This is a genomic window from Curtobacterium sp. ISL-83 (assembly GCF_018613895.1).
Classification (GTDB): Bacteria; Actinomycetota; Actinomycetes; order Actinomycetales; family Microbacteriaceae; genus Curtobacterium.
Window position 1 is genome coordinate 229,137 of the sequence record NZ_JAGGPH010000009.1, and the last position, 55,262, is coordinate 284,398.

60 protein-coding genes (1 of these 60 only partly in view) are annotated in these 55,262 nt (G+C 70.2%); 35 read left to right on the plus strand and 25 right to left on the minus strand.

The features are described 5' to 3' along the window. The 6 genes in view from J7E22_RS09165 to J7E22_RS09190 are tightly spaced (at most 57 nt apart) and all read left to right on the plus strand, a layout consistent with a single transcriptional unit that may run on beyond the window. Positions 1-909, plus strand: the 3' portion of a protein-coding gene (locus J7E22_RS09165) for a sugar transferase (RefSeq protein WP_214981564.1). The gene continues 573 nt to the left of window position 1, outside the view; only the last 909 of its 1,482 coding nucleotides appear in the window; its start codon lies beyond the left edge, outside the window; its stop codon occupies positions 907-909. A 57-nt stretch (positions 910-966) separates the two neighbouring features. Further along, a complete protein-coding gene (locus J7E22_RS09170) occupies positions 967-2,151 on the plus strand; it encodes a glycosyltransferase (protein WP_308159194.1) in 1,185 nt (394 codons plus the stop codon). Further along, positions 2,148-3,398: a putative colanic acid polymerase WcaD gene (locus J7E22_RS09175; RefSeq protein WP_214981256.1), complete on the plus strand. Its 1,251-nt coding sequence runs from the start codon at positions 2,148-2,150 to the stop codon at positions 3,396-3,398. The genes J7E22_RS09170 and J7E22_RS09175 overlap by 4 nt, the downstream gene beginning before the upstream one ends. Continuing rightward, positions 3,355-4,089 (plus strand): glycosyltransferase, encoded by a 735-nt coding sequence (locus tag J7E22_RS09180; protein ID WP_214981258.1) that lies wholly within the window; start codon positions 3,355-3,357, stop codon positions 4,087-4,089. Before J7E22_RS09175 ends, J7E22_RS09180 begins: the two co-directional genes overlap by 44 nt. Positions 4,090-4,091: 2 nt before the next feature. After that, on the plus strand, positions 4,092-4,613 hold the full coding sequence (locus J7E22_RS09185) for a serine O-acetyltransferase (RefSeq protein ID WP_214981260.1): 522 nt from the start codon (positions 4,092-4,094) through the stop codon (positions 4,611-4,613). Then, the gene (locus J7E22_RS09190; RefSeq protein ID WP_214981262.1) at positions 4,606-5,454 is read left to right on the plus strand and encodes a glycosyltransferase; all 849 of its coding nucleotides are present in this window, start codon (positions 4,606-4,608) and stop codon (positions 5,452-5,454) included. The genes J7E22_RS09185 and J7E22_RS09190 overlap by 8 nt, the downstream gene beginning before the upstream one ends. A gap of 3 nt (positions 5,455-5,457) precedes the next feature. On the opposite strand, the gene J7E22_RS09195 is transcribed toward J7E22_RS09190, so the two are convergent. From J7E22_RS09195 to J7E22_RS09210, 4 genes are all read right to left on the minus strand, one after another. Next, positions 5,458-6,840: an oligosaccharide flippase family protein gene (locus tag J7E22_RS09195; RefSeq protein ID WP_308159195.1), complete on the minus strand. Its 1,383-nt coding sequence runs from the start codon at positions 6,838-6,840 to the stop codon at positions 5,458-5,460. After that, a complete protein-coding gene (locus J7E22_RS18215; protein WP_214981271.1) occupies positions 6,777-7,619 on the minus strand; it encodes an alpha-1,2-fucosyltransferase in 843 nt (280 codons plus the stop codon). The genes J7E22_RS09195 and J7E22_RS18215 overlap by 64 nt, the downstream gene beginning before the upstream one ends. Beyond that, positions 7,616-8,188, minus strand: a complete 573-nt coding sequence (locus J7E22_RS09205) for an acetyltransferase (RefSeq protein ID WP_308159196.1) — start codon at positions 8,186-8,188, stop codon at positions 7,616-7,618. The genes J7E22_RS18215 and J7E22_RS09205 overlap by 4 nt, the downstream gene beginning before the upstream one ends. 70 nt (positions 8,189-8,258) lie before the next feature. Further along, a complete protein-coding gene (locus J7E22_RS09210; RefSeq protein ID WP_214981273.1) occupies positions 8,259-8,732 on the minus strand; it encodes a DapH/DapD/GlmU-related protein in 474 nt (157 codons plus the stop codon). A gap of 66 nt (positions 8,733-8,798) precedes the next feature. Here J7E22_RS09210 and J7E22_RS09215 point away from each other — a divergent pair, with 66 nt between their 5' ends. From J7E22_RS09215 to J7E22_RS09235, 5 genes are all read left to right on the plus strand, one after another. Further along, positions 8,799-10,058: a glycosyltransferase gene (locus J7E22_RS09215; protein WP_251008934.1), complete on the plus strand. Its 1,260-nt coding sequence runs from the start codon at positions 8,799-8,801 to the stop codon at positions 10,056-10,058. A 17-nt stretch (positions 10,059-10,075) separates the two neighbouring features. Beyond that, positions 10,076-11,104 (plus strand): GDP-mannose 4,6-dehydratase, encoded by a 1,029-nt coding sequence (gene gmd, locus J7E22_RS09220; RefSeq protein ID WP_214981277.1) that lies wholly within the window; start codon positions 10,076-10,078, stop codon positions 11,102-11,104. Next, entirely contained in the window at positions 11,104-12,075 is a 972-nt protein-coding gene (locus tag J7E22_RS09225) for a GDP-L-fucose synthase (protein ID WP_214981279.1), read from the plus strand. The genes gmd and J7E22_RS09225 overlap by 1 nt, the downstream gene beginning before the upstream one ends. A 38-nt stretch (positions 12,076-12,113) precedes the next feature. After that, the gene (locus tag J7E22_RS09230; RefSeq protein ID WP_214981281.1) at positions 12,114-13,934 is read left to right on the plus strand and encodes a DUF4012 domain-containing protein; all 1,821 of its coding nucleotides are present in this window, start codon (positions 12,114-12,116) and stop codon (positions 13,932-13,934) included. A 500-nt stretch (positions 13,935-14,434) separates the two neighbouring features. Continuing rightward, positions 14,435-14,998: a hypothetical protein gene (locus tag J7E22_RS09235; RefSeq protein ID WP_214981283.1), complete on the plus strand. Its 564-nt coding sequence runs from the start codon at positions 14,435-14,437 to the stop codon at positions 14,996-14,998. Between the two features lie 191 nt (positions 14,999-15,189). Here J7E22_RS09235 and J7E22_RS18220 read toward each other — a convergent pair whose 3' ends face one another. Continuing rightward, positions 15,190-15,735, minus strand: coding sequence for a VanZ family protein (locus J7E22_RS18220; protein WP_214981285.1), 546 nt, complete (start codon positions 15,733-15,735; stop codon positions 15,190-15,192). A gap of 295 nt (positions 15,736-16,030) precedes the next feature. On the opposite strand from J7E22_RS18220, the gene J7E22_RS09245 reads away from it, so the two are divergent. Then, a complete protein-coding gene (locus tag J7E22_RS09245; protein ID WP_214981288.1) occupies positions 16,031-16,360 on the plus strand; it encodes a hypothetical protein in 330 nt (109 codons plus the stop codon). Between the two features lie 178 nt (positions 16,361-16,538). After that, on the plus strand, positions 16,539-16,868 hold the full coding sequence (locus J7E22_RS09250; protein WP_214981290.1) for a hypothetical protein: 330 nt from the start codon (positions 16,539-16,541) through the stop codon (positions 16,866-16,868). A 66-nt stretch (positions 16,869-16,934) separates the two neighbouring features. On the opposite strand, the gene J7E22_RS09255 is transcribed toward J7E22_RS09250, so the two are convergent. Next, positions 16,935-17,666 (minus strand): SOS response-associated peptidase, encoded by a 732-nt coding sequence (locus J7E22_RS09255; RefSeq protein WP_214981291.1) that lies wholly within the window; start codon positions 17,664-17,666, stop codon positions 16,935-16,937. Between the two features lie 35 nt (positions 17,667-17,701). Beyond that, on the minus strand, positions 17,702-18,484 hold the full coding sequence (locus tag J7E22_RS09260) for a hypothetical protein (protein WP_214981293.1): 783 nt from the start codon (positions 18,482-18,484) through the stop codon (positions 17,702-17,704). A 39-nt stretch (positions 18,485-18,523) separates the two neighbouring features. Here J7E22_RS09260 and J7E22_RS09265 point away from each other — a divergent pair, with 39 nt between their 5' ends. Together J7E22_RS09265 and J7E22_RS09270 are read left to right on the plus strand one after the other, a co-directional pair. Next, positions 18,524-18,949, plus strand: a complete 426-nt coding sequence (locus J7E22_RS09265) for an organic hydroperoxide resistance protein (protein ID WP_214981294.1) — start codon at positions 18,524-18,526, stop codon at positions 18,947-18,949. 10 nt (positions 18,950-18,959) lie between these two features. Next, positions 18,960-19,349, plus strand: a complete 390-nt coding sequence (locus tag J7E22_RS09270) for a YchJ family metal-binding protein (protein WP_214981295.1) — start codon at positions 18,960-18,962, stop codon at positions 19,347-19,349. An 18-nt stretch (positions 19,350-19,367) separates the two neighbouring features. Here J7E22_RS09270 and J7E22_RS09275 read toward each other — a convergent pair whose 3' ends face one another. Further along, positions 19,368-20,234 (minus strand): shikimate dehydrogenase, encoded by an 867-nt coding sequence (locus J7E22_RS09275; protein WP_214981297.1) that lies wholly within the window; start codon positions 20,232-20,234, stop codon positions 19,368-19,370. A gap of 54 nt (positions 20,235-20,288) precedes the next feature. On the opposite strand from J7E22_RS09275, the gene J7E22_RS09280 reads away from it, so the two are divergent. Further along, positions 20,289-21,302 (plus strand): iron-siderophore ABC transporter substrate-binding protein, encoded by a 1,014-nt coding sequence (locus J7E22_RS09280; protein WP_308159197.1) that lies wholly within the window; start codon positions 20,289-20,291, stop codon positions 21,300-21,302. A 502-nt stretch (positions 21,303-21,804) separates the two neighbouring features. Here the strand turns inward: J7E22_RS09280 and J7E22_RS09285 are convergent. After that, a complete protein-coding gene (locus tag J7E22_RS09285) occupies positions 21,805-22,209 on the minus strand; it encodes a DUF1304 domain-containing protein (protein WP_214981299.1) in 405 nt (134 codons plus the stop codon). A gap of 157 nt (positions 22,210-22,366) precedes the next feature. Between J7E22_RS09285 and J7E22_RS09290 the strand changes: the two genes are divergently transcribed. Together J7E22_RS09290 and J7E22_RS09295 are read left to right on the plus strand one after the other, a co-directional pair. Further along, a complete protein-coding gene (locus J7E22_RS09290; protein WP_214981301.1) occupies positions 22,367-22,744 on the plus strand; it encodes a chorismate mutase in 378 nt (125 codons plus the stop codon). Beyond that, positions 22,741-23,808: a beta-propeller fold lactonase family protein gene (locus J7E22_RS09295; RefSeq protein ID WP_214981303.1), complete on the plus strand. Its 1,068-nt coding sequence runs from the start codon at positions 22,741-22,743 to the stop codon at positions 23,806-23,808. Before J7E22_RS09290 ends, J7E22_RS09295 begins: the two co-directional genes overlap by 4 nt. 216 nt (positions 23,809-24,024) lie before the next feature. On the opposite strand, the gene J7E22_RS09300 is transcribed toward J7E22_RS09295, so the two are convergent. The 4 genes from J7E22_RS09300 to purS are packed head-to-tail and all read right to left on the minus strand — an operon-like array spanning position 24,025 to position 28,302. Then, entirely contained in the window at positions 24,025-24,945 is a 921-nt protein-coding gene (locus J7E22_RS09300; RefSeq protein WP_214981305.1) for a 2-hydroxyacid dehydrogenase, read from the minus strand. Between the two features lie 5 nt (positions 24,946-24,950). Continuing rightward, positions 24,951-27,332 carry a phosphoribosylformylglycinamidine synthase subunit PurL gene (gene purL / locus J7E22_RS09305; RefSeq protein WP_308159198.1) on the minus strand — a complete coding sequence of 794 codons (2,382 nt, stop codon included), beginning with the start codon at positions 27,330-27,332 and terminating at the stop codon, positions 24,951-24,953. Between the two features lie 17 nt (positions 27,333-27,349). Next, the gene (gene purQ / locus J7E22_RS09310) at positions 27,350-28,045 is read right to left on the minus strand and encodes a phosphoribosylformylglycinamidine synthase subunit PurQ (protein WP_214981309.1); all 696 of its coding nucleotides are present in this window, start codon (positions 28,043-28,045) and stop codon (positions 27,350-27,352) included. Between the two features lie 5 nt (positions 28,046-28,050). Further along, entirely contained in the window at positions 28,051-28,302 is a 252-nt protein-coding gene (gene purS / locus J7E22_RS09315; RefSeq protein ID WP_214981311.1) for a phosphoribosylformylglycinamidine synthase subunit PurS, read from the minus strand. Positions 28,303-28,492: 190 nt separating this feature from the next. Between purS and J7E22_RS09320 the strand changes: the two genes are divergently transcribed. Together J7E22_RS09320 and J7E22_RS09325 are read left to right on the plus strand one after the other, a co-directional pair. Next, on the plus strand, positions 28,493-29,101 hold the full coding sequence (locus tag J7E22_RS09320) for a PadR family transcriptional regulator (RefSeq protein ID WP_214981313.1): 609 nt from the start codon (positions 28,493-28,495) through the stop codon (positions 29,099-29,101). Continuing rightward, positions 29,098-30,717, plus strand: a complete 1,620-nt coding sequence (locus J7E22_RS09325) for a DHA2 family efflux MFS transporter permease subunit (RefSeq protein WP_214981319.1) — start codon at positions 29,098-29,100, stop codon at positions 30,715-30,717. The genes J7E22_RS09320 and J7E22_RS09325 overlap by 4 nt, the downstream gene beginning before the upstream one ends. Before the next feature lie 461 nt (positions 30,718-31,178). Here the strand turns inward: J7E22_RS09325 and J7E22_RS09330 are convergent, their stop codons facing one another. Beyond that, on the minus strand, positions 31,179-32,000 hold the full coding sequence (locus J7E22_RS09330) for a cytochrome c oxidase assembly protein (protein WP_214981326.1): 822 nt from the start codon (positions 31,998-32,000) through the stop codon (positions 31,179-31,181). A 231-nt stretch (positions 32,001-32,231) separates the two neighbouring features. On the opposite strand from J7E22_RS09330, the gene J7E22_RS09335 reads away from it, so the two are divergent. Continuing rightward, positions 32,232-32,693 (plus strand): Fur family transcriptional regulator, encoded by a 462-nt coding sequence (locus J7E22_RS09335; RefSeq protein ID WP_214981334.1) that lies wholly within the window; start codon positions 32,232-32,234, stop codon positions 32,691-32,693. A gap of 56 nt (positions 32,694-32,749) precedes the next feature. Continuing rightward, positions 32,750-34,255, plus strand: a complete 1,506-nt coding sequence (locus tag J7E22_RS09340) for a catalase (RefSeq protein ID WP_214981336.1) — start codon at positions 32,750-32,752, stop codon at positions 34,253-34,255. Between the two features lie 146 nt (positions 34,256-34,401). Here J7E22_RS09340 and J7E22_RS09345 read toward each other — a convergent pair whose 3' ends face one another. After that, entirely contained in the window at positions 34,402-34,968 is a 567-nt protein-coding gene (locus tag J7E22_RS09345) for a GNAT family N-acetyltransferase (RefSeq protein WP_214981338.1), read from the minus strand. A 94-nt stretch (positions 34,969-35,062) separates the two neighbouring features. Here J7E22_RS09345 and J7E22_RS09350 point away from each other — a divergent pair, with 94 nt between their 5' ends. The 5 genes from J7E22_RS09350 (at position 35,063) to J7E22_RS09370 (ending at position 38,666) form a co-directional block, all read left to right on the plus strand. Next, a complete protein-coding gene (locus J7E22_RS09350) occupies positions 35,063-35,344 on the plus strand; it encodes a hypothetical protein (RefSeq protein WP_214981339.1) in 282 nt (93 codons plus the stop codon). A 133-nt stretch (positions 35,345-35,477) separates the two neighbouring features. Beyond that, a complete protein-coding gene (locus J7E22_RS09355) occupies positions 35,478-35,948 on the plus strand; it encodes a hypothetical protein (protein ID WP_214981341.1) in 471 nt (156 codons plus the stop codon). Next, complete coding sequence (locus tag J7E22_RS09360) at positions 35,945-36,988, plus strand: peptidoglycan-binding protein (RefSeq protein ID WP_214981343.1); 1,044 nt, start codon at positions 35,945-35,947, stop codon at positions 36,986-36,988. Before J7E22_RS09355 ends, J7E22_RS09360 begins: the two co-directional genes overlap by 4 nt. Next, the gene (locus J7E22_RS09365) at positions 36,985-37,602 is read left to right on the plus strand and encodes an ATP-binding cassette domain-containing protein (RefSeq protein ID WP_214981345.1); all 618 of its coding nucleotides are present in this window, start codon (positions 36,985-36,987) and stop codon (positions 37,600-37,602) included. The genes J7E22_RS09360 and J7E22_RS09365 overlap by 4 nt, the downstream gene beginning before the upstream one ends. Further along, a complete protein-coding gene (locus tag J7E22_RS09370) occupies positions 37,593-38,666 on the plus strand; it encodes a hypothetical protein (protein ID WP_214981346.1) in 1,074 nt (357 codons plus the stop codon). The genes J7E22_RS09365 and J7E22_RS09370 overlap by 10 nt, the downstream gene beginning before the upstream one ends. Before the next feature lie 62 nt (positions 38,667-38,728). Here J7E22_RS09370 and J7E22_RS09375 read toward each other — a convergent pair whose 3' ends face one another. Further along, complete coding sequence (locus J7E22_RS09375) at positions 38,729-39,613, minus strand: VOC family protein (RefSeq protein ID WP_214981348.1); 885 nt, start codon at positions 39,611-39,613, stop codon at positions 38,729-38,731. Between the two features lie 53 nt (positions 39,614-39,666). Beyond that, the gene (locus J7E22_RS09380) at positions 39,667-40,449 is read right to left on the minus strand and encodes an SDR family oxidoreductase (protein ID WP_214981350.1); all 783 of its coding nucleotides are present in this window, start codon (positions 40,447-40,449) and stop codon (positions 39,667-39,669) included. A gap of 134 nt (positions 40,450-40,583) precedes the next feature. Here J7E22_RS09380 and J7E22_RS09385 point away from each other — a divergent pair, with 134 nt between their 5' ends. From J7E22_RS09385 to J7E22_RS09400, 4 genes are all read left to right on the plus strand, one after another. Then, positions 40,584-41,141, plus strand: coding sequence for a hypothetical protein (locus tag J7E22_RS09385; protein ID WP_214981351.1), 558 nt, complete (start codon positions 40,584-40,586; stop codon positions 41,139-41,141). Further along, the gene (lepB, locus tag J7E22_RS09390; protein ID WP_214981354.1) at positions 41,138-41,755 is read left to right on the plus strand and encodes a signal peptidase I; all 618 of its coding nucleotides are present in this window, start codon (positions 41,138-41,140) and stop codon (positions 41,753-41,755) included. Before J7E22_RS09385 ends, lepB begins: the two co-directional genes overlap by 4 nt. A 72-nt stretch (positions 41,756-41,827) precedes the next feature. Continuing rightward, positions 41,828-42,658, plus strand: coding sequence for a helix-turn-helix transcriptional regulator (locus J7E22_RS09395; protein ID WP_214981355.1), 831 nt, complete (start codon positions 41,828-41,830; stop codon positions 42,656-42,658). A gap of 68 nt (positions 42,659-42,726) precedes the next feature. Then, complete coding sequence (locus J7E22_RS09400; protein WP_214981357.1) at positions 42,727-43,584, plus strand: helix-turn-helix domain-containing protein; 858 nt, start codon at positions 42,727-42,729, stop codon at positions 43,582-43,584. A 37-nt stretch (positions 43,585-43,621) separates the two neighbouring features. Here the strand turns inward: J7E22_RS09400 and J7E22_RS09405 are convergent, their stop codons facing one another. Further along, positions 43,622-44,149 carry a hypothetical protein gene (locus J7E22_RS09405; protein ID WP_214981359.1) on the minus strand — a complete coding sequence of 176 codons (528 nt, stop codon included), beginning with the start codon at positions 44,147-44,149 and terminating at the stop codon, positions 43,622-43,624. 256 nt (positions 44,150-44,405) lie between these two features. Here J7E22_RS09405 and J7E22_RS09410 point away from each other — a divergent pair, with 256 nt between their 5' ends. Further along, on the plus strand, positions 44,406-45,371 hold the full coding sequence (locus J7E22_RS09410; protein WP_308159199.1) for an alpha/beta hydrolase: 966 nt from the start codon (positions 44,406-44,408) through the stop codon (positions 45,369-45,371). A gap of 24 nt (positions 45,372-45,395) precedes the next feature. Then, positions 45,396-46,991, plus strand: coding sequence for an MFS transporter (locus J7E22_RS09415; RefSeq protein ID WP_214981363.1), 1,596 nt, complete (start codon positions 45,396-45,398; stop codon positions 46,989-46,991). A gap of 75 nt (positions 46,992-47,066) precedes the next feature. Here J7E22_RS09415 and J7E22_RS09420 read toward each other — a convergent pair whose 3' ends face one another. The 5 genes from J7E22_RS09420 to J7E22_RS09440 are packed head-to-tail and all read right to left on the minus strand — an operon-like array spanning position 47,067 to position 51,189. Next, positions 47,067-47,393 carry a hypothetical protein gene (locus J7E22_RS09420; protein ID WP_214981365.1) on the minus strand — a complete coding sequence of 109 codons (327 nt, stop codon included), beginning with the start codon at positions 47,391-47,393 and terminating at the stop codon, positions 47,067-47,069. Positions 47,394-47,403: 10 nt separating this feature from the next. Next, the gene (locus J7E22_RS09425; RefSeq protein WP_308159210.1) at positions 47,404-48,021 is read right to left on the minus strand and encodes a response regulator transcription factor; all 618 of its coding nucleotides are present in this window, start codon (positions 48,019-48,021) and stop codon (positions 47,404-47,406) included. A 59-nt stretch (positions 48,022-48,080) separates the two neighbouring features. Further along, entirely contained in the window at positions 48,081-49,415 is a 1,335-nt protein-coding gene (locus tag J7E22_RS09430) for a sensor histidine kinase (protein WP_214981368.1), read from the minus strand. Between the two features lie 23 nt (positions 49,416-49,438). Continuing rightward, complete coding sequence (locus J7E22_RS09435; protein WP_251008883.1) at positions 49,439-50,242, minus strand: ABC transporter permease; 804 nt, start codon at positions 50,240-50,242, stop codon at positions 49,439-49,441. Beyond that, positions 50,239-51,189, minus strand: a complete 951-nt coding sequence (locus J7E22_RS09440) for an ABC transporter ATP-binding protein (protein ID WP_214981370.1) — start codon at positions 51,187-51,189, stop codon at positions 50,239-50,241. Before J7E22_RS09440 ends, J7E22_RS09435 begins: the two co-directional genes overlap by 4 nt. A gap of 212 nt (positions 51,190-51,401) precedes the next feature. Here J7E22_RS09440 and J7E22_RS09445 point away from each other — a divergent pair, with 212 nt between their 5' ends. After that, entirely contained in the window at positions 51,402-52,604 is a 1,203-nt protein-coding gene (locus J7E22_RS09445; RefSeq protein ID WP_214981378.1) for a PP2C family protein-serine/threonine phosphatase, read from the plus strand. A gap of 65 nt (positions 52,605-52,669) precedes the next feature. Here the strand turns inward: J7E22_RS09445 and J7E22_RS09450 are convergent, their stop codons facing one another. Continuing rightward, complete coding sequence (locus J7E22_RS09450) at positions 52,670-53,539, minus strand: phosphoribosylaminoimidazolesuccinocarboxamide synthase (RefSeq protein ID WP_214981380.1); 870 nt, start codon at positions 53,537-53,539, stop codon at positions 52,670-52,672. Beyond that, positions 53,536-54,819 carry a phosphoribosylamine--glycine ligase gene (gene purD, locus J7E22_RS09455; RefSeq protein ID WP_214981385.1) on the minus strand — a complete coding sequence of 428 codons (1,284 nt, stop codon included), beginning with the start codon at positions 54,817-54,819 and terminating at the stop codon, positions 53,536-53,538. The genes J7E22_RS09450 and purD overlap by 4 nt, the downstream gene beginning before the upstream one ends. Positions 54,820-54,876: 57 nt before the next feature. Here purD and J7E22_RS09460 point away from each other — a divergent pair, with 57 nt between their 5' ends. Beyond that, complete coding sequence (locus J7E22_RS09460) at positions 54,877-55,236, plus strand: sterol carrier family protein (protein ID WP_214981388.1); 360 nt, start codon at positions 54,877-54,879, stop codon at positions 55,234-55,236. Positions 55,237-55,262: the final 26 nt, after the last annotated feature.

Sequence of the window (55,262 nt, forward strand, 5' to 3'; positions counted from 1 at the left end):
GTCGTGGGCGCCACGGTCGCGGACGGAACGCGGGGCCTGCTCACCGGAACGTCATTGCTGAGCCACGGCGGATTCGGCGACGTGGCGGCGGCGTTGGCAGTGACCGGGGCAGACACTGTCGTGATCACCAGCTCGGACGACCTTCCCCCAGAGCGCGTCCGGGAGCTCAGCTGGTCCCTCGAACCCGGTCGCCAGCACCTCGTCGTCGCTCCGAGCCTGACCGACATCGGTGGACCGCGCATCCACACCCGTCCAGTGCAGGGCCTACCGCTCATCCACGTCGAGACGCCCACGTACTCGGGTCGGAAGCTGTACTCGAAGCGCGCGTTCGACCTCGTCAGCTCGGCTCTCCTGATCGTGCTGACCTCACCGGTCCTGGTGGTCTTGGCGCTCTCGGTGAAGCTGACGTCGGTCGGCCCGGTGTTCTTCCGGCAGGAGCGGGTGGGGTTGAACGGCAAGACGTTCCACATGGTCAAGTTCCGGTCGATGGTGACGGACGCGGAGGAGCGGCTGCAGGAACTCGGTCAGCTCGACCGAGCCGCCGGGAACGACGTGCTCTTCAAAATGAAGGACGATCCGCGTGTGACCCGCGTCGGAGCGACAATGCGTCGGTTCAGCCTCGATGAGCTTCCGCAGCTCTTCAACGTCCTCCTGGGAGAGATGTCCCTCGTCGGACCGCGTCCGCCGCTCGCACGAGAGGTCGAGCGGTACGACCAGCATGTGCACCGCCGCTTCCTCGTGAAGCCCGGAATGACGGGATTGTGGCAGGTGAGCGGGCGGTCGGATCTGTCGTGGGAGGACTCCGTACGGCTGGACCTGTTCTACGTCGAGAACTGGTCGATCATCGGGGATCTCCTGATCCTCTGGAAGACGTTCCGGGCTGTGATGAGCCCAACCGGGGCCTACTGATCAATCGCTGATCGGCGAGTGGACGTCGGTTGGTGCGATGTCGAGAGAGGAGGATGCGTGGTAGCCAAGGTCCTGCAAGTGAACGTCCGCTTGAGCGAGGGCGGTGCCAGCGGCGTGGCGCGGACGCTCCATGACTCGCTGCCAACACATGGCTTCGAGAGCGCCATGGCCTACGGGTACGGGCCTTCGGGAGCCGCTTCACCGCTCGAGGACGAGTACGACGCGCTTCGACTCACCAGCCGACCGGCAGCCGCGGTCAACATGATCGCGCACCGAATGCGAGGTGAAGAAGTCGTTGCTCCTGGTCGAGCCCGGTTGGCCGCACTGCGAGAGGCGATCAGGTCAGCAGACATCGTCCACCTCCATGCCGTGCACAGCTACATGATGCCGCCGACCGGCCTGATGAAGATGCTCGCGGCGGAGGCGAAGCCGGTCGTGTGGACGATGCACGATCAGTGGCTCATGACGGGCCGGTGTGCGCAACCCGGTGCTTGCGACGGGTGGAAGACCGGGTGCGACCCGTGTCCGCATCTCGAGGCCTACCCGCCTGCCACGCTTGACCGGGCAGCGGTGCAGTTCACGCGACGACGACAAGCTTTCGAGGACCTCGGGCTGGCCAGCGATGCGCGCGTTGTCGCATGCGCCGAATGGCTCGCGGGCGAGATGCGGACCGCGGGCTTCCGGGACGTCAGGGTGATCACGAACGCGGTGGACGGCGCATTCTGGGACGCGGTGCAGTCATCACCGAAGGAGGAGCGGGACGACGTCGAACCTCGCTACCTGTTCATGAGCCGGGATCTCCGCGATCCGGTGAAGGTCGATCTCCCGATGTTGCGCACGCTCGCAGGGAAGGTGCCTGGCCGGGTGACGGTTGTGGGCGACAGGCTGGCCGAGCCGATCGTGGGCGCTCTGCACCTCCCCGCCGTTCAGGACCGTAGTGAGATGGTCCGGATCATGCGGGACCATTCGCACTTGCTGTTCTTCTCGAAGGTCGATTACTACCCGTTGACCATCGCGGAAGCGCTGACCGCTGGCTTGCGGGTGATCGCCAGCCCATCGCCAGCGGCGAGGGAGTTCGAAGCGGACGAGCGCGTCCGAGTGCTCGTCGCAGACGACGAGTGGGAAGGTGTGTTGGACCAGCCGAGCGAGCCGACGACAGCCGACACGTTGCCTGATACGCTCTTCGACCCTCAGCGCATGACCGCTGAGTACGCGTCGCTGTACCGAGAGATGTTGCCGTGAGCCAAGCGTTGTACCGCGCCCTGGTAACGATCCTCACTGTCGGGCTCGTCGTCTTCCAGCATTTCCAGATCGGCGAGTTCGGGAACTACCCGGTGACCATCGGGGTCTTCATCGGGTTGGCCCTACTGTGTGTGGCTTCGACGAGGGTGGCGGTCCCCAGGCTGATCCTGACCTTTGCGATCGTCTGCGTACCGAACGCGTTGGTGCAGATCGTCGCTCCGTCCATACGCGACGGTTACGGGTCGTTCTTCGGGACGTTCGGACTCTTCGTCCTCGGCTCGTTCTTCGTTGCGCAGTTCTCGCAGTCGACGGTGCGTCCCGCATTCGTACCAGCGGCGATCAGAGGGATGTTCCTGGCCCTGATCGTGGTCACCCTGCTGTCTGTCATTCAGGTACTGACCGGATCGCGTGGGAGCCTCGCCTGGTTCAACCTCTTTGGCCAGCATCAGTACTTGTACCAGTACGATCCGCACCTGGAGTTCAATCCGATTCCACGGGCCGCGGCGTTCTACCTCGAGCCCTCCTACGCCGCGTTCGTCATCGGAACGCTCGCGGTCGGGCTCGTCGTCGTGAAACGGCATGCCGTCGCGGCCTGGATATTGGGGTCCGTTGGCTTGCTCGCGGTCCGATCCGCGACGGGCCTCCTCGTGTTCGCAGCAGTGGCCGCGGTCGCCTTGATCGTTAGTCGAAGTCGCTGGCGCCTTCCTGCCGTCGCGGGCCTCCTCCTGACGGGGATCGTCGCAGTGCCGTACCTCGCCGGTCGACTCGATTCGACGTTCACGGCCGGGTCGAGCGCGTACTACCGGCTTGTCGGCCCGTTGCGGATTCTCAGTGACACGCTGGTGCACTTTCCGTTCGGGCATCCCTTCGGATCGTTGCGGAACACGGTCGCCGACTACGGCATTCTCAACGGAGCTTCCACCGGAGACTCGTTGGACAACGGGTTCTACGTGCTTGTGTTCTACTTCGGATGGATCGGAGTCATCGGATGCCTGGGGTTGCTGGCCTGGGTCGGCCGTCGCGTGGTGGTCGCCCATCGGGCCAGCCAGCCCGGACGGGCGCTCGTCGCGGTATGGGCCGTCGGTAGTCTGTTCTTCTCCGGGGGTGTGATGCTTCCCGAATACCTCTTGATGCTCTGGCTGCTCTTCGCTGTTCACCGTGTGCCACACGCGACTCAACCTCTCGGAATCGAGACCCCTCGGAATGACCACGCTCTCGATCGTCACAATCACCTACAACGACGATGACGGGCTCGCGCGCACTCTGGCGTCTCTGACGGAGCTCGTCCACGTCGCCGGCGACGATCTCGAAGTCGTCGTCGTGGACGGAGGCGAGAGCGTCGCCACCCGCGACCTCGTCGGAGAGTGGACGCCTGCCGCTGTCCTCATCTCGGAGCCGGATGAAGGGATCTACGACGCGATGAACAAGGGTCTCGATCGCGTTCATGGTGGTCACGTCTGGTTCTTGAACGGCGGGGACGAAGCGTTGACCGACTGGACCGCCCTCCGGGGAGTGCTTGCGGGCAACCAAGGAAGCGTCGTGCTCGCGGACTACGTCCTGGCAGGCCGTACGGTCGACAGAGCGCGGTCGAGTCGTCCTCCACGATCGATGTGGCACGCTCTGCCGACCTCACATCAGGCGATCTTCTACCCGCTCGCGGGTATCGGTGCCGCTCGGTACGACCGTCGGTTCGGAATCGTTGCTGATTACGCGTTCACTGCGGACCTCTACGCGCGGGATGTGCCGTTCGCTCGTAGTTCTCTCCCGGTCGCGCGGTTCCACCTGGACGGCGTTTCCAACGAACACGCGAGGCTCATTGGTGAGCAGGCCGGGGTCGTGCAGAGAGAGATCCTCCGGACCGCGCTGCCGCTTCGGCTCGTCAGCAGACTGCGCCATGTCGCGAGCAGACGATACCGGCAGATTCTGGCGAGGAGATAACGATGCCCTCATATCCGAACGCGGCGGCGAAGGCGACGGAGCGGGCGCTGTACGGCCCATTCCCGTGGCTGCTCCAGCCGAGCTACTGGGCCGTCCGCGTGTACCGATACGGGCGCTCCACGGTCGGGGACAAGTCGGTCGTCGGAAAGTTTCGGCACGTCGTGCACTTCGGTCTCTACAGCGTGGTTCGCCTCGCTACCGGGATTGATCTGCCCCGGACGGCCGACATCGGGCCGCGCCTGATGATCCATCATTTCGGCGGGATCATCATCCATCCTCAGGCTCAGATCGGGACCGACTGTGTTCTGCGCCACGGCGTCACGGTCGGTGAGCGGCACGAGAAGGGCGGCGTACCCCTCGTGGGGAACGGTGTCGTGTTCGGCGCCTACGCTCAGGTTCTCGGCCCGATCGTCGTCGGGGATGGTGCAACCCTCGGAAGCCTTTCCGTCGTGATCCGAGACGTGCCGGCCGGGGCGACCGCTGTAGGCATCCCTGCGCGCGTCCTCGGAGGGCATCGTGCCTAGGATCACCGTCGTGATGCCGGCGCACAATGCTGGTTCAACGCTGCAGGCAGCCGTCCGCTCGACGCTGCGCGCGCTACCCCGGGACTCGGAAATCCTGGTGTACGACGACGCCAGCTCGGACGACACCGCCGAGGTCGCGAACCGGTTGGCTCGCGATGATCGGCGGGTCCGTCTACTCGGCGGGGACGGGCTGAACGTCGGCGCCGCAGCTGCCCGGAACATCCTCATCGGGGCGACGGACAGCGAGTTCGTCGCAGCGATGGACGCGGACGACGTGACCCTTCCCAACAGGTTCTTCGCTTACGAGGAGCGCATGGACGGCGTGGACCTCCTGTTTGCGCCGATCATCAGGTTCGGTCGTGGACGTCGGCCGCACGTCCCGCGGCCCGCTCAGCTCTCCACAGATGCGGTTCCGTTGGCGCTGTTCATCCTGAATCCGCTGCCGCAGTCGACCATGATCGCGCGCCGTGATGCGCTCAACGGCGCCGGGACGTATGTGCACGGGCCCGCTGAAGACTACGAACTGTGGGTTCGACTCGCTGCGGACGGTGCGCGGATCCGATTCTCGAGTTGGCCAACCGTCGCCTATCGCCATCACGAGGGTCAGGCGACGGCGCGCGTCGGGTATGAGCGACAGGTCCGAGAGAACCGAGCACTGCTCCGATCCTGGGATCGACTCGGGATGTCTTTGGGGATACCGCGTGCATCGAATTCGTCCAACGAGGAGCTCCGGAGCCGCGCTACTCAACTGCTGGACGAGCTGCAGCGCCCTACCGACCGACAGAGGGTGGAGCGACTCTTGAACATGCCCTGGGCGTTCCCGCTCGCGAGCGGGAACTAGCCGTCAGAGGAGTCGGACGAACACGAGTGCGGCGAGTACCAGCCACTCGATAGCAATCTGCGCGAGTGCTGCTCGTAGGGACACCGGAAGGAACTTTCGATGGAGCACCGCAAGGCACCCGGCCTGTGTGAGCGCGCCGACGATGAGGCCGATCACAGCTCCTGTAGTCCCTGCAATCGCGGCAAGGAGGATTGCCAAGAACGGGACCAGCATCAACACGACGAGATTGACGATCGAGTGCCGGAAGTCCGCTCGGATCTGAAGCTTCCACGACATGTAGCTGCTGAGCGCCAAGGACGGGAGGAGGGCTGCCATTGACGCGACCATCAGGTCAACGTGGAACCAGCCCGGGCCGAAGAAGACCTTCTGGATGAGTGAGGCCGAGACTGACAGGACGAGCGCGGCTGTGAAGGTCAACGCGTGTAGGGCGGTCCACAGGCGCTTGTCGAACCGTGTTCGATCCTCTGGAGTGCTGCTCTCGTGCCGCGCAAGCCGCTCGACGATTGCGCCCCCGAGCGAGAGCTGGACTTGCGTGATCGGGGTGACGATCAGCTGGTAGGACCGAGAGTACGTCGCGGCCGCGGTGGCAGGCAGGATGAGGGGGAGGATGCCGGAATCGATCGACCGGCTGGCGTAGGAGGCGACGTTCAGTGGCATGACCTGGAGTCCGTAGCGGAAGGGGTCGACCGACGTCGAGAGCCCATCCCGCAGGTCACTCTTGACAGACGTGCGCGGCCCCCTGCTGTTGCGTGGACTGAGGGCGGCGAAGATGACCAGACGAAGCAAGGACGTGAGAGCCAGTTGAACGCAGAGGACAGTGACCGACGCGCTCCTGGTGGCGATCGCAACGGTGATTCCATAGGCGATCACGGTGGCGATGACGTCGCTCGTCGCAATCCGGGCATAGGACCGGCCGATCATCATGCGGCCACGGAGCGGCTGCACCAGTGCCTGTGTCACGAGACCCGTGCCGAGGACTGCCATGTTGACGGGACCAGGGGGCCCCTGCGGCAACGGGGCGAAGGACAGCGCGAGCAGCGCGATCAGGAGGATCACGAGACCGCACGCTGCACTCGTGAGCGCACTCTTCCAGGCGGCTCGTCGATGGTGAGGCGTGTCTCCGTGAACGAGTAAGTAACCCATTGCCGACAGGTCGGTCGCGAGCGCGCAGATCGTGTAGACGAACGCCAGCACCGCGAACTGGGCGTAGGCGACCGGGCCGATCAGTCGGGAGAGAATCGCGAACGTCGTCAGCGACACGATGAGCACGACCGCCTGGCTCGCCGGGAGCCAGCCGAGCGCTGAGAGCGCGCGGAACCGAGTCACGCGTTCGCCACGGCAAACCACCGATCCCGCCGCAAGTTCGCGGGACGGTCGAAGAACCACGTTTGTGGTGCGACGACGGGTGCTCTGGAGGTTTCAGCGGCCCACCATGAGAACGTACTGTTCGGGATGACGAGCGCGCTCGCTGTGGCCATCATCTTGATGTTGTCCAGCGGAGAAGCGAGGTCCTCGGGGCCGACGATCTGGGCAGGGTCGACCTCGAACTCCTCCGCGACACTCTGCGGGTCGTCCGTGAAGATGACGCAGTCTTCCAGCCGCACTTCGAGCAGAGCGCAGGCGGCCTCGTAGTAGGCCCGTGTCAGGTACCCAAACGACTTTCTCGCGCTGGCTGATGTCGCGTAGTCGCCCCGCCTCACGTGCAACACTGGGCGGCCCGACGCGATGCGAGCCTTCCCGGGGTCCTCAACTTCGGTGCTCGCCAAACGCTCACAGACGGGCGAGGTCGGAAGTGCGAGGCTCGCCTCGTCCTGGAAGAACCCGACGCTGACCGTTCCCGGGCGGAACAGCTCCGCAGCTGGATCGTCCCCCTCGAATCGGAAACGGACCTTGCCGCGGAGGGAACGCCGGCGCTTCGTGCCGAGCCGCGTGTACGGGAGTCCGATCCTCGATGCTTCTTTTGCCGTGAGTGATGCCGTAGGTGGCACGATCCGGTCGAGCTCGAAATCACGAAGCCGGTCCTTGGCAAAGCTCGCGTTCGCGACCAGCAGCTTGCTCGGTCCATCTGAGGTCGCGAGCAGCGCGCGATTGAGTTGGAAGAGCTGGTTCCCGAGACCTCCGTGGATCCAAACCGTGACGCTCTGGGAGGGACGATCTAGGGTCACTTGCTTCGCACTCCACCGTCGTTGAATCGTGTGCCGATCGCCTGCGCCGGATTCCCGCGGACGATCGTGTTCTCCGGAACCTCTCCGGCCACGACCGACATCGGTGCGGCGAGCGAGGACGTTCGCATGTGGGTGCCGCCGAGGATCATGCAGCGGGAGGTGATCCAGACGCCGTCGTCGATGCGGATCGGCCGGGTGATCAAGGACATGTCTTTGCGATGTGCATGGCTGCCCGTGGTCATGAAGGTCTCTTGAGAGACGACCACGTTGCTCCCGATGATCACGTCGTCCTGGTTGTGGATCCACACGCCCTCGCCGATCCAGCAATCATCTCCTACTGAGAGCCGCCACGGGAAACGCACGCGCAGCCGCGGTCTGATGATCACGCGATCCCCGATGCGCGCGCCGAAGGAGCGGAGAACGAATGCCCGCAGCGCCGAGCTGATCTGCCACGGGTTGTAGACGAACAGCAACTCCGCGACAGCCCAGAGGAGCACGACCGGGAACGGTCTGTTCCACGTGCTGCGTTCGCCGGGTGCATCGGCCAGGGGGATCACTGGGGTCGGCACAAGTTCTCCATCCAGCGCTGCGGGCCCCTGGTCGTGTGCTCACGGACAGCGGCCATCGCAACGTGCGGTCTCAAGGAAGCGATTTCTTCATCCGAGCAGGGACACCAGCCCAGAACGTGTTGTCAGGGCAGTCCTCGCGCACCAGGGCGTTGGCGGCGATCACACACCCTCGGCCGATCGTCACTCCAGGCAGGATGGTCGCCCGGGCCCCGATCCACGTTCCGTCGCCGATGGTCACCGGTTCGACGCGCGGTGTTCCCGATCCCGCACGCCACTCTGAAGGGCCGATCTCGTGCGTCGACGTCAGGATCAATGCGTCCGGACCGATTGCGACGTGCGAGCCGAGCTCGATCTTGCCAGCCCCCTCGAACTTCACTCCCCGGTTGACGTAGCTGCCGGGTCCGATCGTGACCTTCCGATTCCAGAAGGAGACCGATCGCTCGATCCCGGCGACTGCCGTGTCGAGTCCGGCCATCCGCAGCACACGCCACCGGAAACGCACCGGAACGGGAACGCTCGCCAGCAGCGGGAGCAGGAGCGACATGGCGGAAGCCTAGCCGCGCCCCTTGCTTTCGCATAACACCTGCGCTGCTACGCTGCGCGGGTGCCGATGCCGCTGACAGTGACCATCGTCGGGCTGAACTACACCCCAGAAGCAACCGGAAACGCGCCTTACACGGGTTCGCTCGCTGAGGGGCTCCAGCAGCGTGGGTGGATGACGCGAGTGATCACTACGTACCCGCATTACCCGTCGTGGCGACTTCCGGAGAGTGGCGTCGGTTGGGCGAGCTCGTCGGCGGGGACGGGCGTCAGGGTCGATCGGAAGCTTCACTACGTCCCGCGGAATCCCCGTGGCTATCGCCGTCTGATCTCAGAACTGTCCTTCGGAGTGCGATCCGTCGTGGCGCGATGGGGGAAACCTGACGTCGTCGTCCTGGTCTCTCCTGGTCTCTTCGCGGCGATGTTCGGGGTGTTGCGAGCCAAGTGCGGGATCCGGCGCGTTCCGGTGGCGCTCTGGGTGCAGGACATCTACACCCTCGGCATCGAGGAGACTGCCCAGGGCGGCAAGCTGACGGCGCGCCTCATGCACGCCCTCGAAGGTCGGATCCTGCGCGCGTCTGATCGGGTGGTCGCGATCCACGAAAGATCGGCCGACGTCCTCATGGACCGGCTTCACGTCCCTGCGAGCAAGATCGCCGTGGTGAGGAACTGGACGCACTTGCCCGAGATCGAGGTCGTCGACCGTGCCGCCACCCGGGAGGCCCTCGGCTGGAACTCCAGCGATGTCGTCGTCCTCCACGCCGGAAACCTGGGTGTCAAGCAGGGGCTCGAGAACGTTGTCGATGCTGCCCGGCTGGCCGATGAGAGGGGAAGTGCAGTCAGGTTCGTCCTGCTCGGAGGCGGGAGCGAACGGTCGCGCTTGCAGCACGCCGCAGAAGGGATCCGCTCCGTCGAATTCCTCGAGGCGCTTGACGAGGACCGGTACCAGGCGGCGATGGCCGCGGCGGACATCCTCCTCGTCAACGAGAAGCCCGGCGTTGCCACGATGGCGGTGCCGAGCAAGTTGACCTCGTACTTCAGCTCGGGCCGACCGGTGATCGCGGCGACTGACGCAGGAAGCATCACGGAGAGCGAGGTCCTGACCTCGGGCGGAGGTGTGGTTGTCCCTGCGGGGGACCCTTCAGCGTTGTTGGAGGGGGCAGAAGCGCTCGGTTCCGATCTGTCCGCCGCGGAACGTCTCGGTGCACGTGGACAGCTCTTCCGGCGCTCGCATCTGACCGAAGATGCGGCACTAGCGCGTTACGCTCAGGTTCTGACTGCACTTGCCGTCCGGGGGACTGGCTCGAAGCCGACCCCTCGCTCTCGATAGAAGCTCTGGGGAATCGATTGACCAAGCGCGCACTCATCACGGGCATCACCGGCCAGGACGGCTCGTACCTGGCCGAGCTGCTCCTCCGCAAGGGGTACGAGGTGCACGGGGTGATCCGTCGGGCCTCGACGTTCAACACGTCGCGGATCGACCACCTGTACGTGGACCCGCACAACCCGGACGCCAAGCTGTTCCTGCACTACGGGGACCTGGGCGACGGTGCGCGGCTCGTGAGCCTGCTCGGCGAGCTGAAGCCCGACGAGGTCTACAACCTGGCGGCGCAGTCGCACGTGCGGGTGTCGTTCGACGAGCCGGAACACACCGGTGACGTCACCGGCGTCGGTGCCATGCGCATGCTCGAGGCCGTCCGGATGTCCGGCATCCACACGCGCTTCTACCAGGCGTCGTCGTCCGAGATGTTCGGTGCGACGCCACCGCCGCAGAACGAGGAGACGCCGTTCTGGCCGCGGTCGCCGTACGGGGCGGCGAAGGTCTACAGCTACTGGGTCACCCGGAACTACCGCGAGGCGTACGGGATGTTCGCCGTCAACGGGATCCTGTTCAACCACGAGTCGCCCCGACGCGGTGAGACCTTCGTCACGCGCAAGATCACCCGCGCGGTGGCGCGGATCAAGGCCGGCATCGAGGACCACGTGTACCTCGGGAACCTCGACTCGATCCGCGACTGGGGCTACGCGGCCGAGTACGTCGAGGGCATGTGGCGGATGCTGCAGGTCGACGAGCCGGACGACTTCGTGCTCGCCACCGGTGGCGACTTCACCGTGAAGGACTTCCTGTCGACCGCGTTCTCGCACGCCGGTCTGAACTGGGAGGACCACGTCCGGTTCGACGAACGCTACCTGCGCCCGAGCGAGGTGGACGCCCTGGTCGGCGACGCCTCCAAGGCGAAGGAGAAGCTCGGCTGGGAGGCGACGGTCGACACCGCCGAACTCGCCCGCATCATGGTCGACGCGGACATCGAAGCGCTCGAGCACGAGGGCAGCCCCTGGATCGACCGTGTCTCGCTCAAGAGTTGGGAAGCCTGATGGCCGACATCGAGTTCACCCCGGGTCCGCTCGACCGGTCCGGTCGCGTCTACGTCGCCGGCCACCGCGGGCTCGTCGGGTCTGCCGTCTGGCGGAAGCTGGAACAGGAGGGCTTCACCGACCTGGTGGGGCGGAGCTCGAAGGAGCTCGACCTGAAGGACCGCGCCGCCGTGTTCGCGTTCTTCGCGGAGCAGCAGCCGCAGTACGTGGTGCTCGCCGCGGCGAAGGTCGGCGGGATCATGGCGAACAACACCTACCCGCACGACTTCCTGAGCGAGAACCTGCAGATCCAGGTCAACGTCATGGACGCCGCCGTCGAGCAGGGCGTCGAGCGACTCGTGTTCCTCGGGTCCTCGTGCATCTACCCGAAGTTCGCCGAGCAGCCGATCCACGAGGACGCGCTCCTCACCGGGCACCTCGAGCCGACGAACGACGCCTACGCGATCGCCAAGATCGCCGGCATCATGCAGGTCCAGGCCGTCCGTCGACAGCACGGCCTGCCGTGGATCTCCGCGATGCCCACGAACCTGTACGGGCCGGGCGACAACTTCTCGCCCCAGGGGTCGCACGTCCTGCCGGCACTCATCCGCCGGTACGACGAGGCCGCGCAGTCGGGCGCCGAGCGTGTGGAGAACTGGGGGACCGGCACGCCGCGACGCGAGTTCCTGCACGTCGACGACATGGCGGCTGCCGTCCTGCACCTGCTGGAGCACTACGACGGCCCCGACCAGGTCAACGTCGGGACGGGTTCCGACGTGACGATCAAGGAGATCGCCGAGACCATCGCAGGCATCGTCGGGTTCGAGGGGGAGACCGTCTGGGACACCTCGAAGCCGGACGGCACCCCGCAGAAGCTGCTCGACGTGTCGAAGCTCGCCGACGCGGGGTGGACGGCCGGGATCGGGCTGGAGGCCGGTTTGCGCACGACGATCGACTGGTACCGCGCACACGTGGACTCGCTCAGGCAGTGAGCAGCCGGATCGAAGACGAGCAGTCCTAGGGTTGACGCATGTCCGACCTGCCCGAGTCGGGACACACTGCAGTACGCCGGGGGTCCAGGGCCCGGATCGTCCTGTGGGTCGTCCTCGCCATCGTCGTCCTGCTCGTCCTCGCCGTGGCGTGGGTGGGCATCCGTGGGTTGCTCGCCAAACGCGCGCTCGAGGACTCCGTCGGGTACGTCGGCACCCTCCGGTCCCAGCTGACCGGCGGTGACACCGCCGGCGCGCAGGCGACGGCGAAGCGCCTCGAACGATCGGCCGACTCTGCTCGGTCGCTGACAGGGGACCCGGTCTGGGGCGCGGCCGAGTACGTGCCGTTCTTCGGCGCGAACCTCCGCGCGGTCCGGCAGGTGTCGGGTGTCGTCGACGACATCGCGCGCAACGCCGTCGCCCCGGTGTCCTCGGTGGTCGGGGACTTCGGGAAGAACGCGTTCGCCCCGAAGAACGGGAAGATCGACCTCGCGCCCATCGAGCGGGCGCAGCCCGCGGTGCAGCGGGCGACGACGACCCTGCAGCGTGCACAGCGCGATGCGGACGGGATCGACACGAGCGGCACCCTGTCGCCCGTCACCAGCGCGGTGAACCAGCTGCGGAACGCCGCTGCGTCCGCCGCCACCCAGGCGGACTCCGCGAACCGCATCGTGCAGCTCGCCCCGGCCATGCTCGGGCACGACGGCACCCGGAACTACCTGCTGCTGTTCCAGAACAACGCGGAGCTCCGCGCAGGTGGGGGGATCCCGGGAGCCGTGGCGCGCCTCCAGGTCGACGACGGTGCCATCCACCTGGCGCAACAGTCGTCGGGTGGCGCGTTCGGGGAGTTCCCGTCCCCGGTGCTGCCGCTGTCCGCGGACACCCGCTCGCTCTACGGGGACATCACCGGGCAGTACATGCAGGACGTCACCCTCACCCCGCGCTTCGACGTGTCCGCACAGCTCGCCCGCGAGATGTGGAAGCGGAAGTACGGCCAGCAGGTCGACGGCGTGCTCACCATGGACCCGGTGACGCTCGGCTACCTGCTCAAGGCGACCGGACCCGTCCAGCTGCCCACCGGCGAGACGTTGTCGTCCGCCAACGCGGTGCAGCTGCTGCTGAGCGACGCGTACGTGAAGTACCCGGACCCCGCCGTGCAGGACCTGTTCTTCGCCTCGGCCGCGAAGGCGGTGTTCGACCGCGTGTCCACCGGCGGCTTCGACACCAAGCAGTTCGTCGCGGCGCTCACCGAGGGCGTCAGCGAGGGGCGCCTCAAGCTCTGGAGCGCGTCGCCCACCGAGCAGCGGCGCATCACCGGGACGGCCATCGCGGGCGAGCTGCCGACCGTGACGACGGCCACGCGGGAGTTCGGCGTGTACCTGAACGACGGCACCGGTTCGAAGATGGACTACTACCTCGACCGCACGGTCTCCGTCGGGACGTCCGTGTGCCGGAAGGACGGGCGGCCGACCTCGGTCGTGCAGGTCACGCTCAAGAACGCCGCACCGGCGGACGCCGCCACGAGCCTGCCCGCGTACGTCACCGGAGGCGGCATGTTCGGCACGATGCCCGGGACCATGAAGACCCTGGTGGCCGTCTACGCCCCGTCGAACGCCATCTACCTGGGGGCGTCGCAGGACGGCAAGTCGGCGGGCGTGCAGACCACCGCCGACGGTGAGCACCCCGTCGTGCAACTCCGCACCCTGCTCACCCCCGGGCAGAGCACCACGTTCCGCGTGGCGTTCCTGGGGGATGCGAAGCACGCGAAGGCCGCTGTGCAGGCCGTGACCACCCCGGGGGTGCGGCAGTCCGAGGTGCAGCCGCTGTCCTTCGACTGCACGGCTCCGGTCCCCGCGGGCTGACGAGCGCCTCTGCCTGCGCCCGCGCCCGCGCCTGTGCCTGCGCCGCAGCCGGAGCCTCCTGCGCCCGCACCGCCGCCGGAGGGTAGGGGTGCGCGCTCGGCGGACGCACGGTCGGCGCGCGTGACGCTCCGATTTGCGCAAGGGGAGTGGTGCCCCACAACGGGGGGTCCCTGCCGGAGCTGCACGGCCGGACAGGGAGCGGACAGGTGCTGGTCAGACACGGTCACACCGCCGGAACCGGCCCGTGGACAGGGCTTTCCACGAGCACAGTGCAACAAACGCCGCCGCTGACCACGTGAGGGCGCCTCGACCCGTGACCGTTCCGTTGCGCGCTGTTAACACACCCGTTGCAGGAAACATGATGACAACCTGGGAAATCCCGATACATTGAGACAACTTCGCAATCGCGCTCGCTACAACCATGGCCTGGGTGATCGGTTCGCGAAGACGCGGTTTCTGGGTGTCAGGGGCTGACGGATCAGATCACTAGGGGAACTCACATGAAGAAGCTCATCGTCGCGGTCGTGCTGGCTGGCGCCGCACTCATCGCCACGCCGGCCGCTGCCAACGCCGCCGGTTACACGCCCGACTCGAACGTCTCTGTCTCCGGCAGCTACGTTGCCGGTGGTGTCGCCACGGTGAGCTTCACCGATGGTGCGTTCCAGGACAACGAGACGGTCAACGTCCAGGTGACCGGCGCTGGCGCCGTGACCCTCGGTGCGCTGCCGACCACGACCGTCTCGAAGGCCTACACGGCTTCCTCGACCGGTTCGCTCGTCGTCCGCGTCACCTTCCCGCAGGGCGCCTCGGGCACCTACAACCTCACCGCCACCGGCGCCACCTCCGGCGTCGTCGGCCTCGCCCGCTTCACCATCGCGCCGGCTGACGCCGCTGCGGTCGCCGCGGGCACCGGCTCCGGCACGAACGGCACCCTCGCCTTCACGGGTGGCACGATCTCCGCACTCGCCCTCTGGATCGGTGGCGGCGCGATCGTCCTCGGTGGCGGCCTGCTGGTCGTCCGCTCCTCGGTCCGTCGCCAGCGCGACGACCAGATCGCGGCGTAACGCTCGGATCACCAACGGAACCCCCGGAGCCTCCTGCTCCGGGGGTTCCGTCGTTCCCGGACGGTGGCTCATGGTCGACGGAAGGGCTGCGTGATGCGACGGGAACTCCTGCTGCACCGAGACGGGTCCGGTTCACGACTCGCCGACGAGGGGCAGGGCTGGCAGGCGGTCAGGCAAGCCGGCGTGTTCCGTCAGCGCGTCGCCCGGCGTCGTGCTGCCCAGCCCAGCGCCACGATGCCGATGACGGCCCCGAGCGTCGCCCCGAGGGTGTTCGCCAGGACGTCGTCGATGGTCGCGGTCCGCGCCGGCAGGAACAGCGCCTGTGCCGTCTCGATCGCCGTGCTGAGGACCAGGCCGGCAGCAGCACCGGCCCACCACCAGCGGGCGCCCATCAGCAGCACGACGAGCAGCCCGAGCGGCAGGAAGAACGCCACGTTCGACAACGACTCGACGGTGGCGTAGTCGACCCAGGGCGGGGCGCCGTGCCGCTGTGCCGCCGCGATCACCCTGGTCAACAACGGGTCCACCCCGGCGTCGACCGGGCTGCCCCAGAGCCCGATGAACAGGACCGCGACGATGTAGACGACGCCGATCCCGACCGCGATGCGGCGGCTCCGGCCGGTGGCGTGCGCGCTCGTCGCGCCGCGTCGACGCGCGGCGTGGGACCAACCGGTCCCGCGCACGACCGCAGCGCGGATCGTGCTCCGCACGCCCCGGTCTTCGTCCTCGTCCCGCACGGAAGGTCACGGTAGTGGGTCGCGCCTCCAGACCGGTCGACAGGTGACGAACCACCGGACGGGAGGCCCGCGTCGCCCCCGCAAGGCGGGCTGCTGTGGGATGGTCGCAAAACGCCACAGGCGTCGGGGGACGTGTACCCCGAAGCCGGATCGTACCGCCGCGGAAACACTGGGTTCCCGCGTGGATCGCATTGGGGAAGCCCGTGAATCGGCGGGCGTCGCTGGTGGTGCACCCCGTCGACCCCCTAGCGTTTCGGTGTCAGCAGTTGTACCCCGGAGCGCGAAGGAGAGCGACATGAGCACCACCGTCAACAACGACACGCCCCTCGAGGTCACGCTCGACAACGAGACCGTCGACACCATCGCGATCCTCGACGCCGTCGTCGAACTCCCGTCCCGCGCCTCCCGTGCACGGCTGACGTGGACGCAGGACGAGCCCGGCGAGTGGATCGCGAACTACGGCGCCCACTTCGGCGGCACCGTCGAGAAGCACGACGACCGCTATGTCGCCTCGGACACCTTCGGCCTGGTGGTCGGCGAGTTCGACTCCCTCGAAGACGCCCAGGCCAACCTGTCCGACCGACTGCACACCATGCTGCCGCCGGTCATCCGACCCGTCGAATGACGTCTCGCCGGCACCGACGCCGGCGAGCAACGGCCACACCGGCCGCTCGACAGCACGACACCACGGCTCACCGTTGAGCCGCGCACCACGAGCACGACGCACCACGAGCACGACGCAGCACCCACAACAGCACAGCACGGCAGCAGGGGACAGGATCGTCCCACCGAGGAGCAGCACCATGAGCATGACCGACACCCGCCGCCAGCGGAGCGAAGTGACCCTCGACACCGCCACGATCGAGGTCATCGCCGAGATCGAAGCCGACGTCATCGCCACCGGCCGTCCGACCCGCGCGCACGTTACCTGGACGAAGGCCGACACCGGACTCTGGGCCGCGAACTACGGCGGCTACTACGGCGGCGTGGTCGACAAGCAGGGCGACCACTACTTCGTGTCCGACACCTTCGGCCAATACGTCGGCGACTTCCGGACGCTCGAGGAAGCCCAGGACCGCCTCGCGACGCGGCTGCACCAGCTGCTCCCCGACGTGATCTCCACGCTCGACTGACACCACCGCATCGTCACGCCCCGCCAGGACCCCGGTCCTGCTGCGGGGCGTCGTGCTGTCCGGGCCTCAGGCCACGCGTTCGATGAGGTGCGGCCCCTGGTTCCGGACGCTGTTGACGGCGCGGGACACCTCGTACTGCTCGAGTCCGGCCGCGACCGCGAGCGACTCGTGGTCGAGCAGTGCCAGCAGGTCATCGGGCTGCAGGTCGCTCCCGAGCCAGTCGTCGTACCCGTCGGGCGTCAGGAACGCCGGCATCCGGTCGTGGACCTCGCCCGGCGCGACGTGGGCGTCGCGGGTGATGATCGCGAGGGACAGCCGCCACTTGTCCGGATCGCCCTCGGGCTTCGTCGGGTCGGGCCAGGCGCTGACGACGCCGGCCATGGCCAGTGCGCCACCGGGCTCGTGCACGAAGTGCGGCTCCTTGCCGTCCTCGCGCACCACCCACTCGTAGTACCCCTGCGCGGGGACGATGCACCGGTTCGTCGCGAACGCCCGCTTGAACATCCCGCTCGAAGCGACCGTCTCGATCCGGGCGTTGATCGGCTTCGGGCGCTGCTTGACGAAGTCCTTCGACCAGCTCGGCACGAAGCCCCAGCTGATCTGGGGCAGTTCGCGTTCCCCGTGCCGTTGGCGGACTGCGTACACGGGGTCCGTCGGAGCGACGTTCCAGCTCGGGGCGAGGCCGGCGTGCACCTCTCCGGTGTCCTCGTCGACGTGCTCCGTCCGCACGGCGAGTTCGCCCATCAGCTCGGGGAGCAGGTCAGCAGTGGTGTCGGAGACGACGAACCTTCCACACATGCGCCCAGTGTGCCCGGGTCCACCGACAGGCGTGTTCACTCGCCCGGCAGGCGCACCTTCGACCCGGTCGGCTCCCGCCGCCGATCCGCTGGCGGCACGGCCGCGTCGGCAACGGCCGTGTCCGGAAGCGCGAGTGCCGCGAGTCGTGCTCGCTCCGCCCGCCCGAGCCGCACGAGCATGTCCGGCAGGGTGACGAGGTAGAGGAAGGCCCACGGCACCGCGAACCCGGTCACGACGCCCGCGGTCACGACGGCCGCACCAGCGAGACCGAGGGCACCGAAGAGCGGAGCGGCCCGCACCAGCCGACGGACCAGCCCACGCTGCAGGAGCGGGGTGTCCGCCAGGATCGCGGCGCGGTCGTCGGGGTTGATCGGCGGCATGGTGCGGGCGAGGTACGGCTGCACCGACCACCGCACCGCGAGCTGCCAGTCCGGCCGGACCGTCCTGCCGTTGATGGTCGCCGCGGGGTCGACCGGCAGCGCCGTCCGCCAACACCCCACCACGAGCAGGGCCGAGGCCAGGCCCAGCAGGGCGATCGCGATCACCGTGCGGACGGGGCCCGCGCCGGTCCAGCCCACGGTGAGCTGCAGCGCCGTCAGGCCCGCCACGACGATGACGGCGACCACGGCAGCCACCAGCCCCGACCCGCGGACGCGCCGTCGGTCGACCACCTGCCACACCTGCGCGCGGAACACGCCCCACCCGAGTCGGATCACGTCTCCGTCGTACTCCACCTGGTCGAGCGCCACCGGCGCGCACGCCGGACACGCCCGGACGCCCTCGGTCCCGCGCTCGCCGGGCAGCGGGGGGACGGGCACGCCCAGCAAGCGTCCAGACGCGCACGATGACCTCGGGGCATGACTCTCGACATCGTCTACACCGCAGCAGCCCACGCCACCGGAGGCGGACGCGACGGTCACGTCCGCAGCGAGGACGACCGCCTCGACCTCGACACCCGTCCGCCGAAGGAGATGGGCGGCAGCGGCGAGGGCACGAACCCGGAGCAGCTGTTCGCCGCCGGGTACGCCGCGTGCTTCCTCGGTGCGCTGCACGCCGCGGGCCGTGAGCTGGACCTGGACACCACGGGCGCCGAGGTCTCGGCCGAGGTCAGCATCGGTGGCGACGGAACCGGTGCCTTCGGCCTCGCGGTCGAGCTCGACGTCTACGCCCCGGCGACGCCCGCCGAGCAGCGCGGACGCCTGGCGGAGCGCGCGCACGAGATCTGCCCGTACTCGAACGCCACCCGGGGCAACATCACCGTCACCCTGTCCCTCGTCGACTAGCGTGCCGGGCGTGCCCCTCGACGCCGCTGCTCGCTGCCCCTGCCTGAGCGGGAACCCGTACGGCGAGTGCTGCGGGCCCCTCCACGGCGGGGCAGCGGCGCCGACCGCGGAGCGCCTGATGCGCTCCCGGTTCTCGGCGTTCGCGCTCGGGCTCCCGGAGTACCTCCTGCTGACGTGGCACCCGCGGACGCGACCGTCGTCGCTGACGCTCGACGACGGGCAGCGTTGGACCCGGTTGGACATCCTGTCGACCCGGTCTGGAGGCCCGTTCGACGCCCAGGGCACGGTCGCGTTCCGCGCGTGGTGGCGATCCGACACCGAGCGGGGCACGCTCGAGGAGACGAGCGAGTTCGTCCGCGAGGGCGGCCGGTGGTTCTACGTGGACGGCGTCGTGGCCTGACCGGCGGCGGGGTCGCCCCTACGCGTGGATGACGGGAGGCAGCCCGACCGCCGCGCGCATCGTCCGTCGGACCGTGGCCTCGTCCGGCAGGAGCTGGTCCTCGTCGCCCGTCAGGAAGAACCGGATCTGCCCGATCGCCTGCTCGGCGAGCATGTCGAGTCCGTTGAGCACCCGACCGCCCGCACCTGACCAGCGCTCGGACGCCGCGGTCGGCCACGGCTCGTACGCCACGTCGAACAGGACGGCGTCGGAGCCGGACGGCACGAGGTCGAGGTCGTCCGCCGCACCGCCGGGCAGCGTCGAGACGACGAAGCCGTGCCGGGTGCCGGGCAGGTCGGTCAGCGGCAGGACCTCGAGCGAGACGCCGAGCCGCACCGCGAGCGCGACGAGCGATCCCGCCCGCGAGGTGTCGCGGACGAAGACCCGCACGAGCCGCGCACCGAGCCGGACCGCCGCGGTGAGGGCGCTCGCGGCCGTGGCGCCTCCGCCGAGGACGGTCGCCTCGCCCGGCACGTGTCCGAGGGCTTCGACGGGGCGGACGAGTCCTTCGACATCGGTGTTCGCGCCGGCCCGCAGCACGGTGGACCCCGACTGCCGGAAGACGACCGTGTTCGCCACCCCGAGCTCGTCGACGAGCGGCGTCGTCCGGTCGAGCATCGGCAGGACCTCGCGCTTGAGCGGCATCGTCAAGCTCAGGCCGCGCCATTCCGGACCCAGCCCCGCGATGAACGCGTCGAGCCCACCGGAGGCGACCTCGTGCCTCCCGTACGTGAACGGCACCCCGAGGACCGCGTAGGCCGCCGCGTGGAGCGTGGGGGAGAGCGAGTGCGCGATGGGGGAGCCGAGGACTGCCAGGCGTGTCCGCTCGGGATCGGGGTACAGCACGTCCACAGCCTAACGAGGCTGTTCTCGGCGGGGCCTTAGGTTAGGCTTACCTATGTGATCAGCTCCTCTTCCCCCAAGCGTCGGCTCCGTCGCGTGCTCGCTGCCGCGGGCGCTGTCGTCGCCGCCTCGCTCGTCCTCGCCGGGTGCGCCTCCGGTTCCGGCTCCTCGTCCGACGACGCGTCGACGAAGGCCGGCGGGCAGTTCCCGGTCTCCATCACGACCGCCCTCGGCACGACGACGATCAAGTCGCAGCCGAAGCGCGTCGTCGCCCTCGGCTGGGGTGACGCCGAGACGGCGCTCGAGCTCGGCGTGCAGCCGGTCGGTGCCAGCGACTGGCTCGCCTTCGGTGGCGACGGTGTCGGGCCGTGGCTGAAGGGTGCGTACGAGAAGTCGCCGAAGATCATCCAGACGCTCGAGCCCAGCTACGAGGACATCCTCGCCCTCAAGCCGGACCTGATCCTCGACGTCAAGTCGTCGGGCGACAAGGACCGCTACGCCAAGCTGTCCGCGATCGCCCCCACCGTGGCGGTCCCGAAGGGCGCGGAGAACTACCTCGCGAGCACGACGCAGCAGACCACGATGATCGCGAAGGCACTCGGCAAGGAGCAGGCCGGCAAGAAGCTGCTGTCCGGCCTCGACGACGCCTACGCCGCGGCCCGCACGGCCCACCCGCAGTTCGCGGGCAAGTCGGCGGTCGTCGGTGCCTACAGTTCCGAGGGCTTCGGGGCGTACTCCTCGCGGGACAGCCGGTCCACGTTCATGCGGAACCTCGGCTTCACGATCCCGAAGGCCATCGACAAGCAGGCCGGCTCGGCGTTCTCGGTGCACCTGTCCGACGAGAACCTCGACCTGCTCAACGCCGACCTGACACTCGTGCTGCCGATCTACGTCGACGCGAAGCAGGCCGAGTCGAACCCGTTGTTCCAGAAGGTGCCGTCGGTGCAGGCCGGGCACGCGATCGTGTTCGACGACAAGGACGTCTCGTCGGCGTTCTCGATGGGGACCACGTCGGCGATCGAGTGGGCGCTGCAGAAGCTGCCGGACGAGTTCGCCGCGAAGCTGGGCTGAGCGGGTTCGCGCGTAGGGGCCGCTCCCACGCGTGCTGAGTGCTTTCGCGCGTGCTGAGTGGTTTCGCGCGTACCTGGTCCGGAGTTCCGGTCGGGTACGCGCGTTTCCGCTTTCCATCGCAGCTGTTTTGGGAAGGAACGCGCGTTGCGGGCGGACGGGCGCGCCCGCGCCTCGGGCCGGGCGGTTTCGCGCGTAGTGAGTGGTTTCGCGCGTACTGGGTCGGCAGTTGGCACCGGGTACGCGCGTTTCCGCTTTGCATCGCGGCCGTTTTGGGAAGGAACGCGCGGTGCGGGCGGTCGGGAGGCGCGGGGTGACCACCCGGGGGCCGTTGCCGACCCGGGGTGGCGGGTCGAGCCTCCAGGCCGTCGGCGGCAGGGGCGGCTGCGCCGTCCCTGGAGCGCGGCGAAGCCGCACACCGGGCCGCAGGCCGCAGGTCGGAGTGCGCTGACCCGGCGCGCCGCAGGGCGGCGACCGCGGGCGCGGGGCGACCGCGGGCGCGGCGTCAGGCGCGGAAGGTCGACCCGAGGAACGCGAACAGCAGCGTGATCAGCGGCAGCGCGCCCTGCACGAACGCCGAGTTCAGGTACTTGCGACCGGTGCCGGCCAGGACCACGGCAGCACCGAGCATGCTCGCGGTCGAGAACACCACGAGGGTCCACCCGCTGGCACCGTCACCCGCGGCCACGAGCACCACGCCGAGGATCGCCCCGATCGCCAGGAACAGGTTGTAGAAGCCCTGGTTGAAGGCGAGGGAGCGGGTCGCGACCGCCTCGGTCTCCGAGGCGATACCGAAGATCCGACGCACCCGGGGGCTGGTCCACGCGACCGACTCGAGGAAGAAGATGTACACGTGCACGAGGCCCGCGAGGACCGCACACACGCTCGAGATCACGAGCAGGACCGACATGGGTTCCATTCTCGCAGCACCGCGGTCGGCACTCAGGCCCCGCTCAGGCGGCACGCCTCGGCACGCCCCTCGTCGTGGTCCTCGGCGTCTCGCTCGGCGTCGCGCTCGGCGACGTAACCGACAGGTGACGACCGGGCTGCGCCGTTAGGCTCGTGCCATGAGCGACGACGCCCCCACGCCCTCGGACGCCTCGGCGCGCACGGACGCCTCGGCCCCCGCTGCAGCCTCCGAGCGCACGTACGACCAGTCCGCCGTCGCCGAGCTGCGCAGCATCCGGCAGAGCATCGACAACATCGACGCCGCCGTGATCCACATGCTCGCCGAGCGGTTCAAGTACACGCAGCGGGTTGGGTACCTGAAGGCCGCCGCCGGCATGCCCGCCGCCGACCCCGCGCGTGAGCAGGTGCAGGTCGAGCGGCTCCGCTCCCTCGCGGCGGAGGCCCACCTCGACCCGGCGTTCGCGGAGAAGTTCCTGAACTTCATCGTGGCCGAGGTCATCCACCACCACGAGCAGATCGCCGGGGCCGAGCAGTGAGCCTGCCCGACCTCGAGCTGCTCGTCGGCTCCTACACCGCGACCGGCGGGGGCACCGCGACCGGGATCTCCCACGTCTCCGGTGGAGCAGCGGGCACGGCAGCGGTCATCGACGACCCCTCGTTCCTCGCCGTCGAGGGCGACCGCGTGTACGCCGTCTCCGAGACCCTCGACGGGCACGTCTCCGCCTTCCGGTTCGCCGGCGGGAGCCTCGAGCACCTCTGGGACGCACCGTCCGGCGGCGCAGCACCCTGCCACGTGCGCGTCGACGCCTCGGGCACGATCATCGTCACGAACTACGTCTCCGGAACCGTCACGGTGGTGTCCCTGACTGCGGCGGAAGCCATCGTCGCCCAGGTCCCGGTCCCCGGTGCACACGGCAGCGCGGACCGCACCGTCCTGCCCGCCTCCGCCATCGCGACCGCTGCCCTGCCACCGGTCACCGGTCCGGTCGCCGATCGCCAGGACGGCCCCCACGCCCACCAGTCGATCGCAACGCCGGACGGCACCATGATCGTCGCCGATCTCGGGGGCGACGCGCTGCACGAGTTCCGGGTGACCGACGCGCCGTCGATCGACCTCGTGCGCGTCCACCGGCTCGCTCCCGGTGTCGGCCCGCGCCACATGGCGTGGTTCGACGGAGACCTCCTGGTCGCGGGCGAGCTGGACGGATCCGTCCATCGCCTCCGCCGCGACGCGTCCGGGGCGCTCGTGACCATCGCGACGGTGCCGACGTTCGACGGGCCCGTGGGCGAATCGCTCCTCAGCCACATCGACGTCGACGAGGCCGGACGCGTCCTCGTCGCCGTCCGTGGCCGCGACCTGATCGTGGTGCTGGACGCATCGGGCGGAGGGCTCACGCTCGTCGGGTCCGCGTCCTGCGGTGGGGTGTGGCCGCGCCACTTCGCGCGGGTGCCCGGCTCGGTGCTCGTGGCGAACCAGATGTCGGACGCGATCGCCGTCCTGCCCCTCGGCGACGACGGGGTCCCGGGCGAGGCCGTCGCGCAGATCGCCGTCGGCACGCCGACGTGCGTCATCCCGCTCGGGCGGTCTGCCGCGGCCTGACGTGGACGGATCGGAGGCTCGGCCCGGACTGGAGGCGCGCACCGGACTGGAGGCGCGGGGCGCCACGTCGGGACCGGCCCCTCTCTGCGGATGGCTGGCCGGGTTCCGCGGAGCGCCGCGTCGAGATCGCCTTCCGCTGGGCGGATGGCTGGCCGGGCTCCGCGGGGTGCCACGTCGAGATCGCCCATCGCTGGACGGATGGCTGGTCGGCCTCCGTCAGCGCTCGACGATGTTCTCGAACGGACGACCCTCGGCGAACGCCGCCACCTGCTTGCGCATCAGCGCGATCGACCGCGGAACGCTGAGATCGGTGTTCCCGCCGACGTGCGGTGTCAGCACGGTGTTCGGCGTCGTCCAGAGCGGGTGTCCCTCGGGCAGGGGCTCCGGGTCCGTGACGTCGAGCGCGGCGAACAGCCGACCGGACTGCAGCTCCGCGACCAGGGCGTCGGTGTCGACGACCTTCCCCCGCGCCACGTTCACCACGAGGGCGCCGTCGGGCAGGGCCGCGAGCAGCTCGGCATCGACCAGGTGCTCGGTCTCGTCCGTCAGCGGCGCGATGAGCACCAGGACGTCGGTGTGCGCCGCGAGTTCGGGCAGCTCGCCGAACGCGTGGACGTGCCGGCCGTCCTGGTCGCGCGCCGTCCGCGCCACCACCGTGACGTCGGTGCGGAAGGCCTCGAACCGCGAGGCGATCTCCTGACCGATCGCGCCGTACCCGACGACGGTCACCCGGCGGTCGGCCAACGACCGCGTCGTCCGGGCGTCCCACACGCCGTTCGCGCGGTCGGCCTGGAAGGCGCCGAGCTCGCGGAGCGAGGTCAGCGCGAGTCCGACGGCGAGTTCAGCGGTCTCGTCGTCGTGGATCCCGCGACCGTTGGCGAGCAGCGCGTGCCCGGGGACGTGCGGCACCGCGTGCTCGTACCCGGCGCTCGGCAGCTGCAGGAGCTCCAGGTTCGGCAGGTCGTGGACGAACTGCCACCGGTGCCGCCCGGCGAAGTAGAACGGCAGGAACGTGATCGCGACGTCGTCCGGGCGCGGGTGCGGCCCTTCGACGTCCCACACGTCGAGCTCGATGCCGTCCGGCACCGGGCCGAACCGGTCGACGAGCTCGCCGAAGGGCAGCGTGACGATCGGCACCGGCGTCAGGCGTCCGAGCGCGGCGAGAACGCCCCGTCGGAGTCGACCGGACCGCGGCCGACGTACCCCTCGGTGACGTCTTCGACCACCACGTCGCCGAAGCGGCTCGGCAGCGTCGCCCCGTGGGTGCCGCGGAGTTCGTCCAGCGACACCTCGAAGGCGCCCTGGACCTCGAGCGAGCTCGACGTCACGTCCGTCACGCCGATGCGCAGGACCGGGAAGCCCCGTCCTGCGCAGAGGCCCTGGAACCGCACGTCGTCCTCGCGCCGGACGGTCACGATGACGCGGCCGGTCGACTCGGAGAACAGCGCGGTGGCGGTGTCGACGCCGTCGCGGGACTCGAGCTCGTCGAGCACGACGCGCGCGCCGATGCCGAAGCGGAGGACCGACTCGGCGAGCGACTGGCCGAGGCCGCCGTCCGCCAGGTCGTGGGCGCTCGTCAGCAGCTGCTCGTTCGCCGCGGCGTGCAGCAGGCCCGCGAGGGCCTTCTCACGCTCGAGGTCGACCGCGGGCGGACGGCCGCCGAGGTGCCCGTGCACGGTGCCGGCCCACGCCGACCCGTCGAGCTCGAGCGAGGTGGTCCCGAGCAGGTAGATGTTGTGGCCGTCGTCCTGCCAGCCGGACGGGACCCGCAGGGCGACGTCCTGGATCACGCCGAGCACACCGACGACCGGCGTCGGGTGGATCGGCGTCGTCCCGGTCTGGTTGTAGAAGGAGACGTTGCCGCCCGTGACCGGGATCCCGAGCTCCATGCAGCCGTCCGCCAGGCCCTCGACGGCCTCGGAGAACTGCCACATGACCTCGGGGTTCTCCGGCGAGCCGAAGTTCAGGCAGTCGGTGACCGCTGCCGGGACGGCACCCGTCACGGCGACGTTGCGGTACGCCTCGGCCAGGGCGAGTCGCGCGCCCTGCTTCGGGTCGAGCTGGCAGTACCGGCCGTTGGCGTCGGTCGCGATGGTGACCCCGAGACCGGTCTCCTCGTCGACGCGGATCATGCCGCCGTCGTCGGGGAAGGAGAGCGCCGTGTTGCCGAGCACGTAGGTGTCGTACTGGTTCGTGACCCAGTTCTTCGACGCGAGGTTCGGCGACCCGAGCAGCTGCAGGAACTGCGCCTTCAGTGCGGGGCCGTCGGCGGGACGCTCGAGCGACGCCGCCGAGTCGGCCTGGAGCGCGTCGATCCACGTCGGGTAGGCGACCGGACGGTCGTAGACGGGGCCGTCGACGGCGACCGTGCGCGGGTCGACGTTCACGATCTCCTGGCCCTGCCAGTCGATCACGAGACGACCGGTGCCGGTGACCTCGCCCAGGACGCTGGTCTCGACCTCCCACTTGCCGACGACGGCGAGGAACTCGTCGAGCTTGTCAGGCCGGACGACCGCCATCATGCGTTCCTGGCTCTCCGACATCAGGATCTCTTCGGCGGTGAGCGTCGGGTCGCGGAGCAGGACGTCGTCGAGCGAGATGTGCATGCCACCGTCGCCGTTGCTCGCGAGTTCGGACGTGGCGCACGAGATGCCCGCCGCGCCGAGGTCCTGGATGCCCTCGACGAGCTCCTTCTGGAAGAGCTCGAGGCAGCACTCGATCAGGACCTTCTCGGCGAACGGGTCGCCCACCTGGACCGCCGGGCGCTTGGTCGGGCCGCCCTCGGTGAAGGTGTCGGACGCCAGGATCGACGCGCCGCCGATGCCGTCACCACCGGTGCGCGCACCGAACAGGACCACCTTGTTGCCCGCACCGGAGGCGTTCGCCAGGTGCAGGTCCTCGTGACGGAGGACCCCGACCGCGAGGGCGTTCACCAGCGGGTTGCCCTGGTACACCGGGTCGAAGTAGGTCTCGCCGCCGATGTTCGGCAGCCCGAGGCAGTTGCCGTAGAAGCTGATGCCGCCGACCACGCCGTGCACGACGCGCGCCGTGTCCTCGTGGTCGATCGCACCGAAGCGCAGCTGGTCCATCACGGCGACCGGGCGGGCACCCATCGAGATGATGTCGCGGACGATGCCGCCCACACCCGTCGCGGCGCCCTGGTACGGCTCGACGAACGACGGGTGGTTGTGTGACTCGACCTTGAAGGTCACCGCCCAACCGTTGCCCACGTCGACGACGCCGGCGTTCTCGCCCATGCCGACCATCAGGTTCTTGGTCATCTCCGGCGTGACCTTCTTGCCGAACTGCCGGAGGTAGTTCTTGCTCGACTTGTACGAGCAGTGCTCCGACCACATGACGGAGTACATCGCGAGCTCACCGGAGGTGGGGCGACGGCCCAGGATCTCCTTGATGCGGGCGTACTCGTCCGGCTTGAGCCCGAGGGCGTCGTACGGCTGTTCCTTGTCCGGGGTCGCAGCGGCGTCCTGGACGGTGTCGGGCTTCGGGCGCACAGAAGTCGTCACGGTGTCGTTGGTTCCTGTCACTTGACGAGCGCGTGCTCGATCACGGAGGTGAAGAAGGTGAGGCCGTCCGTCCCGGAGGCCATGGCGACGCGGGTGTCCGGGCCGAAGCCGGGCTCGGTCGCGTGCTCGGGGTGCGGCATCAGGCCCACGACGTTGCCGCGCTCGTTCGAGACGCCGGCGATGTCGTCGATCGACCCGTTCGGGTTCACGCCGACGTAGCGGAACACCACCTGGCCGTTGTCCTCGATCCGCTTGATCTCGTCGGCGTCGGCGACGAAGCGGCCGTCGGCGTTCTTCAGCGGGATCGTGATCTCTTGCTCGGCCTGAAACCCGGAGGTCCACGCCGTGCCGGTGGTCTCGACGCGGAGCTTCTGGTCGCGACGGATGAACTGCTGGTGCGCGTTGCGGGTGTGCGCGCCGGGGACGAGGCGGGCCTCGGCCAACATCTGGAACCCGTTGCAGATGCCGAGCACGGGCATGCCCTTGCCGGCTGCGTCGATGACCTCCGACATGATCGGGGCCTTCGCGGCGATGGCTCCTGCGCGGAGGTAGTCGCCGTACGAGAACCCACCGGGGAGGATGATCGCGTCGACCCCCTGGAGGTCGTGGTCGCCGTGCCAGAGCGCGACGGGCTGGGCACCGGCGAGACGGACGGCGCGCTGGGCGTCGCGGTCGTCGAGCGAGCCCGGGAACGTGATGACCCCGATGCGCATCCGGGTCACTCGCCTTCGACGGTGACCGAGACGACGTCCTCGATCACGGCGTTCGAGAAGACGTCGGCCGCGATCTCGCGGACCTCGGCCAGGGTGGCGTCGTCGACGGGGCCGTCCACGGACACCTCGAAGCGCTTGCCGATGCGGACGTTGGTCAGGTCGGCCTTGCCGAGACGAGCGAGGGCGTTGCCCACCGCCTTGCCCTGGGGGTCGAGGATCTCGGCCTTCGGCATGACCTCGACGACGATCGTTGGCACGTGTTCACTCCAGCACTTCGGGGGTGGGTGGGACGCGACCAGTCTACGTGGCGCGCGCGACACGCCGGGACCGGTGCGGGCCTCCTGTGGAGAACCGGCGGCGCGCTTGCGCGCACCTGTTCCAATCGGTATATTCCAAGTCGAATAGTCCGCCTGGACCATCTCTCGCATCGACGGCCTGGAGGCTCGGATGGCGTCGCTCACGCCCCTCGCGTTCGCCGCGCTCGACCTCCTCAACGAGGCGCCGATGCACCCCTACGAGATGTTCCAGACGATGGTCCTCCGACAAGAGGAGCGGAACGTCAAGGTCCGCCCGGGCACCCTCTACCACCAGGTCGGTCGGCTCGCCGAACTCGGCCTGGCCGAGGTGGTCGGGACGAACCGTGACGGCAACCGCCCGGAACGGACCACCTACACGATCACGGACGCCGGACGGGCTGCGCTCGCCGACGGGCTGCGACGGATGGTGGCCGTGCCCGCGGACGAGTACCCCGAGTTCCACCTCGCGCTGTCGGTGATCGAGAACCTGCCCCGGCCCGAGGCGGTCGATGCCGTCCGGGCCCGGATCGTCGCGCTGGAGCAGCAGCGCGACGAGTACGACGCGGCGATCGAGGTCGTGCGCGCCAAGGAGCTCTCCGACCGCTACTGGCTCGACGTGTCGTACGTCCGTGCGATGCTCTCGGCGCAGATCGAGTGGCTCAGCACCACCGTCGACCGCATCGACAGCGGCGACATCCCCTGGGACGGCCCGGCCGTCCCGCACCTGACCCCCACGAACAGCAAGGAACGCACTCGATGACCTCCGTGACGCCCACGGCGCACACCGCCGAGAAGAAGCCCTGGCCCGCCCTCTGGGCCCTGGTCGTCGGCTTCTTCATGATCCTGGTCGACTCGACCATCGTGTCGGTCGCGACGCCGACGATCGCCCAGCAGCTCGACGCCGACATCAACGCCGTCATCTGGGTGACGAGCGCCTACCTGCTCGCCTACGCGGTGCCGCTCCTCATCACCGGCCGGCTCGGTGACCGGTTCGGCCCGAAGATCATGTACCAGATCGGCCTCGTGGTCTTCACGCTCGCCAGCCTCTGGTGCGGTCTGTCCGGGTCGATCGAGATGCTGATCGTGGCCCGCGTCGTGCAGGGTCTCGGCGCCGCCATGATGACGCCGCAGACCATGTCCGTGATCACCCGGATGTTCCCGCCGCAGAACCGTGGCGCGGCCATGGGCCTCTGGGGCGCAACCGCCGGCATCGCCTCGCTCGTCGGGCCCATCGCGGGCGGCCTGCTCGTCGACGGCTTCGGCTGGGAGTGGATCTTCTTCGTGAACGTCCCCGTCGGCGTCGTCGCGTTCATCCTCGCGCAGCGCTTCGTGCCGTCCTTCGAGAAGCGGCAGCACAAGTTCGACGTGCTCGGGATCGTGCTCTCCGCGGTCGGCATGTTCCTGCTCGTCTTCGGCATCCAGGAGGGCGAGACCTACAAGTGGGGCACCATCGCCGGGCCGATCTCGGTCTGGTCGTTGATCATCGCCGGGCTCGTCGTGCTCGCCGCCTTCGTCGTGTGGCAGCACTTCCAGAAGTCCGAACCGCTCCTGCCGCTCGTGCTGTTCAAGGACCGGAACTTCACCCTCGCCAACATCGCGATCACCGCGGTCGGTGTCGCGATCTCCTCGTTCGCGCTGCCGCTGATGCTCTGGGCCCAGGACGTCAAGGCGTTCAGCCCGACGCAGGCCGCCCTGCTGCTCGTGCCGATGGCGGTGCTGTCGGCAGCGCTCGCACCACTGGTCGGCAAGAACCTCAACCGGTGGAACCCGCGCTGGGTCGCCGCGTTCGGGCTCGCCTGCTTCTCGGGTGGCCTGTTCTGGTTCGGTGCCCTGGTCGCCGGCAACTCGGGTTGGCAGCTGATCCTGCTGCCGAGCGCGCTGCTCGGTGTCGCGAACGCCTGCATGTGGGGACCGCTCTCGGTCTCCGCGACCCGGAACCTGTCGCCGCAGCTCGCCGGGGCCGGCTCGGGTGTGTACAACACCACGCGGCAGATCGGCGCCGTCCTCGGTTCCGCGGGCATCGCTGCGCTGATCGAGGCCCGGATCGCCGCGAACTTCCCGCAGGGCTCCGGCTCGGGTGGGGGAGCGACGCAGCAGGTGGGGACGCTGCCCGGGTTCCTGCAGAGCCCGTTCTCGGAGGCCATGGGGCAGTCGCTCGTGCTGCCCGCGACGGTGCTGCTGATCGCGATCGTGGCGTCGCTGTTCCTGGCGAAGCCGAAGCAGACCGTCGGCTGGTCGCAGACCGGCTCCATCGCGACCCTGCCCGGCGCGCAGGACGTCGACGGGCCCGCGCACGCTGCCTCGGCCGCGCCGGCGACCCCGGACGAGGAGCTCGCGACGGCCGACCACCGCGGTCGCCACGTGGGCGCCGAGTAGTCCCGCACGCGACAGCGCCCCCGACCACCGCGTGTGGCCGGGGGCGCTGTCGCGTTCGTGCGGGCAGCGCCGCGGGTGGTCGGTGCTGGATGCGGGTGCATGTTCCGACGATGCGCGAGTCGTTCGACGGGTGGTTCGGCGAAGGATGCGCACGCACCGGATGCGGGTGCATGTTCCGACGGTGCGCGAGTCGTTCGACGGGTGGTTCGGCGGATGATGCCCACGCACCGGATGCGGGTGGATGCGCACGCACGCACTGATGCGGGTGCATGTTCCGACGGTGCGCTTGTCGTTCGACGGGTGGTTCGGCGGATGATGCGCATGCGGGGGGGGCGACGGCATCCGCGGCGGTCAGCGGCCGGGGCCGTGCGACAGCGGCGGTGTCGTTCGGGGACCGCGGCCGCCCGCCGCGACCGCCCGCCCGCCGCGACCGCCGCCGGATCGACCCGGACCCGGCGCGCCTACCCGCGGCGCTGCAGGTGCGCCCGGGTGAGCTCGGCCATCTCCTCGTCGGAGAGCTCGTCGACCACCCGGGCCTCGCGGCGGTCGGTGCGCTGCCACCGGATGAACAGCGAGATGAGCACGGGGATGTCCGCGACCTCGGCGATGAACCACAGCAGGTCGCCCGCCAGGTGCTGGTCCTGCAGCGGCGACGGGAACCACGGCTGCCCGACCGCCTGCACGAGGGAACCATCCAGCACGTGGTTCGTGATCCGCAGCACGATGCCGGGGATGGCGTCGAGCATGAGCTCCACGAACGCGAGCAGGAACTCGATCGTCACGAAGGTCGACGTGCGGAGCACCCCGGGCTCGGACAACGGCGCGAGCAGGCCGAAGCCCAGGACGGGCACGAGGACGGTGATCGCCACGGCCCAGACCGGGGACTCCCGGATCGTCGCCGAGAGCGGTGTCAGCAGCACGCAGAACAGGACGAGGGCGACGAGCGGCGACACGATGGCGTTGCCGAGCGCTCGGACGAGACGCGAGTGGAGCGCGGCGTCGGCGGCGCGGGCGAGGCGAGCGGGGCCTCCCGTCCGGAGGAGCGAGACGGGCGCGCCGAGCGCGGCGAACGTGGGGACCGCGAAGAACAGCAGGGCCAACCGCAGCACGAACGCCCACCGGAGCAGTTGGTCGTACCGGCCGACGATGCCGAACTGCAGGATGCCGAACAGGACGAGCGCACCGATGAAGGCGAGGGTGCGCCACCAGGGCCAGCGCGCGCCACGACGAGCGGCACCGACGACCCACCATCCGTAGGAGACCGCGGCGACGGCGAGGAGCACCGCGGCGAGCGGGTCGAACTGCCACGTGCTCCAGAACTCGGATGTCGACGGCGTGGGGTGCCTCCTGCGGATCGTGCTGCACCACCATCCTCAGCCCGTTCGGAGCGCCACTCGACCGGTTCCCGCTGAGAAGCGATTCAGATCCGACCGGGTCGAACACGCGTCAGCCGGTTCGAGTGGACCGTGTAGGGTTGCCTCGTTGTCTTGATCGCTGCAAAAGAAGGGTCGTGCATGGACGCCGATGCCGCTCTGCTGCGATCCTCCGGGCTCCGGGTGACGACGCCTCGACTCGCCGTGCTCCGTGCGACTGCTGCGATGCCGCATTCGACTGCCGACGACCTGGTCACCGCGCTCGCCGCCGAGCTCCCCACCACCAGCCACCAGGCCGTGTACGGGGTGCTCGCCGCGCTCACGGGTGTCGGGCTCGTGCGACGCATCGAACCCGCCGGGAGCCCCGCTCGCTACGAACGGCGGACCGGTGACAACCACCACCACATCGTCTGCACCCTGTGCGGTGCCGTCGAGGACGTCGACTGTGCCGTGGGGCACGCGCCCTGCTTGACGCCGTCTGAGACGCACGGGTTCGCCGTGACCAACGCCGAGGTGACGTACTGGGGCATCTGCGCGCCCTGCGCGGCGGCCGAGCAGGACGACGACGACGGCACACAGACCGCACCCCGCCTGGCGGGGTAGCCAGAGACCAACCCGAGCATCCCTGACCGAACCAACGTTCCACCTGAGGAGGAACCGTGTCCGACCAGAACACGCCCACGACGACCACCAACAGCGGGGCTCCGGTCTCCAGTGACGAGCACTCGATGGGTGTGGGGGCCGACGGCCCCCTCGCCCTCCACGACCACTACCTGGTCGAGAAGCTCGCCCAGTTCAACCGCGAGCGGGTCCCGGAGCGTGTCGTGCACGCGAAGGGCGGGGGCGCCTTCGGCACCTTCACCGTCACGCACGACGTCTCCCGCTACACCCGTGCCGCGTTCCTGCAGCCGGGGCAGCAGACCGAGGTCCTGTCCCGCTTCTCGAGCGTCGCGGGCGAGCAGGGTTCCCCGGACACCTGGCGCGACCCCCGTGGCTTCGCGCTGAAGTTCTACACGAGCGAGGGCAACTACGACCTCGTCGGCAACAACACCCCCGTGTTCTTCATCCGTGACGGCATCAAGTTCCCGGACTTCATCCGTTCGCAGAAGCGCCTGCCGGGCAGCCACCTCCGCAACCACGACATGCAGTGGGACTTCTGGACCCTGTCGCCGGAGTCCGCGCACCAGGTGACGTGGCTCATGGGCGACCGTGGCCTGCCGGCGTCGTGGCGCGAGATGGACGGCTTCGGCTCGCACACCTACCAGTGGATCAACGCCGAGGGCGAGCGCTTCTGGGTGAAGTACCACTTCCAGACGCAGCAGGGCCACAAGACCCTGGCGCAGGAGGACGCCGACCGGATCGCGGGCGAGGACGCCGACTTCCACATCCGTGACCTGTACGAGGCCATCGAGCGTCAGGACTTCCCGCGCTGGAACCTCCGCGTGCAGATCATGCCGTACGCGGACGCTGCGGAGTACCGCTTCAACCCGTTCGACCTGACGAAGGTGTGGCCGAAGGGCGACTACCCGCTCATCGACGTCGGCACGCTCGAGCTCAACCGCAACCCGGAGAACTACTTCGCGCAGATCGAGCAGGCCGTCTTCGCGCCGTCGAACTTCGTCCCCGGCATCGCGGCGAGCCCGGACAAGATGCTCCTGGCGCGCATCTTCAGCTACGCGGACGCCCAGCGCTACCGCGTCGGCACGAACCACGCGCAGCTGCCGGTGAACGCCCCGAAGAACGAGGTGCACTCGTACTCGAAGGACGGCGCCATGCGCTTCGACTTCCAGAAGTCCGAGGTCCCCGTGTACGCGCCGAACTCGCTCGGTGGGGCGCACGCCGCCGCCGGTGCGAGCGACGACGCCCCGGGCTGGGAGTCCGACGGTGTGCTGCAGCGCTCCGCGGCGACGCTCCACCCGGAGGACGACGACTTCGGTCAGGCCGGCACGCTGTACCGCGAGGTGCTCGACGACGCGGCCCGTGAGCGGCTCGTCGGGAACATCGCCGGGCACGTCTCGAAGGTGACCCGCGACGACCTGCGCGAGCGGGTGTTCGCCTACTGGACGAACGTGGACCCGGACCTGGGGGCGCGCGTGCGCGCGGCCGTGGTGCCGAGTGCGCCGGGGTCGAACGAGCACCCAGAGACGGTGGCGGTCGAGGCGTAGGCCCAGATCCAGACAGACGGGAGGCGCGGTGCGAGTTCGACTCGCACCGCGCCTCCTGTCCGTGGTTGCGGGGTGCTGGTGGTCTTGGTCTTGGTCTTGGTCTTGGTCTTGGTCTTGGTGCTCAGCTTGTTCCGGGCTGCTGCTGCCTAGACCTGCTGGCCGTTGAGCCAGATCGGGCCTGTGGGCCAGTCCTCGAGTCGGGCCGCGACCGGCCGGACCATCCAGCCGCCCTGGTCTGTCATCGGGAGTCCAGCGCCCTCCGCGGTGAAGGCGGTGTAGTCCGTGACGACGTCATCGAATACGTGCCAGCCGAGGTTCGCGTAGAACGGCACCCGGTTCTCGCCCGCACCGAGGAAGCCGTACGGCACCGCGAGTCCGTCGAGAACTGCGTGCGCGCGCTCCATGAGTTCACGGCCTTGGCCTGTTCCTTGCAGACGCGGGGAGACGGCGACCAGCCCGGTGTCGCCGACGAGGACGTCCTGGTCGCCGACGGTGATGAACATCCGGCGGATGCCGACGTGCGCCAGGACGACGCCGTCCGCGTCCCGGGCGAGGATCCGGCGCTCGGGCTGCATCCCCGCCCAACTCCGTCCCCCGACGTACCAGTGCGACCAGTCCGGGAACGCCTGCCCCAGCATCGCCGCGATCGCCTCGTGGACGGGGAGCGTCAGTGCGCTCTCCTCGACCACCTCCCACCGGATGTCTTCGCTCACGGACCCATCCTGCCGGACGGCCCTTGCGCCGGGTTCGATTTGCCCGTACGTTAACGGCGATACATCAGTATCGACACCGAAGGGGAGATCGAAGATGATCGGGAACGTCGTGCTCGGGGTGACCGTGCTCGGGACGGTGCTGGCCGGAGGGGTCGCTGTCGATGCGGCCACTGCTCCGGAGGCGAAGGCTGCGGCCCGCTGGGGGCAGATCACGCAGACGCAAGGGAAGAACTACACGGGCTGCGGCAAGGCGCAGCACTTCAACCGGTTCAAGAACGGCACGTTCGCGTGGGGCAACGTCGTCGGAGCGAATGCGTGGTCGAAGCAGAAGCTCTGCTACGCCAACATCTCCCAGTACGGGATGGCTCGGGCCTGACGTGGGGTCGCGACGTCGGTGTGCGACTTCGGTGATGGTGGCGTTCGGTGTCCTGACGCTCGCGTCAGCCTGTGCACCGGAGCAGCCGCGCGAGTCCATCCCGGAGGCGTCGCTAACTGCGGCTGGACCGTGGGTGCCGGAATTCGAAGAGTCGTTGCGGGACGCGAGTCCCTTCGAGACCGCGATCCTGCGGGACGGAGTCATCACTGCGGCCGAGCTCGAGGAGGCGCAGGAGCGCAAGCGTGTGTGCATGCTCGATGCCGGGATCCGTTGGAAGATCTTCGACGATGGGACGTCTGAGGGCGAGCCGGTGGACGGCAGCGCTCTCGGGTCGACCGAGGATGTCAACGCGACCCTGCAGCGCTGCTCTCGACAGTTCGACCGGAGCGTGACCTACCTGTTCAACGAGGTGCGTCGGAACCCGGAGAAGCAGGACGACGCGACCATCACGGTGGCGTGCCTTCGCGACGCCGGGGTCGTCGGTGCGGACTACACCGAACGTCGGTGGCGCGAGGAGAACGACTCCGGGGCGTTCGCGTTCAACCAGTGGGACCCAGCGGCGACGCAGTGTCGGCTCGACCCGCTCGGGCTGTGGCGTCGATGAGGAACGCCGTCTCCGCGACGCTCGTCGCGCTGGGCGCGATCGTCGCCGCGGCGGGGACGGCCGCGGCCCTCGTGGTCGTCCTGCCCGTCGAGCCGCCCGCGTCGCTCCGCACCGCAGTCCCGGTGGGCGTCGTCCAGGCGACGGAGCGGGAGGACGCTGACGAGCGGCAGGTGCAGGTCACGCTGGACACGGGCGCACCGCAGCTCGTCGTGACCAGCCGCGCCGGGACGATCACGAGTTCCGCGTGTTCGACGGCGATGCCGATCCGGAGCGGTGACGTCCTCGCCACGATCGACGGTGCGCCGGTGGTCGCCCTCGCCACCGCTGTGCCGTTGTGGCGCGACCTCGGTCTCGGGGACGCGGGGGACGACGTCGCGGGTCTGCAACGGGAACTCGCACGGCTGGGCGATGGCCTCGCGGCGGACGGGATCCTCGGGCAGCGCACGCTCCAGGCTGCCCGGGCCTTCCTGGTGGCGCGGGGCATCCCGCTCGCGGACCTGCCCGACGACGGCGTCCCCAGGGCTCCGTTCAGTTGGGTGCCCGCCGCCGAGAACACCGTGCAGACCTGCTCGGCGGTCGTGGGGTCCCCGGTCGACGCCGACGGGCGCCTGGTCGCACTGCCGGCCGAGCTCCGGGGTGCCCGCATCGACTCATTCCCCGTGGATCCAGCACCGGGGGCACGGGTGCTGCGGCTCGGCGCCGCCACCGTGCCGGTCGATGCGCGGGGCACGGTGGCGTCCGAGGGGCTCAGGGCGATCGCTGCCCTGCCGGAGTACGACGCCGCGGTCGCGTCGGGCGAGGGGGCACCGACGCTCACCGCGACGTTCGCGCTGGTGACCCCCAGGAGGGTGCAGGTCGTGCCGCCCACGGCGCTGATCGGCATCGCCGGGCCGCACGCGTGCGTGCGATCCGAGGACGGCCGGACCGTGCCCGTCGAGGTGGTCGGGTCGGAGCTCGGGCAGTCGTTCGTCCGGACCCGCGACGAGCGACCGCTCGACCGGGTGCGGTCCGCTGCAGGCCGGGACCGCTCGTGCCGGTGACACTCGCGGGAGTCGGACACACCTGGGCTGACGGCACCGAGGTGTTCTCCGGCCTCGACCAGACGTTCACCGAGGGTACGGTGACGGCGCTCGTCGGCCCGAGTGGCAGCGGGAAGTCGACGCTGCTCGCGATCATCGCGGGGATGCTCAGTCCGACCGTCGGCACTGTGGAGCGACCTGTGCGCTGCCGACCACTGTGGGTGTTCCAGAACCCGCACGGTGTCCCAGGTCGGCGGGCCCTCGACCACGTGGCTCTGCCGATGGTCGCTCGCGGGCTCGACCGTCGGACCGCCGACCTCCGGTCACTCGAGGTCCTCGAGCGCTTCGGACTCGTACACCGGGCGCTCGCGCGGTTCGGCGAGCTGTCGGGCGGCGAGGCCCAGCGGCTGATGCTGGCCCGGGGCATCGCGAGCGCACCCGGGCTGATGCTCGTCGACGAGCCCACGGCGCAGCTCGACCGCAGCACCGCGGCCGAAGTCGATGACGGGATCGCGGCGCTCGCCGCGGGCGGCACCATCGTGGTGGTGGCAACCCACGACGAGCGCACACGGGATGCATGCACCGCCGTGCTCGACCTCGGCGAGCGCGGGAGCGGCAACCTGCGATGCGGTTGACCGAGGTCGTCCGGGAGGCGTGGCGCGACCTCGCCTCTGGTGCCGCGCGTGCCGTGACGAACGCGGTCGTGCTCGCCGTCCTGCTCGGGGTCTGCGCCGGTGGGTGGACGCTCGCGGTCGCCACCGACGTCCGCTCGGCGGCGGACTACGTCGCGAGCGGTGCCGCCACGCTGGTCCAGCAGGCCGAGGGACGGATCGACGCCTCGGCCTGTGCCGCGCTGTCCGCGTCCGACGGCGTGGTGGCGTCCGGAGCGCTCCGCCGGGTCCCGGTGGGTGCCGTCCCCGCCGCGCTCGCCGGATCGAGCCTGCCGACGTACGAGGTGTCGGCCGGGTTCCTCGACGTGCTCAGCACCCGCGGTCGGTCGGGGGTCGTCGGTGTCGTCCCGTCGCGGCAGCTCGCCGACGAGCTCGGCGTCGACCCCGGGGACCGGATCCCGCTCCTCGGCGGTCCCGCTGTCCCGGTGGCTGCCGTGTACGAGTACCCGGACGACGGGCGCGATCCCGACCTGGAGTACGCCCTGCTCGCACCGACCGCGGCCGGCGGTCCGTTCGACGCCTGTTGGGCGACCGTCTGGCCCGAACGAGAGGACGCCGTACAGCTCCTCCGCCGGACCGTGCTGCCGACCTCCGGAGCGGAGGACGAGGCTCGGCCGACGGTGGAGCAGCTCAACCCGCGCGCGGGGACGGCGTTCGTGCCGACCAACCGATCGCCGCCGTGGGTCCCCGTCGGTGCGGCGGGCCTCGCGGGTGCCTCGGTCGGCATCGTCGCGGTGCTGCGACGGCGGCTGTCCCTGGCCTCGGACCTGCACGTCGGGGTCCCACGACGCGCACAGGTGCTCGGTGTCGTGCTCGCGCACCTCGTCTGGGCGTCCGTCGCTGCGGTCGGTGCGCTGGGCATCGCCGTGCTCCCGGTACGCGGGTTGTCCGACGCCGACGCCGTCCCCATCGTCGTCCGAGCGCTGGTCATCGTCGTGGCCGGGGTCGTGGGTGCGCTGCTCGGGGGAGCGGTCACGGCTTCCGGGATCCGCGAGCGGTCCCTCCACCGGTACTTCCGTGCGCGCTGACGCGCTGACGCGCTGACGCGCTGACGCGCTGACGCGCTGACGCGAGCGCCGCTCGCGTCCGGTCAGCCGCGCCCCGGCGCCGTGACCTCGATCCGGTTCGCCCACGGGTCCTCGAACGCGACCGTGCGCCCGTCGTCAACCGTCTGCACCCCGGCGTCCCGCATCCGGGCCTCGAGTGCCCCCAGGTCGTCGACCCCGGGGACCTCGATCCGGACGAGCCCGAGCCCGAGCGCGAGCTGCCGCCGCCCGGCGCCGCGCGAGTTCCACGTGTTCATCGCCATGTGGTGGTGGTACCCGCCCGCCGAGACGAACAGCGCGTCACCCATGCCCGCGGTGGTGGCGAACCCGAGGGTGTCGACGTAGAACTCCTTGGCGGTCCCGACGTCCCCGACGGACAGGTGCACGTGCCCGACCCGTCCCGGGCGCGTGGCCGCGGAGTCGAGGGCGTCCTCGGTCAGGTGGGTGCGGATGAAGTCGTTGGGGTCGAGGAAGATCGTCGCCATGTCGACCATGCCGTGCGTCCACGACCACTCCGTGCGGTCGCGGTCCCAGTAGAGCTCGACGCCGTTGCCCTCCGGATCGGTGCAGTAGAAGGCGTTGCTGACGAGGTGGTCGGCACTCCCGGTGAAGGTCTGCGGGTACTGCGTCGCGATCGAGTACAGCGCGGCGGCGAGGTCGGCCCGGCTGTCGAACAGGATCGCGGTGTGGAACAGCCCCGCCTCGTGCGCGCTCGCATGGGCCAAGCCGGGGGTGTGTTCGAGGATCACGATCGACGTGCTCGTCCCGAGCGGACCGGGGCGACCGAGCACTGCGCGTCCGTGCTCCTGGGACAGCAGCGCGAGCCGGACCCCGTCGCGGTAGTAGGCGATCATCCGGTCGAGGTCCGCGACCCGGAGGGTGACGGCGCCCATGCCGGTGTCGGCGGCGAGGAGGTCCTGCGTCTGCATGTCCTCAGTGTGCGCGCATTTGGTTGACGCGTCAACCAAACGTGCGCGCGGGATCACGCGTGATTCGAGAACCCGCCGTCCGAGTGCAGGACCTGACCGCTGATCCAGCCACCGTCCTCCGAGCACAGGAAGCCGACGAGTGCGGCGGTGTCGGCGGGGGTCCCGAGCCGTCCACCCGGTGTCTCGCTGCGCACCCAGGCCTTCGTCTCGTCGGTCATCCACCCCGTGTCGTTCGGCCCCGGGTTGACGAGGTTCGCGCGCACCCCGAGGTCCGCGAGCTCCTTCGCCGCGCCCAGGACGATCCGGTCGAGGGCGCCCTTCGACGCCCCGTACGGCAGGTTGTACGCGATGTGGTCGCTCGTCAGCGCGATGACGCGGCGCAAGGACCGAGGAGCAGCGTCGTCGGCTCGCTCGAGCGCGGCCTGGTACGCCTGCACGAGCAGGAACGGTGCGCGGGCGTTCACCGCGAAGTGCTGGTCCCAGGCGGCGACGGTGGTGGACCGGAAGTCCGAGTCCACCGATTCGCAGTGGGACAGCACGAGCGCGGTCACGGGAGCGCCCGCCTCGGCTTCGGCGCGGTCGACGAGGGCGGCCGCCTGCTCCGGGTCGGCCAGGTCGACCGGGAGGCGCGACACGCGTGCGCCCGCCGCCTCGCACTCCCGCACGACGGATTCGATCCCGTCCGGGTCCGCGCCACCGCTCACGCGGTCGTCGTACGGGCCCCACCACGAGATGGCGAGGTCCCAGCCATCGGCCGCCAGGCGGGTGGCGAGCGCGGCACCGATCCCGGCGCGGCGACCCACACCGGTCACCAGGGCGAGGGGTCTGTGGGACATGGGACGAGCCTCCAGGATCTGCGACGCGACGCGACGCGACGTGAGGTGAAGTCGCGATGCGTCCACGGCCCAGGATGGCATCGCACCCGGTGTCCTGTCGGCGGCGCACGCCGTCGACGGGCCAGGATGGGCACATGCACGACACGCGACGAGGGCCGGGCAGTCGGCGCGGTCCCCGCGAGCGCCGCGGCCCGCGCGACCTGCCGATCGAGCAGGTCCGGGACCGGATGTCCTCGTACATCTACGGGAACATCACGGTGTTGGCCGTCGCGATCGCGGTGGACCCGGACCAGATCCACCGGGGGACCGCGGTGCTGACCGTGCTCGCGACGGCCATTCTGACCTACCTGGCGCACGTGCTCGCGCACCTGGTCGCGCACGGCTTCGGGCCCGACGGTGACGACGAGCAGAACCGCTCGACGATCGTGTCGATCGTCCGCAACGCCAACCCGATCGCGACCTCTGGGCTGATCCCGGCGGTGCTCTACGCGGCCGCGTGGATCGGGTGGCTGCCGGCGGAGTGGGCACAGATCGCCGCCACGGTGATCCTGGTGGTGCGCATCGGTCTGGTCGGGCCGTTCATGCAGCGCTTCAGTGGGCAGCGTCCGTCGTTCCTCGGGTTGTGGGGCGGCATCGTGCTCGCGGCCGTGGCGTTCGTGATCGGGTTCGTGAAGGTGGTGTTGACGCATTGAGCGAGGCCGAGCCGGCGGCTCCCGAGCGGGCACGCTGGAAGTTCCTGCGAGACCTCGCGATCATCGTGGTCGTCGCGCTCTTCGCGTCGTTCGTGGTGCGGACGTACCTGGTCCGCTCGTTCTTCATCCCGTCGGTGTCGATGGAGCGCACGCTGCTCGTCGGCGACCGCGTGCTCGTCAACGAGCTCGTGCCCGGGGTGGTCCCGGTGCGGCGTGGTGACGTCGTGGTCTTCCGCGACCCGGGCGGCTGGCTCGGACCGGCGCAGGGCGACGACCTCATCAAGCGCGTCATCGGGCTCCCCGGCGACACGGTCTCGTGCTGCGGTGTCGCGGGGGAACTGAGCGTCAACGGGCACCCGGTCCACGAGCCCTACGTGGTGCTGCAGCCCGGGTCTCCGCGGGTCGCCGCCGAGGACTTCTCCGTCACGGTGCCCGAGGGGCGACTCTGGGTGATGGGCGACAACCGCTCGCGCTCTGCGGACTCGCGGATCCACGGGTCCGTGCCGGAGTCGGACGTCGTCGGGCGGGCGTTCGTCACCACCTGGCCGGTGTCGCGGTGGTCGGTCTTGTCCCGGTACGGCGGAGTGTGGGACGCCGTACCGGACCCGTCGTGAGTCGAATGTCGCGTCGTGCAACACAGCGCGGTAGCGTTCGCTGTCCGAACGACGGCGAACGGAGGCAGCGACATGACCGAGACCACGCCCCCGTTCGAGTACCGCACCGGCGGCGACGAATCCCTGTCGATCCACCGCATCGCCACGGGCGGTCGGGAGCGCACCGGCACGATCGGACCCCGGCCGGACCACGTGGTCTTCTGGCTCGCCGATGGTCACGCGGAACTCAGCTCGGACCGCGGGGAGCGGTGGCACGTCCCGGCCGGTGCGCCGGTGATGCTGTCGGCGCCCGTCGCGTACGCGTTCCGCACCGACGCCGACCGGATGACCCTGCTCCACATCACTCCGGCGCTGCTCGGCGAGACCGACGAACCGTCGGAGTTCGTCCAGCCGGACCCCGACGACGTCCGTCTCGAACCTTTGCGGACCCTGCTGCGGGAGGTCGTCGACCGCGTGCTCGACCCCGACCTGCCCGTCCCGGAGCGGCGCGCCCTGAACCGCCGGGTCGCCACCGTCGTCCTGTCGACCTTCACGCCGACCCGACCCGACGTGGAGGACCGGCTGCGCTGCGCGATCCGGTTCGTGCACGAACACGCCGGCGACCCGATCACCGTGGTGGACATCGGCGCCGCGGCGGGCCTCAGCGAGCGCGGGCTGCAGGACCTCTTCCGTCGCCGACTCGCGGTCACGCCCATGCAGTACCTGCGCGAGGTGCGTCTCGACCGCGTCCACGCGGTGCTGTCGGCACCGGGACCCGACGTGGTCACCGTTCGTGAGGTCGCGTGGCGGTGGCAGCTCGCCCACCTCGGCCGGTTCGCCGCGGCGTACCGTGCGCGCTTCGGGGAAGGGCCCAGCCAGACCCTGACGCGCGGCGGTCGTCCGGCCGGCCCCGACGATTTCTGACACGCCCGAAAACGCACCTGAGAACGTTCGTTCTCGACTCTGTTGCGGGTTCCGGCTATCCTGCGGACGTGGAGCCGAAACGGTCAGAGCTCGGGCAGTACCTCCGGGCACGGCGGTCGCTGGTGCAACCCGAGGACGTCGGGCTCGTGCGGGAACCGGGGCGCCGGGTCGACGGGCTGCGCCGTGAAGAGGTCGCGCGCCTCGCGGGGATCAGCCCCGAGTACTACCTGCGCCTCGAGCGCGGACGTGACCACCAGCCGTCCGACCAGGTCCTCTCCGCGATCGCACGGGCACTCCTGCTCGACCACGAGGCCACCCACTACATGCGACGCCTCGCCAACGCGTCGTCCCGTCCCCTCGACGACCACCGCACCGCGCCCGTCGACGACTCGATCCGAGCACTCCTGGACCAGTGGTCGCACACGCCGGCGTTCGTGATGGACCGGAACCAGGACATCGTCCTGTCGAACGCCCTGGCCAGCGCCCTCGGCCCCGGGTACATGGAGCCCGGCGCGAACGTCGTGCTGCAGATCTTCTCCGAGGTGTCGCGACAGCACGCCATGGACTGGGAAGCGACGGCGCGACGGGTCGCCGCAGCCCTGCGCTTGCACGGTGATGCCGAGGACCCCCGGTTGCAGGAGATCGTCGGGACGCTGACGCTGCACGACCCGGACTTCCCCGCGATCTGGGCGCGGCACGACGTCGCGGTGCAACGGACCGGGACGTCACGGCACTGGATCGACCCGTTCGGATGGGTCGATTTCCGGTGGCAGAACCTCGCGATCCCCGGCAGCTCGCACGTGCTCGCGACCTTCTGGGCCGATCCGGGCACCCCGGCCGCCGCGGCGATCGTCTACCTCGCGGCGCAGGTGCAGCAGGGGACCGTGCCGACGAAGCCCGTCACCGGCGAGGCGCTCACCGGCTGAGGAGCCGACCGTCCGGCGCCGACAGAGGCGGTGACGGTCAGACGTCGGCGACCAGCTCGCGCAGCCGGCGCAGTCCCGCCCGAGCCGCATCGTCAACGGGCGCCCACAGCACGACCACGTACTCGTCGTCGCCGTGTCGCCGGAGCTGCTCGAAGCCGAGTGCCAAGCGCCCGACGAGCGGGTTGTCGAACTCGGTCACCCCGCGTCGCTCCGGCACGGCGGACCGCGCGGCCCACTTCGTCGCGAACACCGGGCTCCGCGCCATCAGCTCGCCGAGCAGGTCGCGGAACCGGTCGTCCTCCTCGAAGCGCTCGACCGAGTCCCGGAGCATGCCCACGTTGCGCTCGGCCTGGAGGTCCCAGGAGCCGATCGAGTCCTCCACGAAGGGGTTCAGGAAGGTGAACCGCGCGAGGTTCGTGCCGACCGTGAACGACGCCGTCACCGCGCCCGCCAGCCGGTTCGCCGCCACGACGTCGAGGTACCGGTCCACCACCGCGGCGGGGCTCTCGAGCGCGGTCACGAACTCCTGCAGCGACAGCGTCGTCGCGTCGTCCCCGGGTTCCATGCGGGCCACGGTACCGGTGGCGCCTTCGAGGAGTGGGTCCCCGGCAGGGACCCCGTCACCGTGCCCGCATCGGCCGGGCGTCTGGACAGGGTCGGATCGGCCCCCGGAGGCCACCGCCGCACCCCGATCCGGCCCGACCGGGGGAGCGGGCGGGGTCCCAGGGGGCATGACAGGGACACGCCCTGGTCGGTCGGGTCGCCCTACCGTTGCGACCGACCCACCCGTACCCCCACCGATCACCCACGAGGAGACACCCGTGCCCACCGGCAACCCCAAGAACATCGCCCTCGAGCCCGCCGCCCAGGCGTTCGTCGAGGCCACCGCGAACCCGCCGTACCTGTACCAGCTCACTCCCGAGGAGGGCCGGAAGGCCGTCGACGGCGTGCAGGACGCACCCATCGACAAGCCCGAGATCGACGAGGAGTGGATCACCGTCGAGGGTGGTCCCACCGGCAGCGTCCCCGTCCGCATCGTCAAGCCGAAGGGCGCCACCGGCGTCCTGCCGGTCGTGCTCTACACGCACGGCGCCGGCTGGGTCTTCGGCGACGCACACACCCACGACCGTCTGGTCCGGGACCTGGCCGTCGGGACCGGCGCAGCCGTCGTGTTCCCGGAGTACGACCGTGCGCCCGAGCACCAGTACCCGGTCCAGAACGAGCAGTCCTACGCCGTCGCGCAGTGGGTCGTCCAGCACGGTGCCGAGAAGGACCTCGACGGTTCGCGCCTCGTCATCGCCGGCGACTCGGTCGGCGGCAACATGGCCACCGTCCTGACGATCATGGCGAAGGAGCGCGGGGACGTCACGTTCCGCGGGCAGGCGCTCTTCTACCCGGTCACAAACGCGGCCTTCGACACCGCGTCGTACCAGGAGTTCGCCGAGGGCTACTTCCTCGCCCTCGACGGCATGAAGTGGTTCTGGGACCAGTACACGACCGACGAGGCCGAGCGCGCCCAGATCACCGCGTCGCCGCTCCGTGCCACCGAGGAGCAGCTCGCCGGTCTCCCGCAGGCGCTCGTCATCACGGGCGAGGCCGACGTGCTCCGCGACGAGGGCGAGGCGTACGCGGCCAAGCTCCGCAGCGCCGGCGTCCCCGTCACGGCCGTCCGCTACCAGGGCGTCGTGCACGACTTCGTGATGGTCAACTCCCTGCACGACATGCCGCCGGCCAAGGCCGCGGTCGCGCAGGCGGTTGCCTTCCTGTCGGCGGCGCTCGCAGACTAGCCGCACCCGGACGGGAGGCGTGAGATGACGACGACACCCCCGCAGACGACCGCTCCGCGTGGCGGCGCGCTCGCGCCGCTCGCGATCCCCGTGTTCCGTGCCCTGTGGCTCGCGGTGCTCGTCAGCAACATCGGCAGCTGGATGCAGACCGTCGGTGCGCAGTGGCTGCTCGTCGACGAGCACGCTCCGGCCGTGGTCATCGCGCTCGTGCAGACCGCGTCGAGCCTGCCCGTCCTGCTCATCGGCATCCCCGCCGGCGTCATCGGCGAGTTCGTGGACCGTCGTCGGCTGCTCATCGGGGTCCAGGCGTTCCAGGTCGTCGTCGGGGTCGCACTCACCGTGCTCACCGCGACCGGCGCGATGACCCCCGCGCTGCTGCTGACGGTCACGTTCCTGCTCGGTGCCGCGTCGGCGCTGCAGTTGCCCGCCTACCAGGCGCTCGTGCCGGAGATCGTCCCGCGCGCCGCGATCACCGACGCGTCGGCGTTGAGCTCCGTCGGGGTGAACATCGCCCGCGCGATCGGGCCTGCGCTCGCCGGCATCGTCATCGCGCAGCTCGGCGTGCCGTTCGTCTTCGCCGCGAACGCCGTGTCCTTCGCGCTCTTCCTGGTCGTCCTCGTCGGGTGGCGCGGCTACCAGCGACCCGAGACGCGGGCGGAACCGTTCCTCGACGCCACCCGCGCAGGCCTCCGCTACGTGCTGCACGCAGGCGTCGTCCGGCGGCTGCTCGTCCAGCTCGCCGTGTTCATGGTCCCGGCGAACGCGCTCTGGGCGCTCCTGCCGATCCTCGCCTCCGGTCCCCTCGGGCTGTCGTCCGGCGGCTACGGGCTGCTGCTCGCCGCGGTCGGCATCGGGTCGGTCGGTGGCGCCTTCGTGATGCCCGCCGTCCGCGCCCGGCTCGGCACGGGTGGGACCGTCGCGGTCGCCTCCGCCGTGTTCGGTGTCTCGAACGTGGTCGTCGCGCTCGTCCCGGTGCTGCCCGTCGTCCTCGTGGCGCTCGTCCTGGGCGGTGTCGCGTGGATCGGTGTCGTCACGACGCTCAACGGCACGGTGCAGGCCTTCTTGCCGGCCTGGGTCCGGTCGCGCGGGCTCGCCGTCTACCAGCTCGTGCTCTTCGGCGGCACGGCGATCGGGGCGGCCCTCGCCGGCGCGATCGCGACCGCCGTCGGTGTCGTGCCCGTCCTGGCCGTCGCCGGGGTGATCACCGGACTGAGTGCGCTGCTCGTCGTCGCCTGGCGGTTCCCGGTCCTGACCGACCGGCAGCGTGCGGCCGTGCCGATGCCGCTCGGTGACGTGACCGTGCTGCCCGCCGAGACGACGGGGACCGGGGAGACGCTCGTGCTCGTGCACTGGACGGTCCCGGAGGCTTCGGTGGAGGCCTTCCGGGAGCGTGCCGCGGAGCTCGGACGGAGCCGTCGGCGGACCGGAGCACGCGACTGGAACCTGTACCGCGACCTCGGGTCCGGGCCGGAGGCCTGGGTGGAGGCGTTCCGAGTCGGCTCGTGGCAGGAGCACCTGGCGCAGCACGAGGTCCGGCAGACCGGGGACGACGCCCGGACGCTCGAGGCGGTGCACGCCGTCGTGGGGGAGCCGCGGGTCGAGCACCTCGTCGCTGACTGAGCTCTGCCGCTCCCGGGCACGGGCGGTTCGTCGGCGGTGCGTCGGTGGCGCAGCGACTTCGTCCGGTGGTCGCCGTCAGCACCCGGTCGTCGTGAGCGTGACCTCCGTCACCGTCTCGTTCGTCACGGTCGCCTTCTGCGGGCAGAGCTTCGCGGCACGGACGGTGACCCGGCCGATCGGGACGCCCGCGAACCGTGCGCTGCCGCCCGGGTACACGCGCTGGTGCTCGGAGAGCTTTCCGGTCGAGGCGGCGAACACCTGCACCTCGTACGGGCCGTTCGCCGCGTTCGCGGACACGGCGACGGTGATCTGACCGGTCGGGTCCTGCGCACCGCACCCGCTCACGGCGAGGACGGTGACGGCGGTGAGGACGAGCGAGGGCAGGACACGACGGCGGAACACGACGACAACGCTACGCCGGTCCGAGCAGCCAACCGTTGTCGGCGGCCACACGGAGCGCTTCCGTCGCGTTCCGCGCGGACGTCTTGCCGATCGCGGATGACAAGTGGTTGCGGACCGTCCCCTCGGACAGGTGCAGGGCACCCGCCACGCCCGCGACCGTCGGGGCGGTCCGGAAGGCGATCAGGACGTCCGTCTCGCGAGGCGTCAGGGGAGAGGGACCGGCCGCGAGCGATTCGGCCGCGAGGACGGGATCGACGACCCGGAAGCCGTTCGCCACCCGCCGGACCGCATCGGCGAGCTGTTCCGCCGGGGTGTCCTTCACGACGAAGCCGCGTGCGCCTGCCTCCAGCGCCCGACGCAGGTACCCGGGCCGCCCGAACGTCGTCACGATGAGGGATCGGCATGCGGGCAGGGACCGTGCGAGCTCGGCCGCGGCGGTGAGGCCGTCGGTGCCCGGCATCTCGACGTCGAGCAGCGCGACGTCGGCTCGGGAGGAGCGGGCCGCTTCGAGGACCAGGTCACCCCGATCGACCTGCGCGACGACGTCGATGTCCCGTTCGAGCGAGAGGAGCGAGGCGAGGGCGCCACGGACCAGGGCCTGGTCGTCCGCGATGAGCACCCGGATCACCGACGGTTCCGCTGCGGTGTCCGAGGGGCTTCCGGGGCCGTTCGCGTCACGGGCGTTCGTCATCGGGGCCGCCGTTCGACGTGCAGCAGGAACCCGCCGAGTGCACTCGTCCCCGTGGTGAGGCGCGCCCCGACGGCGTCGGCGCGCTCGTGGAGACCGCGCAGGCCGTTCCCCGCGGTGGGGACCGCCTGGTCGGAGGAACCGGTGCCGTCGTCCTCGATGGTCAACGCCGACCGTGTCATCGTCACCCGCACGCGGCTCGCTGCTGCGTGCCGGAGGACGTTGGTGATCCCTTCACGGAGGACCCACGCGAACAGGCTCCGGACGTCGTCAGCGGCGGCATCACCGTCGGTGGGCAAGGTGGCCTGGACGCCCGCGGCGTCGAGTGCCGACCGCGCGGAGACGAGTTCGGCCGCCAGATCGGCCTCACGGTAGCCGCTCACGGCACGACGGAGCCCCTGGAGTGCATCGCGGGCGAGCCGCTCGACGTCCTGCATCTCGGTCTTCGCGCGGCCGGGGTCGGCATCGACGAGACGCGATGCGAGTTCGGACTTCATCGCGACGACGGTCAGGGAGTGTCCGAGCACGTCGTGCAGGTCGCGGGAGAACCGCATCCGCTCCTCGACCACGGCGAGGCGGGTGATCTCGTCCTGCGCGACGCCCAGCCGGTCCTCGGCTTCCCGCTGGCGTCCGAAGAACAGCATCGACGCGCCGACCGAGATCGCGACGACCGGCGCGAACAGGATCCCGATGCCGCCGGCTTCACCCCAGCCGATCGCCGCGGCCACCACCAGCTCGGCGAGCACGATGACGACCATCACGACGAACGAGACCCACCGGCGTGCCGCGATGAACCCGGACAACGCGACGAGCAACAACCACGACCAGACGGCGGCGGGGCCGACGACCACGAGCAGCAGCCCTGCCCAGACGACGAGCGCCGAGAGGACGACCAACCGGCCCGGGATGCCCCGGCGCCACATGAGCTCCGGGCCGAACAGGTAGCCGGCGTAGAAGACGGCCAGGGCGAGGGTCGAGAGGAGGTGGGCGTCGAGCGACCGCCCGTCGGTCCACACCGCGATCAGCAACAGGGTCTGCCAGAGCAGGCCGAAGGTCGCCCCCGTGTACCAGCGTCGGCGCGCGATGGCGATCTCGGCCGCATCGGCGCCGGGAGGGACCGCCCAGGGGAACGACGGCGGGGACACCTCGGGACCTCGCGACGCCCGGCGGGCGGAGCGGGTCTCGGCGGTCTCGGCGGTCATGGTGTTCTCGGTGTTCTCGGTGTTCTCGGTGTTCTCGGTGCTCTCGGTGCTTGCAACGGTCTTCGCGGTCTGAGCGGTCTCAGGGGTCTCAGGGGTCACAGCGGCGTCGGCGGGCTGCCCGACGTCGGACATCGGTGCCAGCGTATGGCCGACGGTCACTGCCGGGCAGCGTCACGCCGGTACCGCCAGATGATCACGACCGCCAGCAGCACCGCCCAACCGGTCAGCACCAGGGCCGGTTCGAGCATGCCCGCCGTGCCGGTCGCACCCGCACCCATCTGACCCATCCGGTTGAGCCAGTACGACGGCAGCAGGTGGGCAACGTTCCCCATCCAGGCGGGCATCACCGAGAGCGGGACCCACAGGCCGCCGAGGATCGCGAGGCCCATGAAGACGACCATGAACAGTGGCTGCGCGAACGCCGGCTTGGCGAACTGCCCGATCAGGATCGCGATGAGTGCGAACGGCACGACGCCGCACCAGATGCCGACGCCGGCGGCGAGCCACCGCACGGGATCCAGGGACGCCCCCATGCCGATCGTGGCCACCAGGACCGTGACGACGATGGACATGCCGGCGAACGCCATCGCCGCGATGACCTTCGACACCATGAACGCCCATCCGGACAGCGGGGTCACGCGGAGCTGTCGGTTCCAGCCGAGCGAGCGCTCGTTGACGATCGCGAACGCCTGGCTGAGCGCGGCCATCATCGCGCCGTACGAGGCCATCTGCAGCGTCGTGACCACCAGGTACTGCAGCCCGGTGCCCGGGTCCCGCTGGCTGCCGAAGGCCGCACCGAACACCAGGAGCATGACGACGGGAACCGCGAAGGTGAAGACCATCGCCCGGACGTTGCGGAGCTGCCGGCCCGTTTCGAGGAGCACGTACCGCAACGGCAAGTGCCCTCGGGTGACGGTCGCGGGTCGGCGGACGGTGAGGGCTGCTGGCGAGGCGCTCATGCGCGGGCTCCGATGGGGTCGGTGTGGGTTGTCGTGGGTGAGGTGGTCGAGCCCGGCGCGGCGCTCGTGAGGGCGAGGAACGCGTCGTCCATGGTCGAGGCGACCACCTGGATGTCGTGCGCCTGCGGGAACGCGGTGAGGAGCGCCCTGAGCGTGTCGTCACTCTGGTCGGTGCGGAGCGTGACGGAGCCGTGTCTGGCCTCCAGTCCGACGACGCCCGGGAGCCCGCGCAGGGCGACGTGCGCGTCTGGACCGATGCCGGAGCAGCGCACCGTCCGGGTCGACGCGATCGCCTTGATCTCGGCGGGGGTGCCGTCGGCGACCACGCGACCAGCCCGGAGGATGACGATCCGGTCCGCGAAGGTGTCGGCTTCGTCGAGGTAGTGGGTCGCGAACACCACCGTCCGGCCCGTGTCGGTGAACTCACGCATCGACGACCAGAAGGTGTGCCGCGCTTCGACGTCCATCGCGGCGGTGGGTTCGTCGAGCACGAGGAGGTCCGGGTCGGACACCACGGCGACGGCGAACCGCGCGCGCTGCAGCTGCCCACCGGACAGCTTGCTCACCCGACGGTTCGCGATCTCCGTGCAGCGCGCTCGGCGCAGTGCTTCGTCGACGGACATCGGGGCGCGGTGCGCTGCGCCGACGAGCGCGACCGCGCCACGCACGGTCATGTCGGGCAACAGGGCGCCACCCTGCAACATGGCACCCACGCGCCCTTCGACGATGGACGAACGGGGATCCGCGCCGAACAGCGCCGCCGTGCCCGACGTCGGGGTGGAGAGCCCGAGTGCGAGGTCGACCGTGGTGGTCTTCCCGGCACCGTTCGGACCGAGGAGCGCGACGACTTCGCCCCGGTGGATCGTCAAGTCGATGCCGTCCACCGCGGTCACCGGACCGAAGCGCTTGCGGAGGCCGTGGAGTTCGATCACGGGGGTGTCGGTCATGGGTCCAGCATCCCGGGGCCGGCGGTGGCGCACCTCGGCCCGACGTCACGGATGCGCCGTGACAGATGTCACGGTGGACAGCGTTCCCGATGCCGGGTAGCGGACCGGACGGCCTCGGGCCAGCCCTGGGAGGGGAATGACCCGCCGACTGGGGCCACGAGTCCACCCTTCTGGGGACAGGCGTGATGTGGTCGCAGCGTTAGCGTGGACGCATGCACCACGAACTCGCCGCGACGACCGTCACCGGTGCCGAACGGCCCGTCGCCGCCCGGCGCGCGGCGCTGCTCGCGGCGCTCGAGGTCGACAACGGCGTGCCCGAGGAACGCTTCGAACGGATCACGCGCATCGCTCGTGAGGCCTTCGGCGTCAGCGGCGCGTTCCTGAACCTGCTGGGGGAGTCGACCTTGACCATCAAATCGCAGCAGGGCGTCGACCAGTTCGACGCGGTCATGCCGCTCGAGGACACCTTCTGCGGCCGCAGCCTCGCTGAACCCGGCCCGGTCGTCGTCCCCGACGCACGTGAGGACCTCCGCTTCGCCGACCTGCCGGCGGTCACCGGTGAGCCGAACACCCGCTTCTACGCGGGCGTGCCGCTGCGCGTCGGCGAGGACGCGGTGAAGGTCGGGACGCTCTGCCTGACCGATCAAGAACCCCGCATCATCGACCCGGACGACCTCGCGCTGCTCACCGAACTCGGCGTGTGGGCCGAGCGTGAGCTCGCCGCCGGCGCGGACGAGGATCGCCTCCGATCGGTGCTCGCCGGCCTCCAGCCGGGTGACCTCGCGGTCGCGGGGTACCGGGTCAGCGGCATGTCCCGCCCGCACGGCGTGGTGTCCGGGGACTTCCACGACTGGCACGTCGCGGACGGCGACCTGTACGTGACCGTCGCCGACGTGATGGGCAAGGGCATGTCCGCCGGGCTCCTCGCGGCCAACATCCGCGGCGCGCTGCTCGCCCGCGGGACGGAGCACCCGGACCGGGCCGTGGCGGCGCTCGACGCCCAGGTCGCGCCGGACCTCAGTCGCGCCGAGTCCTTCTCGACGCTGTTCCACGCCCGCATCCACCCCGAGAGCGGGCGGGTCGACTACACCGACGCGGGCCACGGGCTCGTGCTGCAGCTGCACACGGACGGCACGGAGACCATCCACCGGTCGCTCGACCTGCCGATCGGCCTGCACCCCGCGGGGATCGCACGGGCCTCGGGGTCGCTCCTGCTCGAACCGGGCGACACCCTGATCATCGTCAGCGACGGCGCGCTCGAGCTGTGGGACTCGACGCTGGCGTCGCTCTCGCGGCTCGGCGGGGTCTACCGCGGGTCACCCGACATCGAGACGTTCCTGCAGCGCGTGCGGGCCCGTGCTGCCGAGCACGACCCGGGGGACGACCTGACGGTCGTCGTCGTCGCGCGGGACTGACGCGCTGGCACTGATGCGCTGGCACTGACCTGCGCTGGCACTGACGCGCGCTCACCGACGCGCGCTCACGCTCCGAGTCGCTCGATCAGCTCCTGGTAGCGCGCCGCCGTCCGCTCGACGATCTCGTCGGGCAGCACGGGCGGGGTCCCCTGTCGGTCCCAGTGGGCGCTGAGCCAGTCCCGCACGATCTGCTTGTCGAACGAGTCCGTCCGGTTGTCCGATCGGGCGTCCCAGTACCGGCTCGAGTCGCTGGTCAGGACCTCGTCACCCAGGCGGATCTGCCCGGACCGGTCGCGGCCGAACTCGAACTTCGTGTCGGCGATGACCACACCGCGCTCGAGGGCGATGGCCGCCGCCGACGAGTACACGTGCAGCGACAGGTCCCGGAGGGTCGCCGCCGCTTCCGATCCGACGAGTTCGACGGTGCGCTCGTACGAGATGTTCTCGTCGTGCTCGCCCTGTGGCGCCTTGTAGGCCGGCGTGTAGATCGGCTCGGGCAGCCGGTCGCCGTCGGTGAGTCCCGCGGGGAGTTCGACGCCGCACACGCTGCCGGTCTGCTGGTACTCGGCCCACCCGCTGCCGACCAGGTAGCCGCGGACGACGCACTCGACCGGGAACATCTGCAGCGGCATGACGTGCATCGACCGGGTGGCGACGGACTCGGGCACCGGGGTCGAGCCGGTACCGGGCGCGAGGATGTGGTTCGGCACGTCACCCAGCTGCGTGAACCAGAACCGGGAGAGGCGCGTCAGCAGCTCGCCCTTGCCCGGGATCGGCGGTTCGAGCGCGAAGTCGTAGGCGCTGACCCGGTCGCTCGCGACGAGCAGCAGCTCGGTCGCGGTCGCCCCGGCGGCGGTGCCGACGGGGACGTAGAGTTCCCGGACCTTGCCCGACGCGACGTGCTGCCAGCCGTCGAGTTGCGGCGCGGCGGTCATCGCGCGACCTTCGCGGCGATGTCGGTGCGGAACTGTCCGCCGTCGAGTGTGATGTCGTGGATGCCGGCGTAGGCCCGCTCCCGTGCCTCCGCGAAGTCGGCCCCGGTGGCGACGACGCTCAGCACGCGGCCGCCCGTGGCGACCAGTTCGCCGTCGAGGACCCCGGTCGCGGCGTGGGCGACGGAGACGCCCGGTCGCGCGTTCGCGGCGTCGACACCCGTGATGCGGCGGCCGGTCTTCGGGTTCTCCGGGTAGCCCTCGCTCGCGAGCACGACGGTCACGGCGGCCTGGTCGCGGAACTCCGGCTCGGGGGCCGACGCGAGCCGTCCCGTCGACGCCGCCAGCATGAGTGCGCTGAGCGGGGTGGCGAGGCGGGGCAGGACGACCTGCGTCTCCGGGTCGCCGAACCGTGCGTTGAACTCGATGACCCGCACGCCCTGCTCGGTGACGATCAGGCCGCAGTAGAGCAGTCCGACGAACGGCGTGCCCTCGTGCTCGAGGCGTCGGACGGTCGGCAGCGCGACGAGGTCCGTCACCTCGGCGACGAAGGCCTGCTCCGATTCCCACCGGTCGGCGAGCCAGGGGAGCGGCGAGTAGGCCCCCATCCCGCCGGTGTTCGGCCCGGCATCGCCGTCCAGCAGACGCTTGTAGTCCTGCGCGGGGCTGAGCGCGCGGACGTCGTGCCCGTCGCTCAGGAAGAACAACGAGACTTCTTCCCCGTCCAGGAACTCCTCGACCACGACGGGACCGTGCTGCAACCAGTACGTGGCGTGCTCGATCGCGGCCTGCCGGTCGTCGGTGACGAGGACGCCCTTGCCCGCGGCGAGCCCGTCCGCCTTCACGACGTAGGGTGCGCCGAGGTCGTCGATCGCCGCGATGGCTTCGTCGAGGGTGCCGGCCGAGACGGGGCGACCCGTGGGTACCCCGGCGTCGGCCATGATCCGCTTGGCGAACGCCTTCGAGCCCTCGAGCTGGGCGGCGGCCTTGCTCGGTCCGAACACGGCGATGCCGCGGGTGCGGAGCGGGTCGGCCACACCGGCGATGAGCGGCGCTTCCGGTCCGACGACCACGAGCTCGACACCGTTCTCGAGCGCGTACTCGGCGACGAGCGCACCGTTGGTCGGGTCGAGCGACACCGTCTCGACGTCGGCCGCGATGCCGGCGTTGCCGGGCGCGACCGTGATGACGTGACCGCCGTCGGGAGACGTGGGGGTCTCCGCCAGGAGCGCCGTGATGATCGCGTGCTCGCGGGCACCGGAACCGAGGACGAGGATTCGCACCCGATCACCCTACCCAGCCCGGACGGCCCGTTGCGATGCCCGGACTAGCCTGTGGACATGCCGCGGAAGACGATCGAGGACGCTGACGGGCGTGCTGCGCTGACGGCCGCCCTGGCGGGCGACGCGCCGCGCCCCACGCTCGCGATGGCGGTCCGGTGGACGCTCCAGCGGCTCGCGGACGATGTGCCGGGCAACAGCGTGGAGGTCCGGGTGCCGCCGTTCGCGGCCGTCCAGGCCGTCCCGGGGCCGCGGCACACACGCGGGACCCCGCCGAACGTCGTGGAGACGGACGCGGCGACGTGGCTCGCGCTCGCCACGGGCGACCTGCTCTGGGACGAGGCGATGGCGCAGTCGCGGGTCAGCGCGTCCGGTTCGCGGGCGGACCTGGGTCCGTTCCTGCCGGTCCGCACCAGCTGAGACGCGACGAGCACCGGGGCTGCGGA

Excerpts from the sequence above, each read along its gene's own strand:
- J7E22_RS09255 (WP_214981291.1), bottom strand. The coding sequence starts at position 17,666 with ATGTGTGGAAGGTTCGTCGTCTCCGACACCACTGCTGACCTGCTCCCC.
- J7E22_RS09325 (WP_214981319.1), top strand. The coding sequence starts at position 29,098 with ATGACCTCCGTGACGCCCACGGCGCACACCGCCGAGAAGAAGCCCTGG.
- J7E22_RS09440 (WP_214981370.1), bottom strand. The coding sequence starts at position 51,189 with ATGACCGACACCCCCGTGATCGAACTCCACGGCCTCCGCAAGCGCTTC.
- J7E22_RS09395 (WP_214981355.1), top strand. The coding sequence starts at position 41,828 with ATGACCGAGACCACGCCCCCGTTCGAGTACCGCACCGGCGGCGACGAA.
- J7E22_RS09235 (WP_214981283.1), top strand. The coding sequence starts at position 14,435 with ATGAAGAAGCTCATCGTCGCGGTCGTGCTGGCTGGCGCCGCACTCATC.
- J7E22_RS09210 (WP_214981273.1), bottom strand. The coding sequence starts at position 8,732 with ATGTCGCTCCTGCTCCCGCTGCTGGCGAGCGTTCCCGTTCCGGTGCGT.
- J7E22_RS09290 (WP_214981301.1), top strand. The coding sequence starts at position 22,367 with ATGAGCGACGACGCCCCCACGCCCTCGGACGCCTCGGCGCGCACGGAC.
- J7E22_RS09415 (WP_214981363.1), top strand. The coding sequence starts at position 45,396 with ATGACGACGACACCCCCGCAGACGACCGCTCCGCGTGGCGGCGCGCTC.
- J7E22_RS09350 (WP_214981339.1), top strand. The coding sequence starts at position 35,063 with ATGATCGGGAACGTCGTGCTCGGGGTGACCGTGCTCGGGACGGTGCTG.
- J7E22_RS09450 (WP_214981380.1), bottom strand. The coding sequence starts at position 53,539 with ATGACCGCCGCGCCGCAACTCGACGGCTGGCAGCACGTCGCGTCGGGC.
- J7E22_RS09320 (WP_214981313.1), top strand. The coding sequence starts at position 28,493 with ATGGCGTCGCTCACGCCCCTCGCGTTCGCCGCGCTCGACCTCCTCAAC.
- J7E22_RS09405 (WP_214981359.1), bottom strand. The coding sequence starts at position 44,149 with ATGGAACCCGGGGACGACGCGACGACGCTGTCGCTGCAGGAGTTCGTG.
- J7E22_RS09460 (WP_214981388.1), top strand. The coding sequence starts at position 54,877 with ATGCCGCGGAAGACGATCGAGGACGCTGACGGGCGTGCTGCGCTGACG.
- J7E22_RS09285 (WP_214981299.1), bottom strand. The coding sequence starts at position 22,209 with ATGTCGGTCCTGCTCGTGATCTCGAGCGTGTGTGCGGTCCTCGCGGGC.
- J7E22_RS09185 (WP_214981260.1), top strand. The coding sequence starts at position 4,092 with ATGCCCTCATATCCGAACGCGGCGGCGAAGGCGACGGAGCGGGCGCTG.
- J7E22_RS09435 (WP_251008883.1), bottom strand. The coding sequence starts at position 50,242 with ATGAGCGCCTCGCCAGCAGCCCTCACCGTCCGCCGACCCGCGACCGTC.
- purQ (WP_214981309.1), bottom strand. The coding sequence starts at position 28,045 with ATGCGCATCGGGGTCATCACGTTCCCGGGCTCGCTCGACGACCGCGAC.
- J7E22_RS09385 (WP_214981351.1), top strand. The coding sequence starts at position 40,584 with ATGCACGACACGCGACGAGGGCCGGGCAGTCGGCGCGGTCCCCGCGAG.
- J7E22_RS09380 (WP_214981350.1), bottom strand. The coding sequence starts at position 40,449 with ATGTCCCACAGACCCCTCGCCCTGGTGACCGGTGTGGGTCGCCGCGCC.
- J7E22_RS09370 (WP_214981346.1), top strand. The coding sequence starts at position 37,593 with ATGCGGTTGACCGAGGTCGTCCGGGAGGCGTGGCGCGACCTCGCCTCT.
- J7E22_RS09265 (WP_214981294.1), top strand. The coding sequence starts at position 18,524 with ATGACTCTCGACATCGTCTACACCGCAGCAGCCCACGCCACCGGAGGC.
- J7E22_RS09180 (WP_214981258.1), top strand. The coding sequence starts at position 3,355 with ATGACCACGCTCTCGATCGTCACAATCACCTACAACGACGATGACGGG.
- J7E22_RS09245 (WP_214981288.1), top strand. The coding sequence starts at position 16,031 with ATGAGCACCACCGTCAACAACGACACGCCCCTCGAGGTCACGCTCGAC.
- J7E22_RS09430 (WP_214981368.1), bottom strand. The coding sequence starts at position 49,415 with ATGTCCGACGTCGGGCAGCCCGCCGACGCCGCTGTGACCCCTGAGACC.
- J7E22_RS09335 (WP_214981334.1), top strand. The coding sequence starts at position 32,232 with ATGGACGCCGATGCCGCTCTGCTGCGATCCTCCGGGCTCCGGGTGACG.
- J7E22_RS09375 (WP_214981348.1), bottom strand. The coding sequence starts at position 39,613 with ATGCAGACGCAGGACCTCCTCGCCGCCGACACCGGCATGGGCGCCGTC.
- J7E22_RS09250 (WP_214981290.1), top strand. The coding sequence starts at position 16,539 with ATGAGCATGACCGACACCCGCCGCCAGCGGAGCGAAGTGACCCTCGAC.
- J7E22_RS09230 (WP_214981281.1), top strand. The coding sequence starts at position 12,114 with ATGTCCGACCTGCCCGAGTCGGGACACACTGCAGTACGCCGGGGGTCC.
- J7E22_RS09360 (WP_214981343.1), top strand. The coding sequence starts at position 35,945 with ATGAGGAACGCCGTCTCCGCGACGCTCGTCGCGCTGGGCGCGATCGTC.
- J7E22_RS09445 (WP_214981378.1), top strand. The coding sequence starts at position 51,402 with ATGCACCACGAACTCGCCGCGACGACCGTCACCGGTGCCGAACGGCCC.
- J7E22_RS09215 (WP_251008934.1), top strand. The coding sequence starts at position 8,799 with ATGCCGCTGACAGTGACCATCGTCGGGCTGAACTACACCCCAGAAGCA.
- J7E22_RS09225 (WP_214981279.1), top strand. The coding sequence starts at position 11,104 with ATGGCCGACATCGAGTTCACCCCGGGTCCGCTCGACCGGTCCGGTCGC.